The following is a 55,948-nucleotide window of genomic DNA, read 5'->3' on the forward strand; positions in this document are numbered from 1 at the left end:
GGCCAGTGGATCAGGTACAGGTCGACGTAATCGAAGCCGAGACGCCTGAGACTGCCTTCCAACGCGGTGATCGCGTTGTCGTGGCCGTGCGCGTCGTTCGCCAGTTTCGTCGTGACGAACACGTCTTCGCGCGAGAGCCCCGATTCCGCGATGCCGGCGCCGACACCCTCCTCGTTCCGGTACATCTGCGCGGTGTCGATGTGGCGGTAGCCCGCTTCGAGGGCGGTCCGCACGGCCTGGGCGGTCTCCTCGGGCGGGATCTGGAACACGCCGAACCCGAACTGCGGGATCCGCACGCCGTTGGTCAGCTCCACGGCCGGGACGTCGGGGGAAGTCATGTCAGCGGCCTACCCGAGGGTTCCGGACGCAAAACACGGCGGGGCGAACCGCCCCGCCGTGTCACCCGATCGTGTGGTCTTCGCGTTGCCTACGTCCCCGGGCGGTCGACGTCACCACGCCAAGAGCCGGTCTCCCCGCCGCGCTGCTCGATGAACTCCTTGAACCGCTTCATGTCGCCCTTCACCCGGCGGTCGAGGACGCCGAGCTTGTCCGCGACGTTTTCGGCGAAGCCCTCGGGGTCGATGTCCATCTGGGCGGTCACCCGGGTGTGCGCGTCGTCGAGCCGGTGGAAAGTGATCACGCCGGCGTGGTCCGGGCCGGAGTCGGACGTCCACGCGACCCGCTCGTCGGGGTGCTGCTCGGTGATCGTCGCGTCGAACTCGCGCGTCACGCCACCGAACCGGGTCACCCAGTGGGTGTGGGTGGCGTCGACCTGCCGGATCTGCTCGACGCCTTCCATGAACCGCGGGAACTCCTCGAACTGCGTCCACTGGTTGTACGCGGTCGAAACGGGGACTTCCACGTCCACGATTTCGGTGATCGTGCTCATGCACTCCTCCTCGTCGGTGGTGGAACACATCGGCTACCCGGCACCGCACCGGTCAAACCCGGCGTGGTTGGCCCCGGGCGGACCCGGGTACACGGCGGCCAGGCAAGGAGGTGTTCCGTGATCGAAGAAGTGAACAAGAAACCGGCCGCCGACCGCTCGGTCGGCGAGCTGGTAACCGATCTGACCGACGAGGTCAAGCGGCTCGTCCGGGACGAGATGCGGCTCGCGGTCTTCGAACTGCAGCGCAAGGGCAAGAAGATGGGCTTGGGCGCCGGCCTGTTCGGCGCGGCGGGCCTGTTCGCGCTGCTCGGCGCCGGCACCCTGGTCGCGGCCGCCGTGCTGGCGCTCGCGCTGGTCGTGCCCGGCTGGCTGGCCGCCGTGATCGTCGCCGTCGCGCTGTTCCTGGTCGCCGGGATCGCCGCGATGGTCGGCAAGAAGGAAGTTTCGCAAGGCGTGCCGCCGGTGCCCGAAGAAGCCATCACCGGCGTCCGCCAGGACGTGGACACCGTGAAACAGGGAGTGCACTCATGAGCGGGGACTTCCCGAAGAACGCCGAAGAGGCGCGGCTCGACCGGGACACCACCCGGGAGGAGCTGAGCGAGACCCTGGAAGCGCTCGGGCAGAAGCTCGACGTGAAGACCCGGGTCAAGGAGAACGTCGACGAAAAGCTCGACCAGGCGACCGCGAAGGTCGCCGAAGTGACGAACGAGCCGACCGCGGTCAAGTTCCGCCAAGGCGCCGACGTCGTGCGGAGCAACCCCCTGCCGATCTTCGCCGGCGTACTCGGCCTGCTGATCGTGATCCGGCTGATCCTGCGACGGAGGAACGACTCGTGAACAAGGTTCTGTACAAGCCGCTGAGCTGGGTCATCGGCGCGCTCGGCGGCATCCTCGCCGGTCAGGCGTTCAAGCAGGTCTGGAAGCGCGTGGCCGGCGAAGAAGACGCGCCCGACGCCACCGACCGCGACTACACCTGGCGGCAGATCCTCATCGCGGCGGCGGTGCAGGGCGCGATCTTCGCCGCGGTCAAGGCCGCGACCGAGCGGGCGGGTGCCATCGGCTACGAAAAGGCCACCGGCGACTGGCCGGACGACTGACCACAGTCCCCGAAAGGTCCACAGTGTCCACAGTGGACGGCGGGAGGCGGGACCGCCGGGCGGTCACGCCTCCCGGCCGGGCTCGGGGACCGGGGTCAGGTCCGCGAGCGCGGCGCCGACCCCGGGGTGGATCTCCAGCAGCGCGTCCGCGCCGGTGGCCTGCAGCGAGCGCGTGACGGCGTGGCCGCCGCGGACGACGGCGAGCTTGGTGCGGGCGTTCGCCGCCAGCAGCGACCGGACACCGGCGCAGCTGAGGAAGGCGACCCGGGTCAGGTCGACGACCAGCCGCTCGCCCGAGGCGAGGGCTTCGTCGAAAGTTTCGGCGGTGGCGGCGTCGATGTCACCCACTAAAGTGATTACGCGGATGCCGCCCGGTCGCTCGGTGGTGGTGTAGGTCAGGCCGGACGGTTCATCGATCGTGCGAAAACAGTGCATGGCGCTCCCTATCGCAGGGTGCAGGGGCGCTGACCGGAGCACGTGATTCTGAACAACAGCCAACGCCTCTGACCGTACGCCCCTGGGCCCCCAGGTCAACCCCGCGGGTTTCCCCGCTGCGACCTCGGGTAATCGCCGGAAGACGGACATCCGGCCCGGAAGGAGATCCATGCGAGTCGTGATCGTCGGCGGCGGTTTCGCCGGTTACCACGCGGCCAAAAGCCTGCGAAAGGCCGCCGGTGAGGACGTCGAAGTGGTCGTGCTCAACCCCACGGACTACTTCCTCTACCTGCCGCTGCTGCCCGAGGTGGCGGCCGGGATCCTCGACCCGCGGCGCGTGACGGTCTCGATCCCCGAGACGTTGCCCGGCGTCCGTCTCGTGCTCGGCGTCGCGACCGGGGTCGACTTCGACGCCCGGCACGTCACCTACACGGATCCGGAGGACCAGGAGCACCGGATCGGGTACGACCGGCTGGTGCTCGCCGCGGGCAGCGTCAACAAGCTCCTGCCGATCCCCGGCGTCCCGGAGTACGCGCACGGGTTCCGCGGAGTGCCCGAGGCGCTGTACCTGCGCGACCACATCACCCGCCAGATCGAGCTGGCCGCCGCGGCCGAAGATCCCGCCGAACGCGACGCGCGCTGCACGTTCGTCGTCGTCGGCGCCGGCTACACCGGGACGGAGGTCGCCGCGCAGGGCCCCGCGTTCACCGACGCGCTCGCCGCGCGGCACCCCGAGCTGGCCGGGCAGAAGATCCGCTGGCTGCTGCTCGACGTCGCCGAGAAGGTGCTGCCCGAGCTGGACAAGCGCCTGGGCAGGACCGCCGACGAGGTGCTGCGCGCCCGGGGGGTCGAGGTGCTGATGAAGACCTCGGTCGACCACGCGGACGCCAAGGGCGTCACGCTGACGAACGGCGATCCCGTGCCGGCCCGCACCCTCGTGTGGTGCGTCGGCGTGCGGCCGGACCCGCTGGTGGCCGAGCTCGGGCTCGAGACGGCCAAGGGGCGGCTCGTCGTCACCGAACAGCTCGGCGTGCCCGGCCGCGACGACGTCTTCGCCTGCGGTGACGCCGCCGCGGTGCCCGACCTCACCCGTCCAGGCGAGTACACCGCGATGACCGCGCAGCACGCCGAGCGGCAGGGGAAGCTCGCCGGGCGCAACGTCGCGGCATCGCTCGGGTACGGCCGCCGCGGCACCTACCGGCACCACGACCTCGGTTTCGTCGTGGACCTCGGCGCCGGCGCCGCCGCGGCGAACCCGTTGCACATCCCGCTTTCCGGGTTCCCGGCCAAGGTCGTGACCCGCGCGTACCACCTCATGGCGATGCCCGGCAACCGCGTGCGCACGGCCGTCGACTGGATCCTGGAACGGCTGGCCGGCCGCCAGACCGTCCAACTGGGACTCGTCCGCTCCGGCGCGGTGCCGCTCGACACCGACTCCCCCGAACTCCCCCGGCGCTGAAGGGAACCAGCATGTCCGTCGAACCCGAACCCACCCGTTCCGCGGGCCCGTCGGTGGTCACCGCCGGCGACCTGGCCGGGCCCAAGATCATCGTGCTCGACCCGGCCGGTGCCGCGCCGCACGACGAGCTGCCGGCGACGTGGCGGCCGCTGGCCGAGAAGCGCGGGATCTTCTGGTGCCGCGTCCCCGTCGGCGGCGCCCTCACCGAGGCCGACGACCTGGTGGGCGACAACGGGCCTGGCGATCCCGAAATCGTCGTCGTGGCGAGCGGTCCCTTCGCGGCCGAAGCCCTCCAGCTCGTCGAACGCCACGCCGGCGGGGCCGCGCACCTGCTGCTCGTCGACCCGGCGTCGGACGCGTTCCTTCCGTCCGGCGACGCCTCGAAGGCCAACGAGGAGTGGCTGGCCGAGCGCGACGACGTCGTGACGAAGCTGCGCGAAGCGGGCACGGACGTGCAGGTGATCGCGTCGAGCACCGAAGGCCCGGAGGACCGCGTCCCGCCGCCGCTGCCGCTCGGTCACCCGGACGTGGTGGCGGCCGTCCAGTCGGCGCTGGGCGACGTTTAGCCCCGCGACACGGGCGGTAACCGCCGTGTCGTCGGCGACCGGCCGGCTACCAGGAGTGTGCCGCACGGCACCGCTCCCAAACTGATTAGGAGTCCCTTGTGGACACCACCGCGTTGCGCGACCTGACCACCACCGGCGGGCCGTTCGCGTCCGTGCACTTCGACTTTTCGCACGACACCGAGGACGCCGCCAAGCAGCTCGCGATCCGGCTGAAGGAGATCGAGGCGGCGCTGAGCGACCAGCGGGCCGACGCCGAGACGGTGCACGCCGTCCTGCGGGCGATCCGCGACAGCGAGCCGCCGGTCGGCAAGGCCGGCCGCAGCATCGTCGCCGCGCACGGCTCGGTGCTGCTCGACCGGCGCCTGGCCGCCCCGCCGCCGGAGCAGGTCGTCCGGTTCTCGCCGCTGCCCTACCTGCTTCCGCTGGCCACGCACGAGGCGGAGAGCCTGCCCTACCTCGTCGTCGTGACCGACCAGGTCGGCGCCGAAGTCACCGAACACGGCCGGGGCGCGCCGCACACCGCGACGGTCGAAGGCGCGGACCCGGTCGAGGTCCAGGGCGGCAGCGGGCCGGCGCACCGCGACAAGCAGACCGGCGAGACGGCCCGGCAGAACTTCGAGGAGATCGCCCGGCACATCGCGAAGGCGGCCGAGCGCTCCCACGCCGCACTGGTCGTCCTGGCCGGCGAGGTGCAGGCGCGCAGCGCGTTGCGCGAGCGGCTGCCGGAGCCGGTCCGCCGGATCACCAGCGAAGTCGAGGGCGGCAGCCGCGCCCCGGGCTCGTCGCACGAAGAGCTGGACCGCCACGTCCACGAGTTGCTGGCCAACCGGCGCCTCGCGAGCCTCGACGACGTCGCCGAGACGTTCCGCGCGGAGTCCGGCCGCGAGTCGGGCCTGGCGGTCAGCGGCCTCGAAGCCGTGACGGCGGCGCTGGCCGAGGCCAACGTGGCCACGCTGCTCGTCGGCTCCCCCGGCGCCACCTCGGTGTTCGCCGGACCGGAGCCCACGCAGGTCGCCGTGGGCAAGGCCGGGTTGCAGGCGCTCGGCGTTCCCGAGCCGGAGCGGCGCCGGGCGGACGAGGCGATCCCGTTCGCGGCGGTCGCCACCGGCGCGGAGGTCGTGGTGCTGGACGAGCGCCTGGACCTCTGGGAAGGCTTCGGCGCCCTCCTGCGGCACACCTGACCCGGCGGCTCCGGGCGTCAGTCGTCGTCGAAGGCGGACAGGGCTTGGCGGCGGTGCAGCAGGTCGACGGCTTCGTCGAGCTGCCGTTCGAGGTCCTTGAGCCGGAGGCGCTCCTCCGGGGTGAGCCCGCCGTGGTGGAGGGCGCCCTTGCGCAGCCGGTGCTCCTCGTCGATCAGGTCGGCGATGCGGTCGGTGATTTCGTGGCCTGCCATGGGAAATCCCCTCCTGTCCGCCCGCGAGCATACGCCGCGCGAGTACCCCCGCCCGGGTGATCCCGGTCGCTTGGGCCGAGTGTCGGCCGCCGCGATGCGGCGTGCGGTGCGCAGACCCCACCTACCCCTGCACACCGCGGGCCAAGTCCACAAAAGCCCGCACCACCGGCGCCACCGTCCCGGCCCGCCAAGCCAGCCCGAGATCGATCACCGGCACCGGCTCCTCCAATCGCCGCAGCACCACCCCGCGACGCTTCAACCCCCGCGCCCGGTGCTCCGGCACCGCCGCGATCCCCGCTCCCTCGGCGACCGCACGCATCAGCTGCTCGTCCTCCGGTTCCTCCCGGACGATCCGCGGCACCCCGCCCGGCCAGACCTGCTCGCTGATCGCGTCGTACTGACCCGGGCCGTTCGATCGCGGCCAGAACACCACCGGCTCGGAAGCGATCCACCTCCGACGCAACCGGCCGCGACGCCGGGCCAGCTCGTGTCCCGACGGCAAAGCGATCAAGACCTCCTCCGACCCCACCACCGCCACCTCGATGCCCGGCGAAACCACCGGCGGCCGGACGAAGCCCACGTCGATCTCGCCCGCGGCCAGGCGGGCCAGGTTCAGGCTCGTCCAACCCGTCTCCAGCGCCAGCGAGACGTTCGGGAAAGCACCGCGATAAGCCGCCACCAGGTCGCCGGCCAGCGGGCCCGGCGCCGAACGCGTGTACGCGATCCGCAGCCGGCCGGCGTCTCCGCGGCCGGCCGCAGCGATGACCCCGCGCGCCCGGTCCAGCCGGGACAGCAGCTCCTGCGCCTCAGCCGCCGCCACGCGGCCCGCCTCCGTCAGCGCGAAACGCGGGCCGGAACGGTCCAGCAGCGCCACCCCCAGTTCCGCTTCGAACGCCCGGATCTGCTGGCTCAACGACGGCTGCGACACGAACAGCCGCGCCGCCGCCCGCGTGAAGTGCATCTCCTCGGCGAGCACGGCGAAGTAGTGCCATCGGCGCAGGTCCACCCAGCCACTATAGGACCGGCCTATAGCTCAAGAGGGACGAAGTTTTGGACCGTCCGCCGACACCGGACCGAGACTGGGGACGTGAACCGCACCGACCGCAAGCTCCACGCCCTCGCCGCCGCCGCGGAGGAGAACCTCCTCGACCCGATGGCCGGCTTCGTCGACCTCGCCGGGATCCGCGAAGCCGTCGAAGACCTGACCAAGGCGTTCGCGCCGCTCGGGCGCGTCCAGCACACCGTCGCCGCCAAGGCGTGCGGCCTCGCGCCCGTCCTGCGGTACCTCGCCGACCTCGGGGTGGACGCCGAGGTCGCGAGCCCGGGCGAGACGGCCGTCGCCGAAGCCGCCGGTGTCCGCGGTCCGCGGCTCGTCCTCGACTCCCCCGCCAAGACCATCGCCGAGCTCGCCCACGCCTTGGCTGAAGGCACCGCGATCAACGCCGACAACTTCCAGGAACTGTCCCGTCTCGACGCGCTCGTCGGCGACCACCCGCGCTCGGTCCTCGGCCTCCGGATCAACCCGCAGGTCGGCGCCGGCCGGATCGGCGACACCAGCACCGCGACCACGACGTCCAAGTTCGGCATTCCGTTGCGGGACAACCGAGATCGAGTCCTCGAAGCCTTCACGCAAAGGCCTTGGCTGACCCGGCTGCACGTCCACGTCGGCTCGCAGGGCTGCCCGCCGGAGCTGATGGCCGACGGCGTCGCCGCGGTGCACGCCCTCGCCGAGGAGATCAACGCCGCGGCCGGGTACCGGCAGGTCACCAGCCTCGACCTCGGCGGCGGCCTCCCGGTGAACTTCACTTCCGAGGACCCGGGCCCGACCTACGCCGACTACGTCGCGACGCTGCTGGCGAAGGTCCCGGCCCTCGCCGACGGGCGCTACACCTTCGTCACCGAGTTCGGCCGGTCCCTGCTGGCGAAGAACGGCTTCCTCGTCAGCACCGTCGAGTACACGAAGGTCGCGGGCGGCCGGCCCATCGCCGTGACGCACGCGGGTGCGCAGGTCGCGGCCCGCACGGTGCTCCAGCCGGAGCACTGGCCGCTGCGGCTGACCGCGCTCGACCCCGCGGGCCGGCCGAAGTCCGGTCCCGACGTCCCGCAGGACATCGCCGGGCCCCTGTGCTTCGCGGGCGACCTCCTGGCGAAAGAACGACCGTTGCCGCTGCTGGAGCCGGGCAACCTCGTCGTCGCGCACGACACCGGCGCCTACTACTTCGGCGCGCACTACGCCTACAACACGCTGCCGCGCCCGGCCGTGCACGGCTTCACCGTGTCCGCGCGCGGACACGTGGAGTTCACGCCGATCCGCCGCGCGCAGTCCCTGGCCGAGCTGGTCGCCGACGCGGGCGGCGAATTCGTCGGAGCGCTCCCGGAAGCATGATCACCGGCGTAGCATCCGGGCACGCCGAGGGGAGACTGCCATGGGGGCCGGTCGTGCGGAAGCTTTTCGGGGGTCCGGGTGGCGAAGCCCCGGGCCGGAGGCCCGGTTGTCACTGCCGCGGTTCGCCGCGCTGCCGGTGGGCATCGTCGTCGCCGCGCAGGCGGTGATCCTGACCGCGCTGTCCGGCCGCTACGGCTTCCACCGCGACGAGCTGTACTTCGTCGCGGCGGGCCGCCGGCCGGACTGGGGGTACGTCGACAACCCGCCGATCACACCGTGGCTCGCGCACGCGTCGACGGCGATCTTCGGCGAAACACCCAGCGGCCTGCGCGTGGTCGCGACCCTGCTCGGCATGGCGACCGTGGTGGTCGTCGCGCTGATCGCCCGCGAGTTCGGTGGCGGCCGCGGCACGCAGTTGTTCACCGCGATCGCGACGGCGCTCTCGGCGTACGTCCTCGTGGTGTCGCACATGCTGGCCACCAACTCGGCGGACGTGCTGCTGTGGTCGCTGATCGCCCTGTTCGGGTTGAAGCTCCTGCGCACCGGTGACGGCCGGTGGTGGCTCGCCGTCGGTGCCGCCGCCGGGCTCGGCATGGCGAACAAATGGCTCGTGCTGCTCCTGCTGTCCGGGCTCGGCATCGGCGTGGTCGTCGCCGGGCCGCGCCGGGTGCAGCGGACCTGGTGGCTCGCGGCCGGCATCGGTATCGCCGCCGTGCTCGCGGCGCCGGTCGTCGTCTGGCAAGCGTCGCACGGCTGGCCGATGCTCACCGTCGCCGGCGGGATCAGCGACGACGACGGTGGCGAGAACCGCGTCCTGTTCGTGCCGATGCAGCTGGTGTACCTCTCCCCCGTACTGGTGCCCGTCTGGATCGCCGGGCTCGTGCGGCCTTGGCGCGACCCGGCTCTGCGCTGGGCCCGTGCCCTCGCGATCGCCTACCCGGTGGTCTGCGCGGAGCTCCTGATCCTGGGCGGGAAGCCGTACTACTCGGTGCCGTTGCTGCTGCCGCTGGTGGCGCTCGGCGCGGAGCCGGCACTGCGGTGGCTCGGCCGGGGCGGGACGACGCGGCGGGCGCTCATCGGCGCGGCGGCCGTGGTGTGCGCGGCCGTGTCCGTCCTCACCGGACTCCCGGTGGTGCCGGCCTCGGCCCTGAACGGCCCGCTGCTGGCGGTCAACAAGGAGCCCGGCGAGCAGGTCGGCTGGCCGGAGTTCGCCGACACCGTCGCCGGCGCGTGGGCGCGGATCCCGGCCACCGAGCGGGACACCGCGGTGATCCTCGCCGGGAACTACGGGGAAGCGGGCGCGCTCGAGCACTACGGGCCCGCGCGCGGGCTGCCCCAGCCGTACTCGCCGCACATGTCCTACGCCGACTGGGGCCCGCCGCCGGACCGGCAGGTCGGCCCGGTGCTGCTCATCGGGAGCTTCGAACGCGGTTCGCCCGCGTCGCGGCTGATCACCGGGTGCCGCGTGGTGACCAAGCACCACAACGCCGAAGGCGTCGACAACGACGAAGACGGCGTCATGCTCTCGCTGTGCACGTTGACCGAGCCGTGGTCGACGGCGTGGCCGGTACTTCGCCAGTTCTACTGATCGGACACAGCTACTGAACGGTTCGTCCGGTTCACGCTACCCTCGGGCGCATGGTGGCGACGCGCACGGCGGTGGTCGTGGTGGGGGCGGGCCCGGCCGGGCTCACGGTGGCGAACCTGCTGCGGCGGGCGGGAATCGGCTGCGTACTGCTGGAGCAGGAGAGCCGGGCGTTCATCGAACAGCGGCCGCGGGCCGGGTTCATCGAGGAGTGGGCCGTGCGCGGCCTCGAAGAGCGTGGACTCGGCGAGCAGCTCGTCGCGAAGGCGCCGCGGCACGAGAAGTTCGAGTTCCGGTTCGCCGGGCGGCGGCACGCCTTCCACTACGGCGACGTCACCGGGCAACGGCATTTCGTTTACCCACAACAGCTCCTGGTCACCGACCTGGTCGCGCAGTACACCGACGCGGGCGGTGAGGCCGTCTTCGAGGTCTCCGACGTCCGGCTGCACGACCTGACGTCGGACTCCCCCGCCGTCACCTTCCGGACCGCGGAGGGAGAGCAACGGATCGACTGCGACTTCGTCGCCGGCTGCGACGGCGCGCGCGGCGTCTCCCAGAGTTACCTGCCCCCGGAATCCACCGTGAAGTCCCACCACGACTACGGAATCGGCTGGCTGGCCCTGCTCGCGGAGGCGCCACCGTCCGCCGACGGAGTGCTGTTCGGCATCCACCCGCGCGGGTTCGGCGCCCACATGGCCCGCACGCCCACGGTGACGCGGTTCTACCTGCAGACGGCGGCGGGCGAAACCGAAGCGGACTGGCCCGACGAGCGCGTCTGGACGGAGCTGCGCGCCCGGCTCGGGGTGCCGGACGGGCCGATCACCGAAGGAAAGCTGATCGAAAAGCGGATCCTCGACATGCACAACTACGTCGTGGAGCCGATGGCGCACGGCCGGCTGCACCTGGCGGGCGAGTCGGCGCACCTGGTCGCGCCGATCGCGGCGAAGGGCATGAACCTCGCCCTGCACGACGCGTTCCTGCTGGCGGAGGCGTACGAGGCGCACTACGCGGGCGACCCCACCCGGCTGGCCGGGTACTCCGACGCGTGCCTGCCGCTGGTGTGGCAGTACCAGGAGTTCTCACTGTGGCTGTCGGACATCTTCCACCACACCGCGGCCACGGGCGAAAACCCGTTCGCGGCGCGCATCGAGGAGGCCCGGATGCGTCGCCTGCTGGGTTCGCCCGCGGCCGCGGCGGCGTTCGCGGAGCTGTACATCGGCAAGAACGCCGACCTCTAACTCCAGGCGATCTTGAACACCCAGGCGAAGCGGCCCGCTTGCCGGGCCGCGGCCGGGACGTCGATCACCAGCGAGCCGTTCTCCACCGTCCAGTGCAGGTTCCCGCGGTACCCGAGCAGGCTCACCCGGTCACCCGCGCGGATCGGGACCGGCGCGTCGACCACCAGCCTGCTGCCCGGCGCCACCAGCGAATGCACGTAGAACGCCTCGTTCTGCTTCACCGTGAACCGCAGGTCGCCGAGCTGGGCCATCCGCGACCAGTACGTCGTGCCGTAGATGGCCTCGCCGTTGACCTTCAGCCACGCGCCCGCGTCGCGCAGGTGCTTCTGCATGACGTCCGGGATGGTGCCGTCGAAGTCCGGGCCGATGTCGAGCAGGAAGTTGCCGTTCTTCGAGACGATGTCGACGAGCGTCCGGACGACCTCCTCCGCCGTCATGTACCGGTCGTCGGGGGTCGCGCGGTTGTAGCCGTAGGAGAACGGGTCGAGGCCGCGGCTCGACTCCCACTTCGCCACCACCGTGTTCGGGTACGTCGTGTACTCCGGCGTCGTGAAGTCGTGGTCGGGGATGCCGCCGCGGTCGTTGTAGGTGACGTCCTTGGGGCGCTTGCGGTTCTTCGCGTGGTTGAAGTACTCGGTGAGGACGTTCCGGCTGTCGTTGACCCCGCCGATGTCGAACCACAGGACGTCCGGGTCGAACTCCGAGATCAGCTCGAGCACCTGCGGCGCCTGGTAGTCGCGGACGAAGTCCTTCCCGGCGGTGTAGCCGGTGTAGGGCAGCGGCGCTCCGGTGTACGGGTTGCGCGGCGCGTGACCCATCCACGGGTTGTCCGGGTTGAACCACTCGGGCAGCGAGAAGTACAGGCCGTTGCGCAGCTGGGGCGTGTACTTCCGGGACGCCGCGAACAGTTCGGCGATGACGTTGCGCTTCGGGCCGAGCTTCACGGAGTTGCGGTCGCTGACCTTGGTGTCCCACAAGGCGAATCCGTCGTGGTGCTTGGACGTGAGCACGTAGTACTCGGCGCCCGCGTCCGCGATCAGCTTCAGCCAGGTGCGCGGGTCGAACTTCTTCGCCGTGAACATCGGGATGAAGTCGTCGTAGGCGAAGTTCTCGCCGTACTTCTCCTTGTGGTAGGCGTAAGTCGCGCCGTTCGGGTCCTGCTGGTTCTGCCAGTACCACTCCGCGTACTGCTGCCCGACCGGCGCCCACGCGGGCACGGCGTAGACGCCCCAGTGGATGAAGATGCCGAACTTGCTGTCGTTGAACCAGTACGGCGCGCGGTGCGTCGAGAGCGACGCGTCGGTCGGCCGGAAGTCCGGGACGCCGAGGGTGATCGGGACCTGCTGGGTGGCGAGGGTGCCGCGCCCGGCCGTGACGCGGACCTGGCCGTTCGTGGTGGTCCCGGGCGGCACGGACGCGTTCGGCGCGAGCCCGAGCCGGACCGTCGCCTGCTCCCCCGGCGCCAGCGCGCGAATGGTCGCCGGCACGGTCGTGCGGCCGCCGGGGACGTCGACGGTGACGGTGATCCGGTCGCGGGCCCCGAGCCACACCGTTCCCGCGTTGACGACGGTCGCCTCGGCGGCCTGCGGACCGCCGTCGGTCAGCAGGTTGGCCGTCGAACGGCCGTCGAGGATCAGCGCCGAGCGGCCCACCGCGACCGGCTGCAGGGTGAGGGCGAAGACGTGCAGGCTGGAGACGTTCGGCGCCGGCGTCGCCGTGGTGGGCAGGGTCAGCGCGACGGCGTCGCGAGCCGGGTCGATCCAGACCTGGCCGGTGGCCAGCGAAACCGGGTTGTCGTCGACGACACCGCCGGGCGCGTAGCGGAACGGCGAGACCAGGGCGCCGGTGCCGGTGTACCAGTCGGGGCCGGAGAGGGAGCCGGCGCTCGTGCTGCCGTCGGCGTAGTGCACGGTCGCCGTGCCGCCGGTGGTGCCGTAGCTGGCGGCGACCAGGAAGTAGGCGACGAAGTACCGGCCCTTCGGCAGGTCGATCGTCTGGCCGGTGGCGGCGATGTTGTTCTTGGCGCCCGCGGCCGCGGAGCCGAGCCGGAACGGGACACCACCGGCGGTCACGGTCTGCCCGGCCGGAACGTGCTCGGCCGGGAAGGTGTAGCCGGAGCCGTCGAAGTCGCCGCCGGTCGCCGACGCGCTGTCGATGCCGTCGTTGGAGAACCAGGCGTCGAGCGCGACCGGGACGGGTGGCGGGGGCGGGACGATCGGGGTGTCGGGGCCGTCCGGGGCGGCGCCCACGGGCACGGCCGCGCCGGCGGGAGCGAGACCGGCCGCGCTGAGCGCGACGGCGCCTCCCAGGGCGATGCCGAGGGCTTGACGGCGAGGGAAGGTCGTCATTGAACCTCCAGGGATCGGATGACTACGGCGGAATGACGACAGAGTTCGCCCCTGGCAGGCCGATCTGTCATTGGCGGAGCTGATTCATCCGATGACTGACCCTGCTCGCTGCGCCTTCCGCTGTCAAGGGGCCAACCGGAGCGATCGAAGTGAACCGTGCCCGTGTCCGGCCCGTAGTCCTCAGTAACGAGCTGCAGCACTCGCCGCCAGAACCAGCCGCGTCGAAAGGCCAGACCGATGTCTACCTACCCGAGCGCGCTGAGCCGCCGCGCGATCGCCATGCTCAAGGCGATCGGCGAGGGTCGCGCCGAGCTCCGCTGCAGCTGTGAACCCGACCTCCGCGTGGACGGGTTGTCCTGCTGTGACCAGAACACCGCCCACGACCTCGCCCGCGCCGGGCTGATCCGCGCGGTCGGCGTCACCGTCGTCGGCCAGTGGGCCCCGGCCGAACTGACCGACGCCGGGCACCGCGCGCTCGGCGAAGATCTTCCCGCCGCCGCAGCCTGAGCCTCCCGCTCGAAAGCCGTGAGGGCCACCTTGAGGAACTCTCTGTTCCTCAAGGTGGACTTCACGGCTTTTCGCTGCCCCACCGGCGAACGGTACGAGAAACCTCGGAAATGCGCTGAACCGGGCCGGGCCGGTGGCCGTGCTTTGGGGTGAGGGCGTCTCGCACACGCCCTCCGGAGTCGCCATGATGCAACGATCCGGGCCAGCCTCCGCCCGATCGGGACCGGGCACTCCGGCGAGCGGCCGTCGCGGCAACGGCCACCTCGCGCGGGCCCGTCCGGCATCCCCAGAATCCCGGACGGGCCCGCTCCGCCCGTCGGTCCAGGCCCGTCCGAACTGTCCGGGATCTTGTCCGATTCGGTCACCTGATCAGCGGTCGCTGGTCCGGAGCAGCCGCGCCACTGTGAGTGCATGCGACGCTTTCTGGCTCTGGGCGCGGCAGTACTGGCGGGGATCGGCATCCTCACGACATCCGGCAGCGCGAGTTCGGAAAGCGCTGTCCCGGTGGTCGCCGAGCACGCCGTCGGCGGCTGGGTGGGCACGTGGGCCGCCTCACCCGCGTCCGCCGTGGCCAACACCCCGGACGGCTATCCGGGCTACTCGATCCGCAACGTCGTGCACACGAGTGCCGGCGGCGGCCGGGCTCGCGTCCACCTGTCGAACGCCTTCGGCGCCACTCCCCTGACCTTCGGGCACGTCACCGTCGCGGTGCAGGGCACCGGCCCGGACGCCGTGCCGGGCACCCTGCGGTCCCTCACCTTCGGCGGCGCGGCGAGCGTCGTCGTCCCGGCCGGCGCCGAGGCGCTGAGCGACCCGGTGAACGTCCGGATCCCGGCCGACGCCAACCTGCTCGTCACGACCTACGTGCCCACGAAGTCCGGCCCCGTCACCTACCACCCGGCCGCGTCGCAAACGTCGTACTTCACCCGCGCGGGCGACTTCGCCGGCAGCGAGTCGGGCGCGCCCTACAACGAGCAGACGTCGGTGTGGCACTACGTTTCCGGCGTCGACGTCCAGGGCGGTGCCGAGGCCTCGATCGTGACGCTCGGCGATTCGATCACCGACGGCGTCGGCTCGGTCGCCGGGGCCAACCACCGCTGGCCGGACTACCTCGCCGACCGGCTGCACGGCCGATTCGGCGTCCTGAACGCGGGCATCAGCGCCAACCGGCTGCTGCTCGACGTGCCCGGGTCCGGCGCCGGCCAGAACGCGTTGTCCCGCTTCGACCGCGACGTGCTGAGCGTCGGCGGCGTGCGGACGCTGATCGTGCTGGAGGGCATCAACGACATCCAGCAGGACCCGCACCAGACCGACCCGAACGCGATCACGTCGGCCTACCGCCAGCTGGTGACGCAGGCGCATGCCCGCGGCATCCGCGTCCTCGGCGGCACGCTCACCCCGTTCAAGGGCTGGCGCGTCTACGACGAAACCCTCGAAGCGACCCGCACCGCGGTGAACACGTTCATCCGCACCGGCGGCGTCTTCGACGGAGTCGTCGACTTCGACGCCGCGGTCCGCGACCCGGCCGACCCGCTCCGGATGCTGCCGGCGTACGACTCCGGCGACCACCTCCACCCGGGCGACGCGGGCTACGAGCGGATGGCCGCCGCGGTCCGCCTAGACCGGCTGTGAGCGCGGGATGAACAGCACCGCCACCAGGCTCACCACGGCGACCGCGACGAGGTAGAGCGACACCGAAAGCGAAGTCCCGGTGGAGGTCTGCAACGCCGTCGCGATCAGCGGCGCGAACCCGCCGCCGAGCACCGCGCCGACGGCGTAGGAGAACGACGCGCCGCTGTAGCGGTAGCGCGGCTCGAACAGCTCCGCGAACAGCGCCGACTGCGGCCCGTACGTCGCGCCGAGGCCGATGTTCAGCACCACCACCGCGACGATCAGCCAGACCGCGGCTTTGGTGTCCACCAGCAGGAAGAACGGGATCGGCCAGACGACCAGCAGGATGGACCCGGCCAGGTACACCGGTTTGCGGCCGACGCGGTCCGACCACGCCGCCGTGACCAGGATGCTCACCAGCCACGTCACGCTGCCGACGATGACCACGACCAGCAACGTGGTCCGGTCGATCTTCAGCACCGAAGTGCCGTAGGACAGCAGGTACGCCAGGAAGATGTACCCGATCGCGGTGTTCGCGATGAAGCTGCCCGCCGCCACCAGCAGCGCCCGCGGCCGCTCGCGCAGGACGTCGACCATCGGCCGGCTGCTGCGCGCCTCGGACTCCCGCAGCCGCGCGAACACCGGCGACTCCTCGATCCGCAGCCGGATCACCAGGCCGACGCCGACGAGCACGATGCTCGCCAGGAACGGCACCCGCCAGCCCCACGCCGCGAACTGCGCGTCGGTCAGGGAACGGCCGAGGATGAAGAACAGCAGCTGCGCCAGGATCAGCCCGGCCGGGACGCCGATCTGCGAGAACGCGCCGTACCGGCCGCGATGCCCGTCCGGCGCGTGCTCGACCGCCATCAGCGCCGCGCCGCCCCATTCGCCACCCGCGCTCAAGCCCTGCAGCAGCCGCAGGATCAGCAGCAGGATCGGGGCCCAGACACCGATCGCGGAGTACGTCGGCAGCAGGCCGACGCCGACCGTGGCGACGCCCATGAGGAGCAGCGACAGCACCAGCATCGCCTTGCGGCCCACGCGGTCGCCGAAGTGGCCCCACAGGATCCCGCCGACCGGGCGGGCCAGGAACCCGACGCCGAGCGTCGCGAACGCGGCGAGCGTGCCGGACGCGGGCGAGAGCGTCGTGAAGAAGAGCTTGCCGAACACGAGCGCCGTCGCCGTGCTGTAGATGAAGTAGTCGTACCACTCGATCGTGGTCCCGATCGCGCTCGCCACGGCGACCCGCCGCAGCTGCCGGGCCGCCTCGGCCGGGGGCGCCGCGTTCACGAGCCGGCTAGTGCGGGGACGAGGTCTTCGGCCAGCAGGTCCATCAGCAGCCCGTCGTGCCAGCTGCCGTCCGGACCGCGCTCGTAGGAGCGCATCGTGCCGACCGGCTGGAAGCCGAGCGACTGGTACAGCTGGATCGCGGACTTGTTGTCGGCCGCGGGATCGATCACCACCCGGTGGTGCCCGCGCACGGTGAACAGGTGCCCGGCCAGCGCCCGGATCGCGTCCGAGCCGAGGCCGCGGCCCTGCCAGTCCGGGTGGACCGCGATGTCGATCCCGGCGTGCCGGTACTGGGGGTCGGCCTCTTCGAAGGCCAGCTCGATGCCCACGACGACGCCCTCGTGCTCGATGGCGTACGTCGTGGTGCCGTCGTCGGGGTCCAGCAGGTACGAAACCTGGGTGGCCACCGGTTCCTCGGCGTCCGCCCACCACCGCGCGACGTCCGGGTGCGACAGGATCTCCTCGAACCGGGCGGCGTCCTCGGCTGCGGCAGGGCGCAGGCGGACACGGCTGCCGGTGATCAGGCCGGTCATCGGCCCAGTGTCGACCCCTGGACGCCGTCTGTCGAGCAGTGCCGCCCGGCCGGGCCACGCCGATCGCCGGGTCGCCGGCCCCCGGTCACCAGGGGTTGTTGTCCTGCTCGTCCGGATCGGTGGCACCCGCGCGGCGCGGCGGCGACGCCGGGGGCGGTCCGGCACCACCGGACGGCGCCGGCGGCGGCGGTTGCGGCGGCGCGGGAGGCGGCTCGGCGGGCGGCGGGTCGTCCGGCTCGTCCGGGTCGGGGAACCGGCCGCGCAGGTTGTCCAGCAGCAGCGTCCGGGTCTCGCGGTCCTCTTCGCCGAGCTGCTCGGACATCACGCCCGCCACGCGCTCGGCGATGCCGGACTGCGCCCGGCGCATCGTCGTCAGGATCGTCCGGGACAGCTCGTCCAGGGGGAACGACTTGATCTTGTTGCTGAACGTCAGGTCGGTGACCGTGCCGTCGGCGCCGACGGTGACGCTCACCGCGCCGTCGCCGCTGCTCGCGGTCAGCCGCAGCCGTTCGGTCTCCTCCTGCGCCGCCTGGTAGCGCTCGGCCTTCGCCGCGAACCCGGCCGCCCAGTCGTCCATCCGGCGGATCGTCTCGTCGGGGTCCCGCATCAGGTCGCCCAGGCCGTTGTTCGGGCCCGTCATGCCTGCACCTTCGCTTCAGCTGTGCGCGGCGCGGCCGTGAGCTGCCGTTCGAACGGCTGGGCGTTGCCCTCTTCACCGTCGCGATACGACTGTGCGGCGGTCTTGACGTTGTCGGCCAAGCCGCGCACGCCTTCCGACGACGCGTTCAGCGCTTCCTTCGCCTTCTCACCCGTCGGCCGGATGATCGGCGGGAGGAACGCGCACAGCAGCCCGTAGGCGTGGTCCGACATCGCCGTGTCGGCCGCCGAAGCCGCCGTGTTGAGCCGGTCCACCAGGCTCTCGACGTGGCTCGCGTGCGCGACCAGCTCGTCGGGCTCGACCTCGAAGCCGCCGGCCGTCATGCGCTCACTTCCAATCCTGGTTCTTCCAGTCACCGATCACCGGAGGCGCCACCGCTTCTTCGCCCGCGAAGAAGTTCGGGTCGTCGCTCTCGAGGTAGTCGGCGGCCTTGTGTTCCTTGTCGTCTTCCTTCTTACCGCCCTTGCCGGCACCCATGCCGCCCATGCCCGGGCTGCCCGCCGCGCCGGCCCGGCCCGACGTCGCCGCGTTGCGCGCCGCCGCCGCTTCGGCCTCCGCGGCCGCGCCGGACGCGGCACCACCGCTCAGGTTGCCCGCGCCCGTGCCGCGCACACCACCGCCGACACCACCGGCGCCCGAGCCACCGCCGCCGATCCCGCCGAGGGATCCGCCGCCGGCGCCACCGCCACCGATGCCGCCGAGGCGGCTCGCGATGCTCTCGCCGTTGATCCCGCCGCCGCGGCCGATGGTCGGCATCTTGCCGCCGCCGATGCCGCCGCCGGGGATACCGCCCGGGCCGGTGCCGGTGGGCAGGCCGGTGATCGGGTCGATGCCGGACGGGCTGAACCCGGGGATACCGCCGCCGCGGATACCGCCGCCGCCCCCGCCCGAGGTGTCCGGGATACCCGGGATCGATCCCGGGTTGAAGCCGCTGCCGCCGGTGCCCCCACCGCCGCCGCCGATCCCGGACGGCGAGAAACCCGACGACGTCGTCGAGTCGCCGCCGATCGGCACCGACGAGCCCGGGATGCCCGAGCCGGTGAAGCTGCCGCCGCCGGGCGTGTCGAAGTTCGGCGGGGTGAAGCCCGCACCACCGGCCCCCGAGCCGCCGATGCCGCTGCCCGAGAAGCCGGAACCGCCCGCGCCACCGCCGCCCGACGCGGCGGGGATGCCCGCGCCGGAGAAGCCGGACCCGCCCGCGCCGGAGCCATCGCCGGGGATGCCGCTGCCGGAGAACCCGGAACCACCGGCCCCCGAGCCACCGCCGGGAATGCCGGAACCGGGCGCGCCCGCGCCGCCGGGGCCGTTCACGCCGTCGAAGCCGCTCGTGGTCCTTTCGCCCGGGATCCGCGCCGAAGCCTGGTCCATCGCCGTACGCGCCATCAGCGGCTGGGAAGCGTCCGCTCCGGTGCCTGCGCCGCCCGAAGCCGGGCTGGTCGCCGACCGCGCCGTCGCGGACGGCAGCTTCGGCGGAGCCGGGAACCTCGGCGTCGCGACCGCGCCGCCGATGGTGTCGTCGTACTGCGTCAGGATCTGCGCCGCGTGGTCCCGGGCCGCCGTCTGCGCCCGGTAGGTCTGCATGGCCTCGCCGGCCGCCGCGGCGTACTGCACCGGGTCGGTCATCGACATCAGCTTCTGGTTGGTGCTCTGCAGGTCGAACTGCACCGGCGGGTTCGCCGCCATCTGCCGCTGGGTCTCGTTGAGCGCCTGGGAGTGGATCTCCTGCTGCCGGCCGGCCAGCGTCGCGCCCTGCGCGGTCGCGCCCAGCCACTTGCCGACGCCGGCGAGGTGCTCGCGGACGGCGTCACCGGCGTCGCCCTGCCAGTTGCTGGTGCTCGCGTTGATCGCGTCACCGAGCGTCTTCTGGTGGGTGCCCAGGTCGTTGCCGACCGCGACCCACTCCTCCGAGGTCTCCGCGACGGTCGCCGGGTTGGCGTCCTGCGTGATGGCCTCGTTCATCTGCTCGTGGCTCGCGTTGGCCCACAGCGTTTTCGGTGCGCCACCGTTCTCACGCATGGTGAGGCCCTCGTCGAGGCCGTGCTTGGCGTTGTCGAGGTGCTGCTGGTACAGCTCCTGGATCTTCTTGTCGCGCAGCACCGGGTCGACGGCGGGGCCGAGCCAGCCGGCGCGGATCTCGTCGTCGATCTGCTGGGTGGCCATGTTGCGGATTTCGTCACCCGAGGGTGTGTTGTCCGTCTTCAGCGGCCCGACGTAGTACTTCGACGACGAATCGGCCGTCACGTCGTAGAGCGGACTGCGCTTGTCGTAGTCCGGCGACGACGGATCCGAGACGGACTCGGCGGTGGGTGCCACGGTCTCCCTCAGCTCTGGTCGGCGGTCGGGAGCGAGGTCAGCGTCGTGCGCGTGGTCTCTTCCCGGGACTTGTAGTTCTGCTTGGCCAGCTTGATGGCCTCGATGTAGGTCGGGAACTCCTGGCGTGCCGCCTGCAGCTGGGTGACCAGGCCGTGCTCGTCGGCCGCGGTGCTGACCATGTGCGCGGAGACCCACTGGCCGGTCGCGGTCCGGCTCATCGCGGGCGCGTCGTGCAGCCGCTGGAGGTTGGCCCAGCGCCGCTCCAGGGACTCGAGGACGCCTTCGAGGGCCTCGATCAGCTGGTTGCCCGTGGTGTCGTCGATGGCGAAGCCGCCGGACTGCGCGAGCCGCTTCAGCTCACCGCCCGCCAGGCCGACCCGGGCCGCGAGCAGCGCCTTCTGCGCGGGTTCGGTCGCGGTCTGCGCCTGTAACGCCGGCTGAAGAACCTCGGCGGCCATCGCCGTGTCGTCGGTCATCAGGACTGTCTTCCCTTCCCGCTCAGTAGACGGCGGCGATCGCGTCGCGGATCGCGCGCGCGAGGTCGGCGCGCCCGGCGGGGACGTACTCCGCCGTCAGCTCGCCCGACTCGCCGGTCTTGGTGTGCACCAGGTAGCGGCCGTCGGCGGTGTCCAGCCAGCTCAGCGGTTCGCCCGCGAGGCGCTCGCCGCGCCGGCCCTGCGCGGTGACGGCGATGTGGCCGCCGCCCAGCCGCGGTTCGGCCAGCACGCGTTCGAGCACCGCGACGTCCGACGGCTTCGGCGCCGGCGGGCGGCGGCCCGGCCGCACCACGGCCTTGACCTCGATCATGCCGAAGGCGTCGGTCTCTTCTTCGTCGAATTCGGCGTCCGCGATCCGCTTCGCCGCCATGGCCGAGACCTCGCGTCCGGCGGCGCGGTGCACGACGTGCTTGCCGGTCGTCGCGGCCGGAGCCGGGGGCAGCACGCCGGTGACGACCTCGACCAGGTCCTCGTCGGCGAACAGCGAGAACAGCAGCTCGTCCGTGTCCGCGGCCTGGGTGATGCCGAGCGCCTGGGCGCCGTCGGTGACCACCAGCACGGCGACGTCGGCGCCGAGGCCGTCGATCCCGCTCACCGCAACCGAAACGCGCGGCTCGGCCAGCAGCTCGAACGCCGTGCGCACCCCGGGGTGCAGCTCGCCCGACACCGAAAGCCGTCGCTCCTCGAGCGCGTCGTAGACCTGGCGCGCGACTCCGACGAACCGCACCGGGTCCGCCGGGAGGTTGCCCGCGCGCAACGGGTAGCGCCGGACGTCGCCACCGGTCGCCCGGCCGACGACGAGGGCTTCGACGACCTCGAGGACGAACTCGAACCTGTCCGCCATTTCCCCTCGCTGCTTCTTTGTCAAACCCTCAAGCAACTTTCCTGCCGAAGGTTAGCAGTGCCCGAGAACCCGGCGTCGGCGCCGCCACGCGGGTGCCCGAAAGACCACGATCACCGGCCTGTGCGGGCAAAGCGCGCTCGGTGATCACGTCACCCGATGCGGTGCTGGTGAACGCGCAACTGCAGGGTGACGAGATCGAGCAGCGGCACCGAAACGCCCAGTTCACGGGCACGCGCGGTGAGGTCACCGAAGATCTGGTCCCCCTCGACCGGGTGACCGCCGAGCAGATCCCGGTACAGCGAAGATCCACCCATCCCGGGGTCGGTGACAGTCTTGCGGGTGGCCGCGAGGTCGGCGGCGGGCAGCGGGTACCCGGCGGCCTCGGCGACAGCGGCGGCTTCGGCCACGACGGCTTCGGCGAACTCCGTGCCGCCGGGGACGGCGACGACATCGCCGATCGTGCCGCGCATCAGGCTGTTCACCGCACCGATCGCGGCGATGAACACCCATTTCGACCACATCGATTCGGTGATCCGCTCGTCCAGGGCGGCGGAGAACCCGGCGTCCTTCAGCGCGGCGTCGACGTCCGCGAGCTTGCCGGGCGCGGGATCGGTGCGGGCCCCGTAGGCCAGGCTCTGCAACGGGCCGAGCCGCCGGATGGCGCCGTCGTCGTCGATCGTCGTCTGCACCTTGGCGACCCCGCCGAGCACCGCGTCCTTGCCGAACCGCGCGTCGAGGGCGTCGATGTGCGCGAGCCCGTTGAGGAACGGGAGAATCAGCGTTTCCGGGCCGACCGCGGGGGCGAAATCGTCGATGGCCAAGGCCAGGCCGGTCGCCTTGACGGCCACCAGCACGAGGTCGTAGGTCTCGTCGAGGGTCCCGGTCTCGACGAGCCGCGGCGCGAGAACGGTCTCTTCACCAAGGCCGGTGATGCGCAGGCCGCGGTCCCGGAGCAGTTTCGCCCGGCCCGGCCGTACGAGAAAGGTGACGTCGCGGTCCGCCTGCAGCAGCCGTCCGCCGAAGTACCCACCGGTCGCGCCGGCGCCCACCACCAGAATCTTCAAGTCGCTCACACCATGACCTACGCCCGGCGGCGGCCACAGTATTCCCACAGCAAGACACAGCGAAACGACAGGTCGATCCGGGAACGCGGGACGTTGACCAGGCATGGGAAGACGGATCCGGTGGACGTTGGCGAGCGCGGGCCTGGCGGCGGCCGTGCTGACGGCCGGCGCGGTGGTCGCGGCCGAGGGGCACCGGGTGACGGCGGTGGCGGTGACGTCGGCCCCGCCGGCTGCTTCGAATTCCCTCGATTCTCCCGACTCTCCCGACTCTCCCGACGACACGGCGGTGAGTCCGGTGGCCTCGACGTCCGAGGTCCCGTACCCGGATCTGTCGTCGGTGGCGAGCGAGGTGACCGACGCGGTGACGGCGGCGTCGCGCGGCACGAGTGTCGGATTCGTCCTGTACGACCGCGAGTCGGGCAAGGAGCTGGCGTCCGTGGACGCGGACCGCCCGTACTACACGGCCTCTGTGGTCAAGCTCCTGATCGCGATCGACGAGGTCCGGTCGAACGGAGGCTGGGCGCTGCCGGACGCGGACACGGTCGAGGACCTGACGGACATGCTGGAGGGCAGCAACGACGCGATCGCCTCGGCGTTCTGGGAGCAGAACGGCGGCAACGCGATAGTGACCCGCACGGCGGCGTTGCTCGGGCTTGCGCACACGACACCGCCCGAGGACCCGACCCAGTGGGGAATGGCACGCACCAGCGCAAGCGACGTGGTGGCGACGTACGAGTATTTGCAGGACGAGGTCCCGGACGAGGTGGCAGCGCCGTTGCTGGCGGCCTTGGGCAATGCACGCAACCCGGCGGATGACGGGTGGGACCAGTATTTCGGCATCCCCGACGGCTTGCCGGGGCGTTCGTGGCAGATCAAGCAGGGGTGGATGATCCTGCGCAACGCATTGGTGTTGAACACGACCGGGGTCGTGGGTGGGCGGTATGTCGTGGTGCTGATGACGGAGCAGCCGCTGGTGAGTTCGGCGAAGGGCCGCGAAGCGGTGACGGCGGGGATCAAGACATTGGCACCGCTGCTCAGCCAGCTGGACGCGACTTGAGGTGGGTCCGAGGGGCGGCTTTCGAGGGCCCGGGCGGTGCCGGCCGGCTCGGCCGGCGGGCTCAGGCCAGGGCGGGCTGATGGGGTAGCGGCCGAGAAGCGCACGGCCCAGCGGCTTCGAGCGGCCCGCGACCGGTGCTTCGACAATGAAAGACGACCGGCAACCGGGAGTACGGCTGGTGAGGGCAACGCCGGGGGCTTCAGCGCGACGCGAGCGCTTGGGAATGGCGCCTACGCGGACTGAAGGCGCGGAAGGCTCGCGCAGAACCTTGAGCAGTAGACCCGCGCAGGGCTCGGAATGCGGAGCCGGGCGATGCTCAGGGTGGAGCTCGAGGTGCGGCAGCCACGTGCGGAACGCGGGATGCGGCGATCAGGTCTGGATCGAGATCGGCAAGCCACGCCTTCCAGTCCTGCGTCCCGGACTGCACGGCGGCGGCGTAGAACGAGTTGCCGTAGCCGGACGCGGTCAGGTTCCAGAAGTACGGGACGGCGGTCGCGCCAATTCGGAGAAGTGGCACGTGTGCAGGCAGCTTGCAGGGCTTCGACGCTGCTCGGAGCTTGGTCGCGGCGGGAGTGTGCAGGTAGCGAAGATCGAAGGCGCGGGTGTAGGCCCGTAGCCGGTGGCTGCGGGCCTTTCCCATGTTCGGTTGTTCACGCCGCGAACGGCAGTGGTTGGTGCAGGTTGTTGCGCCTGGGTTTTCGGCGTTTGTCCAGGAACACCGGTGGCAGGAACTCGGGCAACCCGTCGGCGGCTATGCGGACTTGCCAGCCGGAGCGGTGCAGGAGTCGGTGATGGTGGGCGCACATCAGGACCAGGTTGCCCAGTTCCGTCGGCCCGCCGCCGGCCCAATGGCGGACGTGGTGACCCTGACAGTGCCGCGGTGGGCGATGACAGCCGGGGAACGCGCAGCCGCGGTCGCGCAGGTACAGCGCGTGGCGCAGCGGCGTGGAGATCAAGCGTCGCTGGTGACCCAGGTCGAGAGGTTCGCTCTTCGTCCCCAGTACTGCGGGGATGAGCTTGCAGTCGCAGGCGTGGATCCGGGCTTCGGCCGCCGATATCGTGCCGAGGTCGCCGAGGATGGCCCGGCCGACACCAGACTTCAGGTCTTGCAGCGAGACTGCGACCATGACGTGGGCTCGTTCGCCGGCCTGCATGGGCAGGTCTGGGGAGTTGAGGGCCAAGTCGATCGCGTCGGAGAACGCATCACCGTAACGTTCCTGCGGGGAACGGAGGTCGGGGCCTTCGTCGGTGGTGCGGCGTTGCGCGAGAGAGTCGAGGAGGGCGCTGGCGCGGGTGCCGGTTTCGTCGTCGAAACGGCCCTGAAGTTCCCAGACCCCGGTTCTTTTGCGGCGCAACGACAGTTCGCGGCTGGGTGTGGCGGGTTCGGTCTCGTCGGGGGCTTGGCCGTCGGGATCGAGGTGGGCCAGGATGCGTGTCCCGAGGGCGGCGACCTGCTTGTGTCCGGCGTCTTCGGCGAACGACAGCAGGTGCCGCTCGGCCTCATCGCGGTGCTCGGGCAGGACCTGGGCCATGACGCCGACGATGGTGTCGATCATCGGGGTGCTCAACCGACCGTCCAACGCGGCAGCGCCGGTGGCGGGAGCGACAGCGGGGATCGGGGTGCCGTCGAGATTGTGGCTGGAGGTGAGGGCTCGGGCTCGCTTGACCACGTTCTCGGCGGCAGCTTTGGGGACATCAGCAAGGTGCTCGAACAGCCGTGCAACAGAGCGGTATCCGAACAGCTCCATGACACCGCGCGACTCGATTTCCGCCAGCACAGAACCGATCTCAGCTTCAGTAGACCGAGCGACGGCGAGCAGGGTGGAGATGCGGTCGGCCAGGGCCACCGCTTCTGCTTTCCACACCGCTTCGCTGTCCACACACCAAGATTACCGGCAGACGAACGGATGTTCATCACACGACCGGGTGATCCACTATGAACTCCGGCAGGGGCACCGTTGCGTAGGGAATCGGCGCTCTCGCACCGAGCGGCAGGCGACAACGGGAAGCGCCGATTTCCTACGCCCCGGCGAAGCCGCATCTTGAAAAATCAGCCTCAAGAAGCAGAAACCGCACGAGCCCGCTCAATATCAGGCCCCCGATACATCCGCTCAGGAATCCGAGCCAAAGTAGAAGGATGAACCTGCGACCCCAAACCATAAAGCTTCTGAAAAGACATGATCAAAGGCCGCCAGGCATCAGGATCGATGTGATCCGGACTCCCAGCAACCCGAATCTCGTCATGAACGAACACCCGCTGAACCCGAACCTCGAAGGCCAAAATCCCCCCACGCTGCGAAGGATCCTCATCGGCAACAGGATGCACAGCCTCGACAACAGCCTCCATGACCACGGGACACTCACCAACCCGAGGAGGAGAAACGGTCTCGGAAGGAACAGCGGTCAACCCCGCCCGCGAAAACTTGTCCGCGACATGGAAGTAACCGCGCGAAACCTTCCCCGGAGGAACCGGATCCGAACCCGTCGTCATGGCCAACCGATCGACAGCCGCGGCGAGCGAATCGGAAGGCAGGTTCAATACGCACTCCCGCGTGCGCAGCAGGTTCTGGGCCGTCTTGGAGCGGGCGCCGAGCCCGAGCATCGCGCGCCAGCCGAGCCAGAACGCCGATGACATCGGTGCGAGGTTCGCCGAGCCGTCCTCGTTCTCGCTGGAGATCAGGACGACCGGGGTACCGAAGTACAGGATGCCGGGCTCGATGGGCGTGTGCGCAAGGGTTTCCGTCTTCACGCCTTCGATCCTGCCGCTGCCGCGCGAAGAAGGCTCGCGGGAATCGGCCGTCGCGATCACCGGCGCCGGCGAGACGCCGGTGATCGCGGCAACGGGTCAGCGGGTCAGGGCCCGCCGGGTGAGCACCCGCGCCAGGTGACGGCGGTATTCCGCCGTCGCGTGGGGCTCGTCCGGCGGCGAAGTTCCCTCCGACGCCAAGTCGGCCGCGGCAGCGATGGAGGCGCCCGAAGCCAAAGCCTCTTCGGTCGCCGTCGCTCGCAGTGGGACTCCGCCCATGTTCACCAGGCCGACGCGGCCGCCGACGACGGCCACCCCCACCATCGCCCAGTCGATCGCGCGGCGGGTGAACTTCTGGAAGGCCCACTCCTGGCCGGTCTGGGCCGGCAGGCGGATCTCCGTCAGCAGCTCGTCCGGCTCCAGCGGCGTCGTGAACGGGCCGAGGAAGAACTCCGACGCCGGGATGCGCCGCTCCCCCGCCGGGCCGCGCGCGACCAGCACCGCGTCCGATGCCAGCACCGCCGCGGGCAGGTCCGCCGCGGAGTCCGCGTGGACCAGCGACCCGCCGATCGTGCCGCGGTGGCGGACCTGCCGGTCGCCGACCTCGCCGGACACGTGGGCCAGCAGCGGTGCGTGCTCCCGCAGCACCGGGTCCCGCGAAAGGTCGCTGTACCGGGACAAAGCGCCGATCACGACCTCGTCGCCGTCGAGGCGGACGTACCGCAGCTCGTCGACCGGCCCGATGTCGATCAGGTACTCCGGCGCGGCCAGCCGCAGCTTCATCAGCGGCAGCAGGGAATGCCCGCCGGCGAGGACCTTCGCTTCGTCGCCCAAAGACGACAGCCGCGCCACTGCCTCGTCCACTGTGGACACGCGCTCGTAGCGGAATTCGGCGGGGATCACCGGTCCACCTCCTGCCCCGAAGCGTCGATCACGGCGCTCACGATGTTGTGGTAACCGGTGCAGCGGCAGAGGTTGCCCTCGAGCCCGGCCCGCACCTCGTCGCGCGACGGCTTGGGGTTGTCGGCCAGCAGCGACACCGACGCCATGATCATCCCCGGTGTGCAGAACCCGCACTGCAGGCCGTGCTGCTCGCGGAAGGCCTGCTGCACGGGGTGCAGCGAACCCTCTGAAGAGGACAGTCCTTCGACGGTCGTGACGGCGTGGCCGTCGGCCTGCGCGGCCAGCACCGTGCAGGACTTGACCGACTCGCCGTCGAGCAGCACCGTGCAGGCGCCGCAGGAGGTCGTGTCGCACCCGATGTTCGTGCCGGTGAGCCCGGCGGTGTCGCGCAGGAAGTGCACCAGCAACGTCCGGTCCGGCACCTCCTCGGCCACCGGCCGCCCGTTGACCTCGATCGAAACCTTCACCGCGCGTTTCCCTTCCGAGCTTCTTCGAGTGCGGCCCAGACCCGGATCGGGGTCGTGGGCATGTCCAGGTGCTTGACGCCGCGCTCGGCCAGCGCGTCCACCACGGCGTTGTGCACCGCGGGCGTCGAGCCGATCGTCGCCGCTTCCCCGATCCCCTTGACGCCCAGCAGGTTCCGGTCGGTCGGGGTGGCCATGTCGACCAGTTCGAAGTCCGGCAGCTCGACGGCCGTGATGAACGAGTAGTCCGCCAGCGTCGCGGTCGTCGGGTTGCCGTCTTCGTCGTAGGTGACGACTTCCATCAGCGCCTGCGCGGCGCCCTGCCCGAGCCCGCCGTGACGCTGCCCGCGGAAGGTCAGCGGGTTGACGATCGGGCCGGCGTCGTCGACGGCGACGATCCGCCGCAGCTCGACCTTGCCGGTCTCCGTGTCGACTTCGACGACGGCGAGGTGCGCGCCGAACGGGAACGTCGGCTTGCCACCGCCGAACCAGACGTCGGCGGTGAGCTTGCCCTGGGCGGCCGTCTCGGCGACCTGCGCCCAGCTCAGCACCGAGCTCGACGGCGCGCCGCGGACCTGCCAGACGCCGCGCTCGGCGTCCAGCTCCAGGTCGTCCGGGGCGGCTTCCAGCAGCTCGGCGGCCAGTTCACGGGCTTGCGCGATCACCTCGTCGGCGGCCTGCCGGATCGCCGAGCCGCCCAGCTGCAACGACCGGGAACCGAACGTGCCGACGGCCTTGGGCACCTCGTCGGTGTCGCCGTGGCGGACGGTGATCTTGTCCAGCGGCACGCCGAGCTGGTCGGACAGGAGCATCGCCAGCGACGTCCCGAGGCCCTGCCCGTGCGGCGAACTGCCGGTCCACGCGACGACGGAGCCGTCCGGGTGGATGTCGACGCGGCCGCTCTCCCCGCCGGAGTCGCCGCCGGTGATCTCGACGTAGGTCGCGATCCCGAGGCCGAGCTCGATCGGGTCGCCGGCTTCGCGCCGCCGCTTCTGTTCGGCGCGCAGTTCGGCGTAACCGGCGGTTTCGAGGGCCTTGTCCAGGGCCGCCGCGTACTCGCCCGTGTCGTAGGACGCGCCCGTCGGCGTCTGGTACGGGAACTCCTCGGGCCGGATGAAGTTGACCCGGCGGACCTCGGCCGGGTCGAGCCCGAGTTCGGCGGCGAAGCGGTCCATTGCCCGTTCGAGCGCGGCCGTCGCCTCCGGGCGGCCCGCACCGCGGTAGGCCGCGATCGGCGTCGTGTTCGTGACGACGGCGCGGCTGCGCGTCTCCACCTTCGGGAACCGGTACACGCCGACGGCCATCAGCTCGGTCAGCGTCGGCAGGAACAGCGTCCGCGGGTACGCGCCGGCGTCCTGGATGACGTCGAGGCGGTACGCGAGGACGGTGCCGTCACGCTTGCCGCCGACGGTCACGGTGTTCTGCTGCGCGCGGCCGTGCGTCATCGACGTGAGGTTCTCGCTGCGCGACTCGACCCAGCGGACCGGCCGGCCGATCTCCTTGGCGGCCCAGCCGAGGACGGTCGCCTCGGGGTCCGCGCCGATCTTCGCGCCGAACCCGCCACCGACGTCCGGGGCGATGACGCGCACCTTTTCTTCGCCGACGCCGAGGCTCATGGCCACCTGCGTGCGGGCGATCTGGGCGTTCTGCGTGGAAAGCCAGACCGTCAGCCTGCCGTCGTCGCCCCAAGCGCACGACGCGCCGCGGACCTCCAGCGGCGCGGGCGCGACGCGCTGGTTGACGATGGTCGTCGAGACGACCACGTCGCAGTCCGCGAAGATCCCGTCGTCGAACTCCTTCGCCCCGTTGACCTGCACGACGTTGCTGCCGGTCTCGGGGTACAGCAGCGTCTCGTCCGCCAGTGCCGCGTCGATGCTCGCGACGGCGCCGAGGGGGTCGTAGTCGATGTCGACCAGCTCGGCCGCGTCGGCCAGCTGGTATCGCTCCTCGGTGAGGACGAGCGCGACGGGCTCGCCGACGTAGCGCACCACGCCGTCGGCCAGCCACGGTTCCTTCACCGGCCCCGCGGCGTGCGGGTCGAGGCCGAGGTCGGCGGCGGTGAACACGCCGAGCACCCCCGGCGCCGCCTTCGCCTCGCTGACATCGATGCTTTCGATCCGCGCGTGCGCGACGGGGCTGCGCACGAACACCGCATGCGCGGCGCCGGAAAGCGCTTCCTCCCGCAGATCGTCCACGTAGGTGCCACCCGCGGTGATCAGGCTCTGATCCTCCTGGCGGACCACCCTGGTCCCGACAATGCTCATCTGGTCTCCTGCTCGCCGATACCCCGCCGATCATGCCCTGTTTTCAGGAGAACGCCAGCACCGCCGCGAGTCCGAGGCCGGCGACGCCGATCCCGATGCGCAGCGGCGTGGCGGGCAGGTGGCGCACGAGCGTCGAGCCCAGCCACGCACCGCCGAGGGAGCCGAGGCAGACGGCGAGGGCGGCCGTCCAGACGACCTTGCCCGTGATGGCGAAGACGACCGCGGCGAGCAGGTTAGCCGAGCCGGTGACCAGGTTCTTCGCGGCGTTCGTCCGGGCGAGCGGCTGGCTCCACACGGAGACGAGCAGGGCGAGCATGAGCACACCGGCCGCGGCACCGAAGTAGCCGCCGTAGATGCCGATGAAGAAGGCGGCGACGCCGGTGGCCGGGCGCAGGCCGTGGTGCTCGGCGCCTTCGGCCAGCCGGCGCAGGCGCGGACCCGCCATCAGGACGATCGAGGCACCGCCGATCAGCCACGGGACGATCGCGGTGAAGGCGTCGGACGGGGTCAGGAGCAGGACCAGCCCGCCGCACGCGCCGCCGCCGGTGGTGATGACGCAGAGCGGGACGATCTTCTGCCGCTGGCCCGCGAGCTCCGGCCGCGCGCCGGCGGCGCCACCGGCGGTGGTGCCGAGCATGGCGACGGTGTTGGTGATGTTGGCGGTGACGGGCGGGAGCCCCGCGGCGAGCAGGGCGGGGTAGGAGACGAGCGAGGCCAGCCCGGCGATGGCCCCGGTCAGGCCGGCACCGACCCCGGCCAGGACGAGGAGGAGGAAGACGCCGGGGTCCGTGATCACGTTGTCATCTCAACACGGCGGGTGCCGCGGGCCGCGGTGAGATTGCTCCCACCGGCTCGCGGGCGGGAGCGACTCATCGCCCGAGGTATAGGTCGTTATACGAATTACTCCGGCCTTGTCCGAAACCGGACGGGATCCGCCGCCGGGCTTGCCTCGCCGCGGCGGAGCGTCACAGAATCCGCGATGACAAGGTTGTCAGTGAGCGGAGACCGGACCATGGGTGAGTTGAACCGGCGGAAAGCCCTCCTGGGCGCGGGCGGCGCCGCGGCCCTCCTGGCCTCGGGACTGCTGCCGGGCGTCGCGGCGGCAGCGACGAACGGGGGCGCGGCGAGCGGTACGGCACCCAGCGGACCGCCGGACGCCGTCGCCGCCACCTACCTGCGCGTCCTGCTCCGGCACACCCGCTGGGCCGAGCAGCAGTTCGACGCCGCGGCTGGGATCTACCCCGCGAAGGACTTCACCTTCGCCGTCGTGCTCGGCAACGCCCTCCTGCTGACCCGCCCCGGCTACGACGCCGAAGTCGCCGGCGTCAGCCAAGAGACCCTCAAGGGCCACACCCTCGCCACCATCAAGCACTTCGCCGCGTCGAACCTGCTCACCGGCGGCACCGAGTGGGGCCGGAAGCTGTTCTTCGACACCACGTTCCAGTCGTACTTCCTGCTCGCCGCCCGTCTGCTGTGGACGGACCTCGACGACGCGACCAGACGCAACGTCGAGCGGATCACCACCGAACAGGCCGCCTACACCGCCGCCCTCGGCACCCAGGACGATCCGACTTCCGGCGACTGGACGCCCAACGGCCTGAAGGGCGGCTTCGTCGGGGACACCAAGCTCGAAGAGATGGGCGTCTACGCCCAGTCGCTCGCCCCCGCGCTCGCGTGGGCCCCGAACGACCCGCGCGCCCCGGCGTGGCGCGATGCCTTCGGCGCGTGGAGCCGCAACGAGACCGGGCTGCCGGCCGCCGACCTCGCCAACCCGCGGCTCGTCGACGGCCGCCCGATCAGCGCGAACACCGCCACCAACCTCTACGACACCTTCCTCGTCGAGAACCACGGTTCCTTCGGCCCGCACTACCAGGAAGAGCTCTGGCGCACCTCCGGCCGCAACTCGATGCACTTCCTCGCGGCCGGCGCCCCGCTGCCCGAAGTCCTCACCGCCCAGCCGAACGGCGAGCTGCTCTGGCGCACCATGCTGCTGATGACCAGCGACGCCGGCGAGCCGCTGATGCCGATGGTCGCCGACCGCGAGCACCTCTACGGCCGCGACGTCATCCCGCTCGCCTTCCGCGCCCAGGTGCTCGGCGACCGCCACGCCGCCCGCGCGGAGGCCGACCTCGCCGCGCGGCTCGAGCCCTACCAGGCCTACGCGCCCGCCGACCGGATCACGAAGTTCTCCGGCGAACCGAAGTACGAGCCGGAAGCCCGCGCCGAACTCGCCATCAGCTACCTGCTCCACGAGTGGCGCGCCCAGCACGGCGGCCCCGTCAAGCCGGCGACCGAGACGGAGTTCGACACCCACGCCGCCGGGGTGGCCGACTTCGGCGCCGCGCCCGGGCTTCTCGCCCACCGCTCCCCCGCCGCCTGGGCCGCGACGGTCACCAAGCCCGGCTTCGTCAAGTTCGCCTGGCAGCCGCACCACGACGACTGGCTCTTCGTGCTCGGCGGTGCCAACCCCATGCTGCTCCCGGCCACGAACATCGCGGTGAAGGAACGGCACGCCACCACCTACGCCGAGGTCCGCGACGGCTTCGACGGCACCGTCGGCGTCCTGCGTTTCGACGCCGGGTACGCCGCGCTCGCCACGCTCCCGACCGGTGCGGCCGTGTACGCCAGCACCGGGGTCGCCGAGAGCGAAGGCGTGCTGAACGTCTACAACCTCACCATGCCGGGCGTCCCCGGCCTCGACGGCGACCGCACCTACACCGCCGCCGAAGGGAAGGTCACGCTCGAGGCCCAGGCCGCGCCCACCGGCGCCCGGACCGACGACCTGACGTTCGCCCCGGTCACCGCCCGGCACGTCCGCATGCTCGGCGTCCAGCCGGACCCCCAGTACGGCTATTCGATCTGGGCCCTGGAGGTCCGCGACGGCGACGGCCCGGACCTCGCGCCGGCCGGGACGGCGACGGCCTCGTCGGCGGCCCCGGGCAAGGAGGCCAAGTACGCGAACGACGGGAACGCGGCCACGCGCTGGGCGGTGTCCACATCGGACCGGCCACGAGCGGACAGCTGGCTCGCGATCGACCTCGGCGCGCCGCAGACGTTCGACCACGTCAAGCTGAGCTGGGAAGCGGCGGCGGGCCGCAAGTACCGCGTCGAGACCTCCCCGGACGGCATGACCTGGACGCCCGTGGCGTCCTACCCCGTGCCCGCGTTGAGCAGCACGAAAGGCTGGCTGGACATCGACGGCCGGGCCGGGATCCTCGTCGACAGCCCGAACCCGATCACCGTCACCGGCGACCGCGTCACGCTCTCCGACGGCCCCGCCGCGCCCTTGCTCGCCGAGCTGTACCCGGCGCCCGGCAGACCGGCCCGCACCCGCGTCACCACGGGCGCCGCCGCGGTCCGGGCGACCGTCACCGACGGCTTCCTCGTGCTGCTCAACCTTTCGGGCACCGCGGCGAACGGCACGGCCGCCCTCCCGCAGGACGGCGGCGCGTACCGGGTGTACCGCGGCGAGCAGACCGTCACCAGGACAGGCACCGACGTCTCCTACGCCCTGGCCGCGGCGGAAGGCCGCATCGAACCCCCGCGGTTCACCGTGCGGGGCCCGGCCGGGCTGAAGGCCGTCGTGCGCGACGCGAGCCGCGTCGACCTCACCGCGCCGTCCGGGTTCCTCCCGGTGCTCGTCACGGTGACGCCGGACGGCGGCCGGCCGCGACCGGTGGTGCTGCCGCCGCGCCGGACCGTGCCGGTCGTCTTCGGCGACGTCCGGCCGTACCCCCTGGCCGACCTCGCGCTCGGCCGGACCACCTTCCCGGCGGAACCCCTGCCGCCCGGCATGTCGAGCCCGGCGGCGGCCGTCGACGACGACCCGGCGACGGCCTGGCGGCCCGGCCCGGACGGCCGGATGGTCGTCGATCTCGGGGCGGTGACGGCGGTTTCCGCGGTCGAACTGGCCTGGACACCCGGGCGCCGCCCCAAGGCGAGCATCGAAACCAGCGTCGACGGCCGTACCTACCAGGCGGCGAGCACCGGGCCGGCCCGGTACGTGGCGGTCCGGACAGCCTGGCGAAGCGGCGACGCGAGCCTCACGCGGGTTTCTGTCCGGACTTGATCGATCTCGCACTCCTCGCGGCGGGCCCCGGAACGAGTACCTTGGCACCACAGGTCTCGGCTCCCCGGGAGGACGGATGCGCGTCACGATCGCCGAGGTCGCCCGCCGCGCGCGGGTGAGCAAGACGACCGTGTCGAGGGTGCTCAACAACAAGGCCGATGTGGACGCGGCGACCGCGATCCGGGTGCGCGAGGTCATCGCGGCGACCGGGTACATCCCGAGCGCCGGCGCGGTCGGGCTCGCCCGCGGCGTCACCCGCACGGTCGGGATGCTGGTGCCCGGGCTGACCTGGCCGTGGATGGGCGAGGTGCTGCAGGGCGTCGCCGACGTCGTGGAAGCCAAGGGCTACGGCCTGCTGTTGTCCACGGCCAATCGCGGCGCGGACTCCCTCGACGAGTTCTCCCGGCAGGTGTCGGCGAAGGCGTTCGACGGGCTGCTGCTCGTCGAACCGCCGGACGCCGTGCGGCACCTGCGCGTGCTGCACGACTCCGGGCTGCCGGTGGTGGTGATCGACGACCGCGGCCGGCGGCCCGCGTTCCCGTCGGTGGGCACGGACAACCGGCAGGGCGGTGCGGCCGCGGCCCGTCACCTGCTCGAAACCGGCCGCACCCGGCTCGCCACCGTCACCGGCCCGCGTGACTTCGGCTGCACGGGCGACCGGCTCAACGGCTTCCGCGACGTGATCCGCGAAGCCGGTCTGGTACTGGATTCGAACTTGGTCATCGAAGGCGATTTCACCAGCGAAAGCGGCGAGGCGGCGATTCTCCAGCTCCTGGCCACCGGCCCGGAGTTCGACGCCGTCTTCGCCCACAACGACCTCACCGCGGCCGGCGTGCTGGCCGGGCTGCGGAAGGCCGGGCGAGCGGTGCCCGAAGACGTCGCCGTCGTCGGTTTCGACGACATCCCCCTGGCCGCGCACACCCAGCCGCCGCTGACCACGATCCGCCAGCCGCTGCGGCAGATGGGCGAGACGGCGGCCCGGCAGCTGCTCGCCCAGCTGGGTGGGGCACCCCAGCCGGACGAGCCGCTGATCGTCCCGACGTCCCTGGTGATCCGGGAGTCGACTCAGGAGACGGTCAGCGCCGCCGACAACGGGACGTTGCGCGAGGAATCACCGAGGTAGACCCGGTACTGGCCCGCGTTCGTCGTCCACGACCCGGTCCAGTGCGCGAGGTCCCGCGGCGTGAGCGGGAACGACACCTGCTGGCTCTGCCCGGGATTGAGCTGGACCTTCTTGAATCCCTTCAGTTGTTTGGGCGGCTCGCCGTTCCCGGTGGGCTGCCCGACGTAGAGCTGGACGACGTCGGCGCCCGCGCGGGTGCCGGTGTTGGTCACCGTGGCCGTCACGGTGGCCGTGCCGTTCGTACCCTGCGGTGTGACGACCAGGTTCGAGAACCCGAACGTCGTGTACGACAGGCCGTAGCCGAACGGGAACAGCGGCTCGACGTTCCGGCTGTCGTACCACCGGTAGCCGACGTTGAGGCCTTCGGAGTACTCGATCCGGTCGTTGGCGCCCGGGAACTGCTGGACGTTCGCCGTGGGCAGGTCGGCGAGCTGCTTCGGGAAGCTGACCGGCAGCTTGCCCGACGGGTTGACGTCGCCGAAGAGCAGCGACGCGAGCGCGTTGCCGTTCTCCTGGCCGGGGTACCAGCCCTCGATGACCGCGGCGGCCTTCGACAGCCACGGCATGGTCACCGCGGACCCCGTGTTGAGGACGACGATCGTGCGCGGGTTGGCCGAGGCGACCGCGTCGATCAGGTCGTTCTGCTGGTTCTGCAGGTCGATCGTGTCGAGGTCCTGGGTCTCGGACTCGCCGTAGCTGGCGAACACGATCGCGACGTCCGCGGTGCGAGCCGCCGCCACCGCGCCCGGGATGTTCGGCGTCTGGACGTGCTCACCCGCGCCGTCCACATAGGACACCGTGACGCCGGCCCCGGCCCGCGCCTTGATGCCGTTGATCGGGTTCACCGACGCCGGTGACGGGTTGACCTTGGCACTGCCGCCGCCGATGTTCTGCGGGTCGATCCCGTCACCGCCGGACAGCGCGATCGATTTCGTCGATGCAGTCAAGGGCAGGACGCCGGTGTTCTTCAGCAGCACCGACCCGGCCGCCGCGACGTCCCGCGCGGTCGCGACGTTCGCCGCGTTGGTCACCACGGAGGCAGGCGTGCCCCGCCGGGCCCGGTCGAACACGCCGAACTTGACCATCTGCGTCAGCACCCGCCGGACCATGTCGTCGACGCGCGCCTGCGTGACCTCACCGCGCGAGACGGCGTCGAGCAGCCCCTGGCCGAAGAACGCGCCGCCGGGCATCTCCATGTCGAGCCCGCCGTTGGCCAGCTGCCGCGGGCCGCCGGTCGCCGAGCCCCAGTCGGAGCCGACGAAGCCGCCCCACCCGGCGTCCTGCTTGATCGCCGTGGTGAGCACGCCGCTGTTCTGACACGCCGGAACGCCGTTGATCTGGTTGTAGGCGCACATCATCGACGCGACCTGGCCCTGGCTCGCCACCTGCTGGAACGCCGGCAGGTACAGCTCGTGCAGGGTCCGGTCGTCGATGATGACGTTGTCCGACGGCGTCCCGCGGGACGCCCCGGCCTCGACGTTGTAGGCGGCCGCGTGCTTGGCCTGCGCCATCACGCCCTGGCTCTGGATGCCCTGGATCGTCGAGGTCCCGGCCGCGCCGGCGAGGTACGGGTCCTCGCTGTAGGTCTCGAAGTTGCGGCCCCAGCGCGGGTCGCGGACCAGGTTGATCGTCGGGCCGAGGGCGATGTCGACACCCTTGCCCGCGAACTCGGCGCCCATCGCCGTGCCGTACCGGTTCATCAGCCCGGTGTCCCAGGTCGCGGCGGCCGACACCGGTGCCGGGAACTGGGTGACGCCGTCGAGGCCGTCACCGACCCCGGCCGGCCCGTCCTGCAGGCCGAGCGCCGGGATGCACAGCTCCGGCACGGCGTCGGTGTTGCCGATGTACGGCCCGGTCGCGCCGTTGCCGTGCAGCACCTTGATCTTCTGCTGCGCCGTCATCGCCGCCATCAGCTGGTTCACGCGGTCGGCGACCGGCGCGGTGGAGCCCACCCACGGACAGCCACCCGGGTTCGTGGGCGTGGTTGTCGGCGGTGCGCTGTCGGACGTGTGCACCGCGAACTCCCACAGCGAGATCCCCCACTGGGTCGCCCGCGCGGTCGCGTTCAGCCGGACATAGCGAGCCGTGCCGGACACGGCCGGGTGCTCGGTGCCGCCCGCGCCGGTCACGGTCGCCGCCGTCGTCCACGTCGAGCCGTTCGTGGACAGCTGGATCGTGTACGCGCTCGCGTACGCCGCTTCCCACGTCAGGTCGACGCCGCAGACCGGTCGTGAGCTGCCCAGGTCGACCTGGATCGACTGCGGGTCCGCGGCCAGGCTGGACCAGCGTGTGCCCAGGTCGCCGTCGAACGCCGCCGACGCCGGGAAAGCCTCGGACTGGACACTGGACGCCGAAGACGGCTGCCGCAGCGCCGCGTTCGCGCTGCCGCACGCCTGGGCCGAACCGTCGCCGAAGACCTGGAACTCCCACAGCGACACACCCCACTGGGTCGCGCGCTGCGTCGTGGTCAGGCGGACGTACCGGCCGCTGCCCGACACCGGCAGTGTCTGCGTGCCGCCGGTGCCCGTCGTCGTCGAGTACACAGTGGACCACTGGGCGCCGTCGGTGGACGCCTGGATCGTGAACGCCTTCGCGTAGGCCGCCTCCCACTGCAGGACGACCTGGTTCAGCGTGTGCGACGAACCGAGGTCGACCTGCAAGGTCTGTGGGTCGGCCGCCAGGCTCGACCACCGGGTGCCGGGGTCGCCGTCGACCGCGGCCGAAGCCGGGAAGGCGGCGTTCTCGGTGGAGGACGCGGTCACCGCGTGCCCTTGCGAGAGCAGGGTGGGTGCCGCCTGGGCGGTGAACAGGGGTGCGGTGAGCAGTCCGGCGACCACGGACGCACCCGTGATCAGCGCGAGCCGCCGTCTCATTGGTACACCCGCACGTAGTCCACGACCATGTCCTGCGGCAGGACGGTCCCCGCTCCCGGCGGCCCGGGGAAGTCACCGCCGATGGCGTTGTTGAGGATCAGGAAGAACGGGTGGTCGTAGACCCACGGCCCGCGCGTGCTCTCGACGGTGTCACGGTTGATCGTCTCGAACGCGTTGCCGTCGACGGAGAACGTCATGTGCGACGCGTCCCAGTCCATGCCGAAGCGGTGGAAGCCGGCGGAGACGTCCTGACCGAGGTCCAGGGGTGCGCCGATGCCGCCGGCGCCGTTGTAGGCCGGCGCGTGGATGGTCGAGTAGGCCAGGTTCGGTGACTTCCCGACGTGCTCCATGATGTCGATCTCGCCGCAGTTGGGCCACGGCGTGCCGCTGAAGAAGTTCGCGCCCAGCAGCCAGAACGCGGGCCACAGCCCCTGCGTGCCGGACACCTTGATGTTCGCCTCGACGTGGCCGTAGGTGAAGCTGAACTTGCCCGCGGTGTTGATCCGGCCGGAGGTGTACTGGCAGGTGCCGCTGCCGCTGATCGGGTCGACCGGGCACGCGCTGCCTGGAGTGGTTTCGCGGCGGACCTGGATGACGAGGTTGCCGCGGCCGTCCTGCTTGGCGTTGTTGTTGTTCGTGTAGTACTCGAGCTCGTTGTTGACGCCGGGACCGGTCTCGGGCGTCCACTTGCTCGCGTCCGGGTTCGCGCCCGCGGCGCCGTTGAACTCGTCGCTCCAGACCAGCGTGCCCGGGAAGTGCGGGGCCGGCGGCGCGGGCGGCGGGGTCGTCGGGTTGCCGCCGGTGCCGTAGACGTCGAAGCCCCACAGCGAGTAGCCGTAGCCGTTGGAGCGCGCGGTGCCGTACATCCGGACATAACGGCCGCTGCCGTTGACGGTCAGCGTCTCCTTGAAGCCCTTGCCGGTGGTGGTCGAGTAGAGCGACGTCCAGTTCGCGTTGTCGTTCGACACCTGGAGCTGGTAGGCGACCGCGTAGGCCGGGTCCCACTGCAGGACGACCTGGTGCACGGCCGCGGTCGCGCCGAGGTCGACGGTGATCCAGCCCGGGTCGACCCAGCCGGTGGTGGCGCTGGTCGCCCAGCGCGTGGCCGGGTCGTGGTCGAACGCCTTCGCCGGGAGGCAGCCGGGGCACGCGCCGTCGTCCTGGTAGGAGGACGCCGTGCCGGACTTGCCGTACGACAGCAGGACGTCACCGGGCTGGGTCGTGCCGCCTCCGCCGTAGACCTGGAACTCCCAGAGCGAGTAGCCGTACTGCGTCGCGCGCTGGGTTCCGGTCAGCCGGACGTACCGGCCGCTGCCGGTCACGTTCAGCGTCTGCGAGCCGCCGGTCGCGGTGGTGGTCGAGTAGAGCGACGTCCAGATGGCGCCGTCGGTGGACGCCTGGAGCGTGAACGCCTTGGCGTAGGCGGCTTCCCAGCTCAGCACGACCTGGGACAGCTGCTGGGTGGAGCCGAGGTCGACCTGCAGCGTCTGCGGGTCGCCGAACGCGCTGGACCAGCGCGTCCCGGGGTCGCCGTCGACCGCGGCGGAAGCCGGGAAGGCGGCGGACTCGGCCGAGGACGCCGTCACCGGACGGCCTTGGGAGAGCAGGACGGGAGCGGCCTGGGCGACCGGTGCGGTGAGCAGGGCGGCCAGGGTCAGGACGAGGACGGCGAGAACCCGGGTTCTCGGCATGCGGCGTTGCATGGGGCACCTCCACGGCGAACCGGCGCCGGGGCGGCCTTGCCCCGGCGCGGATCGGCTCACGTGGTCCTCGGCGCGGGTGTGGGTCCCGCCCGTCGGCACGCTCTTAGTTCAGGATATAAATAAAGAGCCGTAAAATGTCAACGGCGCTGCGCCGGACGGTCGCGGACCACGCCCGGCACTGGTCCGGGAGAACGAATCCGCGCCGGAGCCTTGACTCCGCCGACACGCGCGCTGTTAACTTCGAACCGCCGTCGGAACCGGTTCCGTGACCGCCACCCGGGATCGCTCCGCCGCACCACGCACCTCTTCGGGTTGACCGGTTCGCGCCGTCGCACCCGCCTCGGCACCGCTCCACCGGCTCACGGCGCCGGGGCGATGAGGCGGCCGCGAACCCGTCGCACCACCCGATGCCGACGCGAGCTGTGGGGCTCGCCCGGTCCGCCGCCGCCCGGCACTCCCCGTGCGGTCCCTTCCTGGCGTCTCCCCTCGATCAGCAGGCAGGCAGATGAGATCGACGACGTTCTCCCCCGTACACCGCCTCCTCGTCCTCGCGACCACCCTCGTCACCGCGGTCACCACCGCCGTGGTGGTCGGTTCCGCCCCGGCCCAGGCCGCCGCGTGCGGCAGCACGAACCTCGCGCAGGGCCGCACCGCGACCGCGTCCTCGACCGAGAACGGCGGCACCCCCGCGTCCGCCGCGGTCGACGGCGACTCCGGAACGCGCTGGTCCAGCGTGTTCAGCGACCCGCAATGGCTGCAGGTCGACCTGGGTTCCGCGCAGCAACTCTGCGATGTGGTGCTCACGTGGGAAGCCGCGTACGCAAAAGCGTTCACCGTCCAGCTGTCCTCGGATGCGAACAGCTGGACCACGGCGTACTCGACCACCACCTCCACCGGCGGCACGCAGACCGTGCCCGTCACCGGCACGGCCCGCTACCTGCGGATCAACGGCACCCAGCGGGCGACCGGTTACGGCTACTCCCTCTGGGAGGTCGCCGTGCACGGCACCGGCGGCGGGACGACCATCCCGCCGACCGATCCGCGCAACCCGGACCTCGGCCCGAACGTGTCGGTGTTCGACCCGTCGACCCCGGCCGCCACGATCCAGAACCGGCTGACGCAGCTGGCGAACCAGCAGCACACCAACCAGTTCGGCAACGAGCGCTACGCCGTGCTGTTCAAGCCCGGGAACTACACCGCCGACGTCAACCTCGGCTTCTACGAGCAGGTCGCGGGCCTGGGCCTCTCCCCCGACGACGTCAACCTGAACGGCCACGTCCGCGTCGAGGCGGACTGGCTGCAGCAGGGCGACAACCCGGCCAACAAGGGCAACGCGACGCAGAACTTCTGGCGCTCCGCGGAGAACCTGTCGGTGACGCTGCCCGCCGGGCAGGTCGAACGCTGGGCCGTCGCGCAGGCCGCGCCCTACCGGCGGATGCACCTCAAGGGCAGCCAGATCCAGCTGTGGAACGGCGGTGACGGCTGGGCCAGCGGTGGCCTGATCGCCGACAGCAAGATCGACGGCGTCGCCGTTTCCGGTTCACAGCAGCAGTTCCTCACCCGCAACAGCGAGCTCGGCGGCTGGCAGGGCGGCGTGTGGAACATGGTGTTCGTCGGCTCGACCGGCACTCCGCCGGCGTCGTTCCCGAACCCGCCCGAGACGGTCGTCGGCCAGACGCCGGTGGTCCGCGAGAAGCCGTTCCTCTACGTCGACGGCTCGGGCAGCTACAACGTGTTCGTCCCGGCGCTGCGGCAGAACTCCTCGGGCACCAGCTGGGGTCACGGCGCCCCGGCCGGGCAGTCGATCTCGCTCAGCGAGTTCTACGTCGCGCACCCGTCCGACTCGGCCGCGACGCTCAACGCCGCACTGGCCGCGGGCAAGAACCTGCTGGTCACGCCCGGCGTCTACCACCTCGACCAGGCGCTGAACGTCACGCGCCCCGACACCGTGGTGCTCGGCCTCGGCCTGGCGACGCTGCAGCCGACCAACGGCACCGCGGCGATCACGACGTCCGATGTGGACGGCGTCAAGATCGCCGGGCTGCTGATCGACGCCGGTGCGGTGAACTCGCCGGTGCTCGTGCAGGTCGGCCAGCCGGGTTCGAACGCCAACCACGCGGCCGACCCGACGTCGCTGCACGACGTGTTCTTCCGGATCGGCGGCGCGGCCGTCGGGAAGGCCACGCAGACGCTGGTGGTCAACTCGAACAACGTCATCGGCGACCACATGTGGCTGTGGCGCGGCGACCACTCGAACGGCGTCGGCTGGAACGTCAACACCGCGGCGAACGGCCTGGTCGTCAACGGCGCGAACGTGACGATGTACGGCCTGTTCGTCGAGCACTACCAGCAGTACGAGGTGCTCTGGAACGGCAACGGCGGGCGGACGTACTTCTTCCAGAACGAAATGCCGTACGACCCGCCGGACCAGGGTTCCTGGTCCAGCGGGGGCGGCCGGCAGGGCTGGGCGGCGTACAAGGTGGCCGACTCGGTGACCAGCCACGAAGGCTGGGGACTGGGCAGCTACTGCTTCTTCCAGACCAACCCGTCCATTGTGGCCAGTCACTCGTTCGAGGTGCCGAACAACGGCGGAGTCCGGTTCCACAACTTGGTCTCGGTCTCACTCGGTGGCGTCGGCACGATCGCGCACGTCATCAACGACACGGGTGACGCCGCGAACACCGGGCACCAGGTGAGCCCGCTCGTCAGTTACCCGTAACACCGCGGCGACGTACGCGTCCGGGCGGACCAGCCAGGCTTCGCCCGGACGCGCACCGAGCGCCCCGCCCAGCGGGATCTCCGCCGAGCGCACGCCTTCGGAGCGCACCCCCGGGGTCGTGAGCAGCAGGAACCCCTGCCGGGCCAGGTCGCGCAACCGTCCATTCGCGACGGTCACGTCCGGCAGCAGCACCCCCGGCCCCGGCGGTGGCAACGCGCCGCGCGGCGGCCGTCCGCCGAACGGCCGGCCCGGGTCCGGGGTGGTCAACGGCGAGTCCGCGTACCAGAACGGTTCGGCGAGCCGCCCCGAATCCACGTGCGGGTGCACGGACGGGTCGCCGGCGGCCCGCGTGAGGACGTCCAGGCGGCGCCGGTGTTGCTCGTCGTCCTGGGGCACCAGGAAGTCCATCGTGGCCGTGGTGACGGCCGCGTTCTCCACGGCCGCCGCGTGCCGCTCGGCGTGGTAGCTCTCCAGCAGTTCCTCCCCCGCGTGCCCGCGCAGGACCCAGGCCAGCTTCCAGGCCGCGTTCTCCGCGTCGGCGACGCCCGAGTTGAGGCCGCGAGCGCCGAACGGCGCGACGAGGTGCGCGCAGTCGCCGGCGAGCAGGACCCGCCCGACCCGCATCCGCGAGACGAGCCGGGTGTGGAACCGGTACACCGAGCGCCACACGACCTCGTACGGCACCGGCCCGATGATCGCCCGGATCCGTGCCTCCAGCGCGCCGCCCGACTCCTCGGCGGCGAGGTCGTAGTCCTCGGGGACCTGCCAGTCGATGCGGAACTCCGAGCCCGGGCAGGGGTGGATCAGCACCTGCCGCCCGGGGTTCCACGGCGGGTCGAAGTAGAAGCGGCGCTCGGCTGCCCAGTCCTGCAGGTCGGCTCGGATGTCGCAGATCAGGAAGAGATCGCGGAAGGAGATGCCGTCCAGGTGCTGGCCGAGCGCACGCCGCACAGTGTCGCCCCGGGCGCCGGCGCACGCGACCGCGTAGTCGGCTTCGATCCGGCGCGGCCCGTCCTTCGTCGCGCACTCGACCACGACGCGACCCGGCTGGGTCACGCCGGTGACGCGGTGGCCACGGCGGACGTCGATCAGCGGCTGCCGCTCGATCACCCCGTCGAGGACCTCCTCGACGCGGGCCTGCGAGAGGTTGACGAACGGCGGCAGTGCCGAGCCGCCGTCGGGCAGCCTCAGCGAGAACAGCTCGGCGTCGCGGTGGAACGTCCGCGCGGTCGTCCAGGTGAGGCCCTCCTCGGCGAGGCAGCCCGCGCCGAGCGACGCCCAGACGTCCAATGTGTCCCGTTGCTGGCAGATGGCCTTGGACCCCACGGGGTCGCGCACCTCGTGCTCGTCGACGAGCACCACGGGTACGCCCCAGCGCGCGAGCAGCAGAGCGGCCGTCTGGCCGACCGGGCCGCTGCCGAGGACCGCAACTGTCATCGATCTAGCCTTGGAGCTGATCCCAGACTTCGCGGTCGCGTTCGGCCGTCCACACCACCGGCCGTTCGATGCCGCCAAGTTCGTCCCACAGCCGCGAGACGTCGAAGGGCAGACAGTGCTCGAAGATCGGCCACTGGCCGTACTGGTCGACGAGGGCCGCGTGGGTGCGTTCGAAGGCGTCCTTGAGCGTGCCGCCGGCGTCGCGGGCCGCGCCCACCTCCCGGATCATCGTGTCCAGGAAGTGGCGGGTCTGCGCGATGGCGGCCTCGACGGCCTTCGCCCCGCGGCTCACCCCGCCGCGGCCGCCGATCAGCGTCTCGGCCCCGAAGGCGCCGACGCGGTCCAAAGTGGACGATGCCCAGTCACGGTGGAACGCGTCGCCGGTGTAGAGCGCGGCTTCGGCTTCCACGAGGTCGCCGGCGTAGAGAATCTTCTGGCGCGGCAGCCACGCCACGATGTCGCCTTCGGTGTGGCCGCGGCCGCAGTACTGCAGGACCAGGTCGCCGCGGTCGCCGCCGAGGTCGATGGTGAGCCGGTCGGAGAAGGTGAGCGTCGGCCAGGTCAGGCCGGGCACCGAGTCGGCGGCCTTGGCGAGCCGGGGCATCCGGCCGAACTCGCTTTCCCAGTCCTCCTTGCCGCGCTCGGCGACGAGGGCGCGGGTGTTCTCGTGCGCGACGATGACCTCGGCGTCGAACGCGGACGCACCGAGCACGCGGACCGCGTGGTAGTGGCTCAGCACCAGGTAGCGCACGGGCTTGTCGGTGTGCTCGCGGAGTTTCGCGAGCCATTCGCCCGCGGCGACCGGCGTGGCCAGCGCCTCGAAGCAGACGAGGAAGTCCTCGCCCTCGATCGCGCCGATGTTGGGGTCACCCTCGGCGGTCAGCGCGTAGACGCCGTCGTCCAGGATTTCGAGGGTTTGCGCTTTCTCCGCCAGGTCGGCCGAAGAGGCGAAGGCTTTCTTCGTCACGGCGAGCGCTCCTTCTGATCGTCAAAGGTTTGACTATCTCGCCGGTCACACTAACCCGCTCGGACGGCGCGCGGAACCCCTTCGCCTAATCTGGGCCGCATGACCGACCGACCGGCCGAAGACCTCGACTACCTCTCGTTCGTCGACTACGCGATCGGGAAGGCGAAGGCGGAGCTGCCGGACACCGACCCCGTCGCGATGCGCCTCGGTCTCACGCTGCACCGGCTGGCCGGCGCGCTGGTCTACGACTGGGAGTCGACGGTGCACCGGCCGCGCGGCCTGAGCTGGGGCGGGTTCCGGGTGCTGTTCGTGCTGTGGCTGGCCGGCCCGCTGGAGTCCCGCCACGCGGCGCGCCTGGCCGGGATGAGCCGCGCGGCGGTGTCGGCGCTGGTCAAGACGCTGGAGCGGGACGGACTGGTGACGCGCACCCAGGTCCCCGAGGATCGCCGCGCGGTCCGGCTGGCGCTGACGGAGACGGGCCACACGGCGGTGACGGACGCGTACCAGGCGCACAACACGCGCGAGCAGGCGTGGGCGTCATCGCTGACGCCGTCGGAGCAGACGGTCCTCATCGGACTGCTGGAGAAGCTCACCACGAGCCCGGCGGCCGCGGCGGCGCAACGACTGGCTTAGCTGGCGAGCCCGGGCAGGGTGTGCCCGGTCTGCTCGGCCTTCGCGCGCAGGTACCGGACGTTGTTCTCGGTCGCGAAGACCCCGGTCGGCACCTGCGCGCGCACGGCGATCCCGGCCGCCTTGAGCTGCGCGGCCTTGTCGGGGTTGTTCGACAGCAGATCGATTTCTTCGACGCCGAGCGCCTGCAGCATCTGCGCGGCGACGGTGTAGTCGCGGGCGTCCTCGGGCAGGCCGAGCGCGGCGTTGGCGGCGTAGGTGTCGAGACCCTGGTCTTGCAATGCGTAGGCGTCGAGCTTGTTGTAGAGGCCGATCCCCCGGCCTTCCTGGCGCAGGTAGAGCAGATAGCCGCCGGCCTCGGAGATGCGCTCGACGGCCTCGGCCAGCTGAGGCCCGCAGTCGCAGCGCGCGGACCCGAAGACATCGCCGGTGAGGCATTCGGAGTGCGGCCGCACGAGCGGCACGTCCCCAGGGGTGCCGAGCACGAAGGCGAGGTGCTCACCGCCGTCGGCCAGGCCCCGGAAGGTGACGGCCTCGGCCTCGACCGCGACGCCGCCGTCGAGCCGCAGCGGGATCCGCACCCGCGTCCGCACCTCAGCCGTCATGCTGTCTCCCCTGGGATCGCCCACGTGATCGACCCTACCGGAAGTTCAAATTCGAACATCCGTGATCGCGCTGTATGTCACTGGGGCGAACACCGGCGGAGCACGGGTTCTTCCCGATCCGGCTGTCCTTTCGCGAGCGTCACGTCGAACAGGAAAACCGGTGGCGGCACCGTCGTATCCTCAGCGCATGATCCCCGGTGCTACCGCCGCGTCGTTCCTGCTGGTCGTCATCCTCGGCGCGATGTCGCCCGGGCCGGACTTCGTCGTCGTCACCCGGTCCTCGCTCACCGGCGGCAGACGAGCGGGTATCGCCGCCGGGGCCGGGATCTCGCTCGGCGTCTTCGCCTGGGTCGTCGCCATCGCGTTCGGCGTCGCCGCCGTGCTCACCGCGTCGGCCGTCGCGTTCAGCGTCGTGAAGCTCGTCGGCGCCGGTTATCTCGTCTTCCTCGGGGTCAAGGCCTGGCTCGCCGTGCGCCGCGGGGACTACCGGGATCTCGGCGAGACGACGAACGCCGAGCCCCTCCAAGCCGGCGCCGCCTTCCGGCAGGGGCTCTTCACCAACCTGCTCAACCCCAAGGTCGCCGTCTACTTCCTGGCCCTGCTCCCGCAGTTCCTGCCCGCCGGCGGCGCCACCCTGCAGACCCTCGAACTGGCCGCCATCGCCACCGGCGGCACCATCCTGTGGTTCGCGGCCCTCGCCCTCGTCGTCGGCGCGTTGAAACGGTTCTTCGGCAGCGGACGCGTCCGGCGAGGCCTCGACGCCGTGCTGGGCAGCGTGCTCGTCGCGCTCGGGGTGAAGGTCGCCGCCGAAACGGCCTGAGAGCCCGCCGGAGCGGGCCCTCAGGAACCGTCAGAGCTGCTCGGCCGCCAGCGAAGTTCCCTCGACCCGTGCCCGGATCTTCGCGAACGCGATGTCGCGCGAAGTCGACGTGTCGTCCGCGAACGGCGAGAACCCGCAGTCGTCGCAGGTGCCGAGCCGGTCGGCCGGCAGGTACTTCGCCGCCGCGACCACGCGGTCGCGGACCTCCTCCGGCGTCTCCACCCGCGGGTCGATCGGGTCGATCACCCCGACGAAGATCCGCTGGTCCGCGCCGAGGTGGTCCCGGATCACCTCCAGCGCCGCGGCCGGCTCGGCCTCGCTCGCCAGCTGGACGTAGAAGTTCCCCGCCTTCAGCTCGAACAGCGCCGGCAGCAGGCCCGCGTAGTCGACGTCGAGGCTGTGCACCGAGTCCTGGTCGCCGCCCGGGCAGGTGTGGACGCCGATCTTCGCGCGCTCCTCCGCCGTGAACCGCTCCAGCACGGCGTTGTTGAGGTCGACGAACTGCCGCAGCAGACCGCCGGACGGATCGAGCTTGAGCGACAGCCGCCCTTCCGTGAAGTCGATCTGCACGCGGTGCGCCCCCGCGTCGAGGCTGCGCCGGATGTCCGCCTCCGCCTCGTTCACCAGGTCCGCGACGAACTGCTCCTGCGGGTACCCGTCGATGCCGTCGCCCGGGTAGATCAGCGAAATCGCGGACGCGGCGATCACGGCCTGCTTGACCGGCTTGTCCGTCAGCGCCTTCGCGCGCGTCAGGTAGGAGTCCGCGTGGGTCGCGTAGCGGAACGGGCCCGCGGTCAGCCGCGGCAGCTGCCGGGTGTGGCCGTCGGCGAACGGGATGACGACGCCGTCCGCCGCCAGCGCGGTCAGCCCGGCCAGCGGGTACGTCGCGAAGCTCGGCTTGCCCTGTTCGCCGTCGGACACGACCGGCGACCCGGTCTCCTCGAACCGGCTGATCGTGTCGGCGAGTGCCCGGCTCTCCAGCTCGGCGAGCGCGGCGGCGTCGATCCGTCCGGCGGCGAACGCGCCGAGCCCGTCGATCAGGTACCCGGGACGCGGAATGCTGCCGATCGGTTCGGTGGGCAAGGTCATGGAGTCCTCCGCTGCTTGAAGGTCCAGACCGGCTTCGACCGGCGCGAAGCCGGCCTGGCCGGCCTCGTGTCAGGCGAACCTAACGCGCTCCCGAGCGGTCACGGAGCGCGGATCACCCGGTCGGAGCAACGAAAAGCACGAAATAAGAAGACGTTTGGCGGTTAGCCAGGAGGACGATTGGGTATTCGCTCTGGCGATACGGCGGGTTCGGCGCCGAAGGAGTACCCCGATGCTCAGTCACCACGATCGCACCGAGCTCGAGAAGATCGAGCGGAACCTCGAGCTGAGTGACCCCGACCTGGCCACCGCCCTGCGCGACGGCCGGCGCCCGAAGTCGCGCGCGCTCCGCAGCGCCCTGCTGTTCGCCGTCGACGCCGTCGCCGTCACGCTGCTGGTCCTGGGACTGATCTTGCCCGACCCCGGCGTCACGCTCTGCGGGATCCTCGCGCTGACCGGCACCGTCTGGACCCACGTGGCGCGGCACCGGATCTGACGTTCTGAGGCAGACTGGGCCCGTGAAGTGGGTCTTGCACGTCGACCTCGACCAGTTCATCGCCGCCGTCGAGATCGCCCGCCGGCCGGAGCTGCGCGGGAAACCCGTGGTCGTCGGCGGCAACGGCGACCCCACCGAACGCGCCGTCGTCGCGACCGCGTCCTACGAGGCCCGCGAGTTCGGGATCCAGTCCGGCATGCCGTTGCGGATCGCTGCGAAACGCTGTCCGGACGCCGTCTTCCTGCCCAGTGACCCGCCGGCCTACCTCGAGGTGTCCGAGCACGTGATGGCCGCGGTGCGGGAGCTCCCGGTCGTCGTCGAAGTGCTGGGCTGGGACGAGGCGTTCGTCGGCGCCGAGACCGAAGACCCGGAGGCGCTGGCGGCGTCGATCAAGGACGCCGTGACGCGCGAGACCGGGCTGTCGTGCGCGGTGGGCATCGGCGACAACAAGCTGCGGGCCAAGCTCGCCACCGGGTTCGGCAAGCCGGGCGGGATCTTCCGGCTGACGCAGGAGAACTGGTGGGACGTGATGGCCGCGCGCCCGACCGACGCGCTGTGGGGTATCGGCGGCAAGACGGCGAAGAAGCTCGCCGAGCTGGGCATCGCCACGGTCCTCGACCTGGCCGGCGCCGACGCGGCGGAGCTCGCCGCGCGGTTCGGCCCGAAGACCGGCCCGTGGCTGCGCCTGCTCGGCGGCGGCATCAGCGACGCGGAGGTGAGCGCGACGCCGTACGTCGCCCGCTCCCGCAGCCGCGAGACGACGTTCCAGCGCGACCTCACGGACCCGGCGGAGATGGCCGCCGAGGTGTCGGCGCTGGCTAAGCGCGTGTGGCAGGACGTCCTCGACGAAGGCCGCCCGGCCGCGCGGATCGCGGTGAAGGTGCGGTTCGTGCCGTTCCTGACCCACACGCACAGCATCACGCTGCCCGAGCCGACGTCGGACGCCGACGAGATCGGCCGCGCGGCGCGGGAGGTGCTCGGGATGTTCGAGCTGACCCGTGCGGTGCGGTTGCTGGGGGTCCGCGCGGAGTTCCTCCGGGAGGACTAGAGCCCTTCCGGCAGCAGCAAGGGCCGGTCCGGGTCCAGTTCGACCCCGCCCGCCCGGAGCGTGTGGTCGAGCATCGCCCAGATCGTGCCGCTCAGCTGGCCCGTCAGCTGCTCGAGGCTGAGCGTGCCCGGGTGGTCGAGCCAGCGGGTCGTCGCCGACTCGACGTAGCCGACCAGGCCGAACGCGATCGTGTCCCCCGGCGCCGGGTCCAGGCCGAACGCCGTCAGGTAGCCGGTGAACAGGCGGCTGAGGTGGCGGGCGATCGTGCCGCGGACGTCCGTCGGGCCCGGCGCCGCGCGGCCCAGGTACCGGTGCAGGTGGAGGTGCTCGGTGAGCCAGCGCAGGTGGGTCGAGATGACCGTCGAGATCATTTCGTTCGGCGAACCGGACGGGTGCCAGAGCGGCTGGAGCTCGGCCGTCACCAGCTCGGCCGCGCGCTCGGCGATCGCCCGCTGGAGGTCGGAGGCGCCGTCGAAGTGCTTGTACAGGCGGGTGCGCGCCACCCCGGCGCGCTCGGCGATCTGCTCGGTCGAGACGTCCGGGCCGTGCTCGGCGATCGCTTCCAGCGCGGCGTCGACGAACTCGGCGCGTCGCCGCTCCTGCTGGCCCGCCCAGCGCGCCGCCCGCCCGTCGACCTTGGTCACGGCGAAAGCCTACTCACGGCCCGTCCGAGGGTGTACGGTCGGCAAAAGTAGCTAGTACAGCTTGTACCCCCTACTTTCGGAGGTCGCCATGGGCGTCGAGGCCCAGGACCGGGACGTCACCGCGGCTCGGCTGCTCAGGAGCTCCGCGAAGAACTCCTACGACCCGTACGTCGACATCGACTGGGCCGCGCCGCTCGCCGAGGGCAAGGCGTACATGCCGCTCGAGCGCGTCTCCCTCTACGGCACCGACCTGTGGGCGAAGCTGACGCCGGAGCAGCGGCTCGAGCTGTCCAAGCACGAGATCGCCAGCATCATGAGCGTCGGCCTCTGGTTCGAGATCGTCCTGATGCAACTGCTCGCGCGGTACGTCTTCGACCTCGACGCGCGCACCGAGCACGCGCAGTACGCCATGACCGAGATCGGCGACGAGACCCGGCACTCGGTGATGTTCGCCCGCACCGCCGACCGGCTCGGCGTGCCCCGCTACGGCGTCCCGAAGGTCGTGCACCGCGCCGCGAAGGTGTTCGGCGCGACCGCCGCCGGGCCGTCGATGTTCGCCAGCGTGCTGGTCGCCGAGGAGACCACCGACCGGCTGCAGCGGTCGATGATGGACGACGACGGCATCCAGCCGCTGATCCGCTCGGTCAACCGCATCCACGTCGTCGAGGAGGCCCGGCACGTCCGGTTCGCCAAGGAGGAAGTGCTGCGCGAGACGCCGAAGCTGTCGAAGGCAGCCCTGCAGCGGCACCGGTTGCGGACCGCACTGGTCGCGTTCGGCGTGATCGACAGCATGATCGACCCGCGGGTCTACCGCAGCGTCGGGATCGACGCGCGCGAGGGCCGGGCCGCGGCGCTCGCGAACCCGCACTTCCACGAGACGCGCCGCTGGATGGCCGAGAAGATCGTGCCGTTCCTGCGCGAGGCAGGGCTGATCGGCGGCCGATCCGAGGGCATCTGGCGGCGCGCGCACCTGATTTGACACAGCGACCGCAAAATTCCCTTCCCGGGAGGGACCGGACTGCGCCAGGATTCCCCGGTGACCGAGGGCTTCTCGCAGGACTTCCCGCCCGGACCCCCGTCGGGGCCGCCGCATCCGGCACCCCGTCCGCCGCTCGCGCGGCCGGTCGTCGCCGGTCTCATCGGCGTGCTCGTGGGCGCGCTCCTGGTCGGTGTGCCGTGGCTCGTGCTCGGCCTGCTCGGCGGGCCGAGCGGGCAGACCCTGACCGCGCCGGCGAACCTCGGCGGGCTCAGCCGCGCCCAGGACGCGATCGCGAAGCTCGACGCCGTCCGGGGCAAGGCCCAGATCGACCGCATCGGCAAGACCGACGAGGAGACCGCCGCGCGCGTGTCGGCGGCCTACGACGGCGCCGGCGCGGTGGTCCAGGACTACCAGGACGAGCGTCTGCTGCGGTCCTTCCAGCTGGTCGCGGTGCGCGCGCCGTCGCCGGAGCTGTTCGCGCCGTACGAGGACGTCCAGGCCCTCGGCATCGCCAAGCCGGGCACCGAGCTGGTGCGCGTCGGCGACGTGCAGTGCCTGGTCCACAACGACCCGGCCGCGCCCGGCTCGGCCCCGGACCCGGACCGCTCGTTCGTGACGAACTGCCAGCGCACCGGCGCCGGCTTGACCGTTGCGGTGCGGAGCATGGGCACCGAAGGCAACCGCGATCCCCGGGAGCTGGCCGGGATCGTCGAGCAGGCCTGGCAGGAGATCGGTTCGTGATCACCATCCGGACGTCCCGGGCCGAGGACGAGGCCGTGCTCGCGAAGCTCGACGAGCGCACCTGGACCACGGAGATGTCCCCCGCTCCCCCTCCCCCGCCCGGCACCCCGTTCTTCGACGACGGCACCCACCCCGAGGACGTCCTCGTCGCCGAGCACGACGGCGTGGTCGCCGGCTACATCCGCCTCGGCGCGGGGTTCGCCATCCCCGCCCACGACCACGTGCGGGTGATCGGCGGGCTCGCCGTCGACCCGGACCGGCGCCGGCTCGGCATCGCCCGGCAGCTCGTCCACGCCGCCGTGGCCGAAGCGCGCCGACGCGGCGCGCGCAAGGTGACGTTGCGCGTGCTGGGTCACAACACCGCCGCCCGGCGGGTCTACGAGGGCTGCGGATTCGTCGTGGAAGGCGTGCTGCGGGCGGAATTCCGCGTTGACGGCGCGGACGTCGACGACGTTCTCATGGCGCGCTCGCTCGCTTGACAGCCTCCCGGCGGCTTTGCCATCCTGGTGACGGGCCGAGAGGCGCTGCGACGGAGACTTTTCCGCCACGCTCGGCCCGTCACCACGGACCCAAGGGCGCCTCCCGCGAGGGAGGCGTCTTTTTTGCATGGGCCCGCAAGGGTTTCCCGGTCACGCCTTCCGAGCGCTTCCGCAACCTTTCGGAGAGAGCTCAAGAGATGAGTGACAAACTCACCAGCCGCAACGGTCTCGACTTCGCCGTCGCCGACCTGTCCCTGGCCGAGGCCGGCCGCACCCAGCTGCGGCTCGCCGAGCACGAGATGCCCGGCCTGATGGCGATCCGCCGCGAGTACGCCGCCGCGCAGCCGCTGAAGGGTGCCCGCATCGCCGGGTCGCTGCACATGACCGTGCAGACCGCCGTGCTCATCGAGACGCTCGTCGCGCTCGGCGCCGAGGTGCGCTGGGTGTCGTGCAACATCTTCTCGACCCAGGACGAGGCCGCCGCCGCGGTCGTCGTCGGCCCGGAGGGCACCGTCGACGCCCCTACGGGCACGCCGGTGTTCGCATGGAAGGGCGAGACGCTCGAAGAGTACTGGTGGTGCACCGACCGGCTCTTCGCCTTCGCCGGCGGCCAGGCGCCGAACATGATCCTCGACGACGGAGGCGACGCCACCCTGCTCGTCCACAAGGGAGTCGAGTTCGAAGCCGCGGGCGCGGTGCCGCAGCCGTCCGAAGAGGACCCGGAGGAGTACCGGATCGTCCTCGACACGCTGCGCGCGAGCCTGGCCGCCGACGGCGACCGCTTCACCCGCATGGCCAAGGAGATCCGCGGCGTCACCGAGGAGACGACCAACGGGGTCAAGCGGCTCTACAAGCTCGCCAAGGACGGCGAGCTGCTCTTTCCCGCGATGAACGTCAACGACTCGGTGACGAAGTCCAAGTTCGACAACAAGTACGGCATCCGGCACTCCCTTGTGGACGGCCTGAACCGCGCCACCGACGTGATGATCGGCGGCAAGCGCGTCCTCGTCTGCGGCTACGGCGATGTCGGCAAGGGCGCGGTCGAGGCGCTGCGCGGCCAGGGCGCCCGGGTCTCGGTCACCGAGATCGACCCGATCTGCGCGCTGCAGGCGGCGATGGACGGGCTCGACGTGGTCGAGCTGGACGACGTCGCCGAGACGGCCGACATCTTCATCACCACCACCGGCAACTTCGGCATCATCTCGGCGGACCAGATGAGCCGGATGAAGCACAACGCCATCGTCGCGAACGTCGGGCACTTCGACAACGAGATCGACATGGCCGGGCTGGCGAAGCTGCCGGGCATCGTGAAGAAGGAGATCAAGCCGCAGGTGCACGAGTGGACGTTCCCGGACGGCCACGCGATCATCGTGCTCTCCGAAGGGCGCCTGATGAACCTCGGCAACGCGACCGGCCACCCGTCGTTCGTCATGTCGAACTCGTTCACGAACCAGGCCATCGCGCAGATCGAGCTGTTCGCCAAGCCCGGCGAGTACACCACCGACGTCCACCGGCTGCCGAAGCACCTCGACGAGAAGGTGGCCCGGCTGCACCTCGACGCACTCGGCGTGAAGCTCACGAAGCTGTCGAAGGCGCAGGCCGAGTACATCGGCGTCGACGTCGAGGGTCCGTACAAGCTCGACCACTATCGGTACTGATCCCGGTACTGATCCGAGATTGCTCCATTTGACGCAGTTTGCCGCAGCGGGAAAGTGGCCATTCTCCCCGTGACAGCGCATCCGCCGGCCGGCATGCCGGACGGGTCCCATGCGAAGGAGTGTGTGTCAAAGTGATCGTTCTCGGTGTAATTCTCCTGATCATCGGGTTCATCGTGGGTATCCCGGTGCTTTACACCATCGGCATCATTCTCGCGGTGGCCGGCGTGGCACTGGCCATCCTCGGCGGCACCGGCCGCCGGATCGGTGGGCGTGCGCACTGGTACTGATCGGGTACTCGTCCTGATCGAGGACTCGCGAACGGCCTGGCACGGCGTCAGCAGCAATGCTCGCCGCGCCAGGCCGTTCGGCCTTCTTTCACCGCCACGAAGGCGATGGCGAGGGCCACGAGCGGGTCGGCCCACCACCAGCCCCAGAGGGCGTTGAGCAGCAATCCCGCCAGCAGGACCGCGGAAAGGTAAGTGCAGAGCAAAGTCTGCCGCGAATCCGCGACCGCGCTGGCCGACCCCAGCTCCCGCCCCGTGCGTCGTTGAGCGGCGGACAGGGCGGGCATCACGACGAGCGAAACCGCCGCGAGGACGACCCCGGTGACCGAGGTTTCCGGTGCCGCCGCGGTGAAGAACGTCCGCGCGGACTCCACCGTCACGTAGGCGGCCAGCGCGAAGAACGAGAGCGCGATCAGCCGCAGCGCCCGCCGTTCGCGGGCTTCCGGGTCTCGTCCCGAGAACTGCCAGGCGACCGCGACCGCTGAAGCGACTTCGACGATCGAATCCAGCCCGAAGCCGACGAGCGCGCCGGACGAGGCCGCGGTGCCGGCCGTCAGCGCGACGGCCGCTTCGACGACGTTGTAGGTGATGGTCGCCGCCACGAGCAGCCGCACCCGGCGCACGAGCACCGCCCGGCGGTCCGAAGCGATGGCGACCGGCGCGCAGCAGCCGTCCGAGCACCCGTCCGTCACGCCGGCTCGCACTCTTCCCGCGGTTCGACCGCCAGCACGACCTGGACGAGCTCGCGCAGCGCGCGGGCCAGGTGCGCGTCGGCGATCTCGTACCGCACCTGACGGCCCTCGTAGCCCGCCACGACGAGCCCGCAGCCGCGCAGGCACGAAAGGTGGTTCGAGACGTTCGAGCGGCTCAGCCCGAGCTCACCGGCGAGCCGCCCGGGATAGGCGGGCCCGTCGAGCAGCGCGGTCAGGATCCGGCAGCGGGTCGGGTCGGAGAGCGCGCGCCCGATCCGGGCCAGCGCCGACTCCCGCGTCTCACAGGTCACCATGGACTGAACTGTACATCGACGGCTGACATATCCACACGGGACACCGCGGAAATTAAAGGGTCCTCCGGCTCCGAGGGGGAGGGAGAGCCGAAGGACCCCGTTAGTGTTAGCACATCGCCAAGCCCGTGTACACAGCTGCATACACGATCGTGTTACGCGCTTGACGGGTTCCTGACGCCGTGAAGGCCTCCCGGGCCGGCTTTGCCGCCGGCCGAGGAGGCCTTCACGATCTTGGCGGGAGGCTCAGGAAGCTTGACGCAGCAGCGGTTTTCCCGGCGCCGTGGCGCAGCCGCACCCGCTGCCGAGGGCCTGGCAGTCGACGATCAGGCCGTGCCGCACGCGGTCACCGTCCTCACAGGCCGGCTCGGCGCACTCGGCGAACCCGCCTTCCGGGTGCACCACCAGCGTGCCGTGGCAGTGATCGATCCCCGCGTC

55 protein-coding genes and 1 riboswitch (2 of these 56 cut by a window edge) are annotated in these 55,948 nt (G+C 71.3%); of the genes, 24 read left to right on the forward strand and 31 right to left on the reverse strand.

Features of this window, described 5'->3' with window-relative positions; all coding sequences use genetic code 11:
• Both AB0M59_RS28290 and AB0M59_RS28295 read right to left on the reverse strand, forming a co-directional pair.
• On the reverse strand, window positions 1-338 hold the start of the coding sequence (locus AB0M59_RS28290) for an aldo/keto reductase (protein ID WP_364620758.1). The gene continues 496 nt to the left of window position 1, outside the view; 338 of the gene's 834 nt are visible here — the first part of the coding sequence; it begins with the start codon at window positions 336-338; its stop codon lies beyond the left edge, outside the window.
• Between the two features lie 89 nt (window positions 339-427).
• Window positions 428-889 (reverse strand): SRPBCC family protein, encoded by a 462-nt coding sequence (locus AB0M59_RS28295; protein WP_364620761.1) that lies wholly within the window; start codon window positions 887-889, stop codon window positions 428-430.
• 117 nt (window positions 890-1,006) lie between these two features.
• Here AB0M59_RS28295 and AB0M59_RS28300 point away from each other — a divergent pair, with 117 nt between their 5' ends.
• From AB0M59_RS28300 to AB0M59_RS28310, 3 genes are read left to right on the forward strand one after another with little or no spacing between them, the layout of a single operon-like run.
• Window positions 1,007-1,420 carry a phage holin family protein gene (locus AB0M59_RS28300; protein ID WP_364620764.1) on the forward strand — a complete coding sequence of 138 codons (414 nt, stop codon included), beginning with the start codon at window positions 1,007-1,009 and terminating at the stop codon, window positions 1,418-1,420.
• Window positions 1,417-1,725 (forward strand): DUF3618 domain-containing protein, encoded by a 309-nt coding sequence (locus AB0M59_RS28305; protein WP_364620766.1) that lies wholly within the window; start codon window positions 1,417-1,419, stop codon window positions 1,723-1,725. The genes AB0M59_RS28300 and AB0M59_RS28305 overlap by 4 nt, the downstream gene beginning before the upstream one ends.
• Window positions 1,722-1,985 carry a DUF4235 domain-containing protein gene (locus AB0M59_RS28310; protein ID WP_364620769.1) on the forward strand — a complete coding sequence of 88 codons (264 nt, stop codon included), beginning with the start codon at window positions 1,722-1,724 and terminating at the stop codon, window positions 1,983-1,985. Before AB0M59_RS28305 ends, AB0M59_RS28310 begins: the two co-directional genes overlap by 4 nt.
• A 63-nt stretch (window positions 1,986-2,048) precedes the next feature.
• Here the strand turns inward: AB0M59_RS28310 and AB0M59_RS28315 are convergent, their stop codons facing one another.
• Entirely contained in the window at window positions 2,049-2,420 is a 372-nt protein-coding gene (locus AB0M59_RS28315) for an STAS domain-containing protein (RefSeq protein ID WP_364620771.1), read from the reverse strand.
• Between the two features lie 169 nt (window positions 2,421-2,589).
• On the opposite strand from AB0M59_RS28315, the gene AB0M59_RS28320 reads away from it, so the two are divergent.
• The 3 genes from AB0M59_RS28320 to AB0M59_RS28330 all read left to right on the forward strand — a co-directional run bounded on the left by AB0M59_RS28320 (window position 2,590) and on the right by AB0M59_RS28330 (window position 5,626).
• A complete protein-coding gene (locus AB0M59_RS28320) occupies window positions 2,590-3,879 on the forward strand; it encodes an NAD(P)/FAD-dependent oxidoreductase (protein WP_364620774.1) in 1,290 nt (429 codons plus the stop codon).
• A gap of 11 nt (window positions 3,880-3,890) precedes the next feature.
• Complete coding sequence (locus AB0M59_RS28325) at window positions 3,891-4,445, forward strand: hypothetical protein (RefSeq protein ID WP_364620777.1); 555 nt, start codon at window positions 3,891-3,893, stop codon at window positions 4,443-4,445.
• Window positions 4,446-4,543: 98 nt separating this feature from the next.
• Complete coding sequence (locus AB0M59_RS28330; RefSeq protein WP_364620779.1) at window positions 4,544-5,626, forward strand: hypothetical protein; 1,083 nt, start codon at window positions 4,544-4,546, stop codon at window positions 5,624-5,626.
• Window positions 5,627-5,643: 17 nt separating this feature from the next.
• On the opposite strand, the gene AB0M59_RS28335 is transcribed toward AB0M59_RS28330, so the two are convergent.
• Window positions 5,644-5,838 (reverse strand): DUF2630 family protein, encoded by a 195-nt coding sequence (locus AB0M59_RS28335; RefSeq protein ID WP_364620781.1) that lies wholly within the window; start codon window positions 5,836-5,838, stop codon window positions 5,644-5,646.
• Window positions 5,839-5,959: 121 nt separating this feature from the next.
• Window positions 5,960-6,844: a LysR family transcriptional regulator gene (locus tag AB0M59_RS28340; protein ID WP_364620784.1), complete on the reverse strand. Its 885-nt coding sequence runs from the start codon at window positions 6,842-6,844 to the stop codon at window positions 5,960-5,962.
• An 81-nt stretch (window positions 6,845-6,925) separates the two neighbouring features.
• Here AB0M59_RS28340 and AB0M59_RS28345 point away from each other — a divergent pair, with 81 nt between their 5' ends.
• The 3 genes from AB0M59_RS28345 (at window position 6,926) to AB0M59_RS28355 (ending at window position 11,047) form a co-directional block, all read left to right on the forward strand.
• A complete protein-coding gene (locus AB0M59_RS28345) occupies window positions 6,926-8,224 on the forward strand; it encodes a diaminopimelate decarboxylase (protein ID WP_364620787.1) in 1,299 nt (432 codons plus the stop codon).
• A gap of 106 nt (window positions 8,225-8,330) precedes the next feature.
• A complete protein-coding gene (locus AB0M59_RS28350; RefSeq protein ID WP_364620790.1) occupies window positions 8,331-9,812 on the forward strand; it encodes a glycosyltransferase family 39 protein in 1,482 nt (493 codons plus the stop codon).
• Between the two features lie 50 nt (window positions 9,813-9,862).
• Entirely contained in the window at window positions 9,863-11,047 is a 1,185-nt protein-coding gene (locus AB0M59_RS28355) for a 4-hydroxybenzoate 3-monooxygenase (RefSeq protein WP_364620792.1), read from the forward strand.
• Here the strand turns inward: AB0M59_RS28355 and AB0M59_RS28360 are convergent.
• Window positions 11,044-13,395, reverse strand: a complete 2,352-nt coding sequence (locus AB0M59_RS28360) for an alpha-L-fucosidase (RefSeq protein WP_364620795.1) — start codon at window positions 13,393-13,395, stop codon at window positions 11,044-11,046. The genes AB0M59_RS28355 and AB0M59_RS28360 overlap by 4 nt on opposite strands.
• Before the next feature lie 237 nt (window positions 13,396-13,632).
• On the opposite strand from AB0M59_RS28360, the gene AB0M59_RS28365 reads away from it, so the two are divergent.
• Together AB0M59_RS28365 and AB0M59_RS28370 are read left to right on the forward strand one after the other, a co-directional pair.
• Entirely contained in the window at window positions 13,633-13,902 is a 270-nt protein-coding gene (locus AB0M59_RS28365) for a hypothetical protein (protein WP_364620798.1), read from the forward strand.
• Between the two features lie 411 nt (window positions 13,903-14,313).
• The gene (locus AB0M59_RS28370; protein ID WP_364620800.1) at window positions 14,314-15,534 is read left to right on the forward strand and encodes an SGNH/GDSL hydrolase family protein; all 1,221 of its coding nucleotides are present in this window, start codon (window positions 14,314-14,316) and stop codon (window positions 15,532-15,534) included.
• Here AB0M59_RS28370 and AB0M59_RS28375 read toward each other — a convergent pair.
• The 8 genes from AB0M59_RS28375 to AB0M59_RS28410 form a co-directional block, all read right to left on the reverse strand.
• On the reverse strand, window positions 15,520-16,803 hold the full coding sequence (locus AB0M59_RS28375) for an MFS transporter (protein ID WP_364620803.1): 1,284 nt from the start codon (window positions 16,801-16,803) through the stop codon (window positions 15,520-15,522). The genes AB0M59_RS28370 and AB0M59_RS28375 overlap by 15 nt on opposite strands.
• On the reverse strand, window positions 16,800-17,336 hold the full coding sequence (locus AB0M59_RS28380; protein ID WP_364620805.1) for a GNAT family protein: 537 nt from the start codon (window positions 17,334-17,336) through the stop codon (window positions 16,800-16,802). Before AB0M59_RS28380 ends, AB0M59_RS28375 begins: the two co-directional genes overlap by 4 nt.
• 85 nt (window positions 17,337-17,421) lie before the next feature.
• Window positions 17,422-17,976 carry a YbaB/EbfC family nucleoid-associated protein gene (locus tag AB0M59_RS28385; RefSeq protein WP_364620807.1) on the reverse strand — a complete coding sequence of 185 codons (555 nt, stop codon included), beginning with the start codon at window positions 17,974-17,976 and terminating at the stop codon, window positions 17,422-17,424.
• Window positions 17,973-18,317 (reverse strand): type VII secretion target, encoded by a 345-nt coding sequence (locus tag AB0M59_RS28390; protein WP_364620810.1) that lies wholly within the window; start codon window positions 18,315-18,317, stop codon window positions 17,973-17,975. Before AB0M59_RS28390 ends, AB0M59_RS28385 begins: the two co-directional genes overlap by 4 nt.
• 4 nt (window positions 18,318-18,321) lie before the next feature.
• Window positions 18,322-20,307, reverse strand: coding sequence for a hypothetical protein (locus tag AB0M59_RS28395; protein ID WP_364620813.1), 1,986 nt, complete (start codon window positions 20,305-20,307; stop codon window positions 18,322-18,324).
• An 8-nt stretch (window positions 20,308-20,315) separates the two neighbouring features.
• On the reverse strand, window positions 20,316-20,783 hold the full coding sequence (locus AB0M59_RS28400) for a hypothetical protein (protein ID WP_364620816.1): 468 nt from the start codon (window positions 20,781-20,783) through the stop codon (window positions 20,316-20,318).
• 22 nt (window positions 20,784-20,805) lie between these two features.
• Entirely contained in the window at window positions 20,806-21,648 is an 843-nt protein-coding gene (locus AB0M59_RS28405; protein ID WP_364620819.1) for an ESX secretion-associated protein EspG, read from the reverse strand.
• 149 nt (window positions 21,649-21,797) lie between these two features.
• The gene (locus AB0M59_RS28410; RefSeq protein ID WP_364620822.1) at window positions 21,798-22,721 is read right to left on the reverse strand and encodes a 2-dehydropantoate 2-reductase; all 924 of its coding nucleotides are present in this window, start codon (window positions 22,719-22,721) and stop codon (window positions 21,798-21,800) included.
• A gap of 94 nt (window positions 22,722-22,815) precedes the next feature.
• Between AB0M59_RS28410 and AB0M59_RS28415 the strand changes: the two genes are divergently transcribed.
• Window positions 22,816-23,769 (forward strand): hypothetical protein, encoded by a 954-nt coding sequence (locus tag AB0M59_RS28415; RefSeq protein ID WP_364620825.1) that lies wholly within the window; start codon window positions 22,816-22,818, stop codon window positions 23,767-23,769.
• 316 nt (window positions 23,770-24,085) lie between these two features.
• Here AB0M59_RS28415 and AB0M59_RS28420 read toward each other — a convergent pair whose 3' ends face one another.
• From AB0M59_RS28420 to AB0M59_RS28450, 7 genes are all read right to left on the reverse strand, one after another.
• Window positions 24,086-24,409, reverse strand: coding sequence for a hypothetical protein (locus AB0M59_RS28420; protein WP_364621023.1), 324 nt, complete (start codon window positions 24,407-24,409; stop codon window positions 24,086-24,088).
• A gap of 10 nt (window positions 24,410-24,419) precedes the next feature.
• Window positions 24,420-25,649: a DUF222 domain-containing protein gene (locus AB0M59_RS28425; protein WP_364620828.1), complete on the reverse strand. Its 1,230-nt coding sequence runs from the start codon at window positions 25,647-25,649 to the stop codon at window positions 24,420-24,422.
• 176 nt (window positions 25,650-25,825) lie between these two features.
• Window positions 25,826-26,518 carry a flavin reductase family protein gene (locus AB0M59_RS28430; protein WP_364620831.1) on the reverse strand — a complete coding sequence of 231 codons (693 nt, stop codon included), beginning with the start codon at window positions 26,516-26,518 and terminating at the stop codon, window positions 25,826-25,828.
• A 96-nt stretch (window positions 26,519-26,614) separates the two neighbouring features.
• Complete coding sequence (locus AB0M59_RS28435; RefSeq protein WP_364620834.1) at window positions 26,615-27,418, reverse strand: xanthine dehydrogenase family protein subunit M; 804 nt, start codon at window positions 27,416-27,418, stop codon at window positions 26,615-26,617.
• Entirely contained in the window at window positions 27,415-27,885 is a 471-nt protein-coding gene (locus AB0M59_RS28440) for a (2Fe-2S)-binding protein (protein WP_364620837.1), read from the reverse strand. The genes AB0M59_RS28435 and AB0M59_RS28440 overlap by 4 nt, the downstream gene beginning before the upstream one ends.
• Entirely contained in the window at window positions 27,882-30,146 is a 2,265-nt protein-coding gene (locus AB0M59_RS28445) for a xanthine dehydrogenase family protein molybdopterin-binding subunit (protein WP_364620840.1), read from the reverse strand. The genes AB0M59_RS28440 and AB0M59_RS28445 overlap by 4 nt, the downstream gene beginning before the upstream one ends.
• 43 nt (window positions 30,147-30,189) lie before the next feature.
• A complete protein-coding gene (locus AB0M59_RS28450; RefSeq protein WP_364620843.1) occupies window positions 30,190-30,942 on the reverse strand; it encodes a sulfite exporter TauE/SafE family protein in 753 nt (250 codons plus the stop codon).
• Between the two features lie 216 nt (window positions 30,943-31,158).
• Here AB0M59_RS28450 and AB0M59_RS28455 point away from each other — a divergent pair, with 216 nt between their 5' ends.
• Window positions 31,159-34,215 (forward strand): discoidin domain-containing protein, encoded by a 3,057-nt coding sequence (locus AB0M59_RS28455; RefSeq protein ID WP_364620845.1) that lies wholly within the window; start codon window positions 31,159-31,161, stop codon window positions 34,213-34,215.
• 76 nt (window positions 34,216-34,291) lie between these two features.
• Complete coding sequence (locus tag AB0M59_RS28460; protein WP_364620848.1) at window positions 34,292-35,338, forward strand: LacI family DNA-binding transcriptional regulator; 1,047 nt, start codon at window positions 34,292-34,294, stop codon at window positions 35,336-35,338.
• Here AB0M59_RS28460 and AB0M59_RS28465 read toward each other — a convergent pair.
• Both AB0M59_RS28465 and AB0M59_RS28470 read right to left on the reverse strand, forming a co-directional pair.
• The gene (locus AB0M59_RS28465; protein WP_364620851.1) at window positions 35,281-38,211 is read right to left on the reverse strand and encodes a glycoside hydrolase family 3 C-terminal domain-containing protein; all 2,931 of its coding nucleotides are present in this window, start codon (window positions 38,209-38,211) and stop codon (window positions 35,281-35,283) included. The genes AB0M59_RS28460 and AB0M59_RS28465 overlap by 58 nt on opposite strands.
• A complete protein-coding gene (locus tag AB0M59_RS28470; protein WP_364620854.1) occupies window positions 38,208-39,902 on the reverse strand; it encodes a discoidin domain-containing protein in 1,695 nt (564 codons plus the stop codon). The genes AB0M59_RS28465 and AB0M59_RS28470 overlap by 4 nt, the downstream gene beginning before the upstream one ends.
• A gap of 517 nt (window positions 39,903-40,419) precedes the next feature.
• Here AB0M59_RS28470 and AB0M59_RS28475 point away from each other — a divergent pair.
• Window positions 40,420-42,633 carry a discoidin domain-containing protein gene (locus AB0M59_RS28475; protein ID WP_364620856.1) on the forward strand — a complete coding sequence of 738 codons (2,214 nt, stop codon included), beginning with the start codon at window positions 40,420-40,422 and terminating at the stop codon, window positions 42,631-42,633.
• Here AB0M59_RS28475 and AB0M59_RS28480 read toward each other — a convergent pair.
• A complete protein-coding gene (locus tag AB0M59_RS28480) occupies window positions 42,535-44,070 on the reverse strand; it encodes an FAD-dependent monooxygenase (RefSeq protein ID WP_364620857.1) in 1,536 nt (511 codons plus the stop codon). The two genes, AB0M59_RS28475 and AB0M59_RS28480, sit on opposite strands and share 99 nt — an antisense overlap.
• Window positions 44,071-44,074: 4 nt before the next feature.
• Window positions 44,075-45,037: an MBL fold metallo-hydrolase gene (locus tag AB0M59_RS28485; protein WP_364620860.1), complete on the reverse strand. Its 963-nt coding sequence runs from the start codon at window positions 45,035-45,037 to the stop codon at window positions 44,075-44,077.
• 99 nt (window positions 45,038-45,136) lie between these two features.
• On the opposite strand from AB0M59_RS28485, the gene AB0M59_RS28490 reads away from it, so the two are divergent.
• Entirely contained in the window at window positions 45,137-45,670 is a 534-nt protein-coding gene (locus AB0M59_RS28490) for a MarR family transcriptional regulator (RefSeq protein ID WP_364620862.1), read from the forward strand.
• Here the strand turns inward: AB0M59_RS28490 and ribA are convergent.
• The gene (gene ribA, locus AB0M59_RS28495) at window positions 45,667-46,272 is read right to left on the reverse strand and encodes a GTP cyclohydrolase II (RefSeq protein ID WP_364620865.1); all 606 of its coding nucleotides are present in this window, start codon (window positions 46,270-46,272) and stop codon (window positions 45,667-45,669) included. The genes AB0M59_RS28490 and ribA overlap by 4 nt on opposite strands.
• Window positions 46,273-46,459: 187 nt before the next feature.
• Here ribA and AB0M59_RS28500 point away from each other — a divergent pair, with 187 nt between their 5' ends.
• Window positions 46,460-47,092, forward strand: coding sequence for a LysE family translocator (locus AB0M59_RS28500; RefSeq protein WP_364620868.1), 633 nt, complete (start codon window positions 46,460-46,462; stop codon window positions 47,090-47,092).
• Between the two features lie 30 nt (window positions 47,093-47,122).
• On the opposite strand, the gene AB0M59_RS28505 is transcribed toward AB0M59_RS28500, so the two are convergent.
• A complete protein-coding gene (locus tag AB0M59_RS28505) occupies window positions 47,123-48,181 on the reverse strand; it encodes a cobalamin-independent methionine synthase II family protein (protein WP_364620871.1) in 1,059 nt (352 codons plus the stop codon).
• A 229-nt stretch (window positions 48,182-48,410) separates the two neighbouring features.
• Here AB0M59_RS28505 and AB0M59_RS28510 point away from each other — a divergent pair, with 229 nt between their 5' ends.
• Window positions 48,411-48,674 carry a DUF3040 domain-containing protein gene (locus AB0M59_RS28510; protein ID WP_364620873.1) on the forward strand — a complete coding sequence of 88 codons (264 nt, stop codon included), beginning with the start codon at window positions 48,411-48,413 and terminating at the stop codon, window positions 48,672-48,674.
• A gap of 22 nt (window positions 48,675-48,696) precedes the next feature.
• Window positions 48,697-49,722, forward strand: coding sequence for a DNA polymerase IV (locus AB0M59_RS28515; RefSeq protein ID WP_364620875.1), 1,026 nt, complete (start codon window positions 48,697-48,699; stop codon window positions 49,720-49,722).
• Here AB0M59_RS28515 and AB0M59_RS28520 read toward each other — a convergent pair.
• Window positions 49,719-50,366, reverse strand: a complete 648-nt coding sequence (locus AB0M59_RS28520) for a TetR/AcrR family transcriptional regulator (protein WP_364620878.1) — start codon at window positions 50,364-50,366, stop codon at window positions 49,719-49,721. The genes AB0M59_RS28515 and AB0M59_RS28520 overlap by 4 nt on opposite strands.
• 88 nt (window positions 50,367-50,454) lie before the next feature.
• Between AB0M59_RS28520 and AB0M59_RS28525 the strand changes: the two genes are divergently transcribed.
• From AB0M59_RS28525 to AB0M59_RS28545, 5 genes are all read left to right on the forward strand, one after another.
• Window positions 50,455-51,345 (forward strand): diiron oxygenase, encoded by an 891-nt coding sequence (locus AB0M59_RS28525; RefSeq protein WP_364620880.1) that lies wholly within the window; start codon window positions 50,455-50,457, stop codon window positions 51,343-51,345.
• A 57-nt stretch (window positions 51,346-51,402) separates the two neighbouring features.
• Window positions 51,403-52,086: a hypothetical protein gene (locus AB0M59_RS28530; RefSeq protein ID WP_364620883.1), complete on the forward strand. Its 684-nt coding sequence runs from the start codon at window positions 51,403-51,405 to the stop codon at window positions 52,084-52,086.
• The gene (locus AB0M59_RS28535) at window positions 52,083-52,565 is read left to right on the forward strand and encodes a GNAT family N-acetyltransferase (protein WP_364620886.1); all 483 of its coding nucleotides are present in this window, start codon (window positions 52,083-52,085) and stop codon (window positions 52,563-52,565) included. Before AB0M59_RS28530 ends, AB0M59_RS28535 begins: the two co-directional genes overlap by 4 nt.
• 31 nt (window positions 52,566-52,596) lie before the next feature.
• A riboswitch (S-adenosyl-L-homocysteine riboswitch) is annotated at window positions 52,597-52,674 on the forward strand.
• An 88-nt stretch (window positions 52,675-52,762) separates the two neighbouring features.
• Window positions 52,763-54,223, forward strand: a complete 1,461-nt coding sequence (gene ahcY, locus AB0M59_RS28540; protein ID WP_364620888.1) for an adenosylhomocysteinase — start codon at window positions 52,763-52,765, stop codon at window positions 54,221-54,223.
• 131 nt (window positions 54,224-54,354) lie between these two features.
• Window positions 54,355-54,510 carry a hypothetical protein gene (locus AB0M59_RS28545; protein WP_086678182.1) on the forward strand — a complete coding sequence of 52 codons (156 nt, stop codon included), beginning with the start codon at window positions 54,355-54,357 and terminating at the stop codon, window positions 54,508-54,510.
• 47 nt (window positions 54,511-54,557) lie between these two features.
• Here AB0M59_RS28545 and AB0M59_RS28550 read toward each other — a convergent pair whose 3' ends face one another.
• The 3 genes from AB0M59_RS28550 to AB0M59_RS28560 all read right to left on the reverse strand — a co-directional run.
• Window positions 54,558-55,199, reverse strand: coding sequence for a cation transporter (locus AB0M59_RS28550; RefSeq protein ID WP_364620891.1), 642 nt, complete (start codon window positions 55,197-55,199; stop codon window positions 54,558-54,560).
• Window positions 55,196-55,513, reverse strand: coding sequence for a metalloregulator ArsR/SmtB family transcription factor (locus AB0M59_RS28555; protein WP_364620893.1), 318 nt, complete (start codon window positions 55,511-55,513; stop codon window positions 55,196-55,198). Before AB0M59_RS28555 ends, AB0M59_RS28550 begins: the two co-directional genes overlap by 4 nt.
• Window positions 55,514-55,756: 243 nt before the next feature.
• Window positions 55,757-55,948 carry the 3' portion of a hypothetical protein gene (locus AB0M59_RS28560; RefSeq protein ID WP_364620896.1) on the reverse strand. Its footprint extends 18 nt past the window's final position, so the window shows 192 of its 210 coding nt (coding positions 19-210); its start codon lies beyond the right edge, outside the window; it ends in the stop codon at window positions 55,757-55,759.

It is taken from the genome of Amycolatopsis sp. NPDC051371 (assembly GCF_040682155.1).
Lineage (GTDB): Bacteria > Actinomycetota > Actinomycetes > Mycobacteriales > Pseudonocardiaceae > Amycolatopsis.

Coding starts and splice junctions, on each gene's coding strand:
- AB0M59_RS28390 (WP_364620810.1), bottom strand. CDS start 18,317: ATGACGGCCGGCGGCTTCGAGGTCGAGCCCGACGAGCTGGTCGCGCAC.
- AB0M59_RS28490 (WP_364620862.1), top strand. CDS start 45,137: ATGACCGACCGACCGGCCGAAGACCTCGACTACCTCTCGTTCGTCGAC.
- AB0M59_RS28420 (WP_364621023.1), bottom strand. CDS start 24,409: ATGGGAAAGGCCCGCAGCCACCGGCTACGGGCCTACACCCGCGCCTTC.
- AB0M59_RS28325 (WP_364620777.1), top strand. CDS start 3,891: ATGTCCGTCGAACCCGAACCCACCCGTTCCGCGGGCCCGTCGGTGGTC.
- AB0M59_RS28360 (WP_364620795.1), bottom strand. CDS start 13,395: ATGACGACCTTCCCTCGCCGTCAAGCCCTCGGCATCGCCCTGGGAGGC.
- AB0M59_RS28335 (WP_364620781.1), bottom strand. CDS start 5,838: ATGGCAGGCCACGAAATCACCGACCGCATCGCCGACCTGATCGACGAG.
- AB0M59_RS28460 (WP_364620848.1), top strand. CDS start 34,292: ATGCGCGTCACGATCGCCGAGGTCGCCCGCCGCGCGCGGGTGAGCAAG.
- AB0M59_RS28465 (WP_364620851.1), bottom strand. CDS start 38,211: ATGAGACGGCGGCTCGCGCTGATCACGGGTGCGTCCGTGGTCGCCGGA.
- AB0M59_RS28365 (WP_364620798.1), top strand. CDS start 13,633: ATGTCTACCTACCCGAGCGCGCTGAGCCGCCGCGCGATCGCCATGCTC.
- AB0M59_RS28415 (WP_364620825.1), top strand. CDS start 22,816: ATGGGAAGACGGATCCGGTGGACGTTGGCGAGCGCGGGCCTGGCGGCG.
- ribA (WP_364620865.1), bottom strand. CDS start 46,272: ATGACGGCTGAGGTGCGGACGCGGGTGCGGATCCCGCTGCGGCTCGAC.
- AB0M59_RS28470 (WP_364620854.1), bottom strand. CDS start 39,902: ATGCCGAGAACCCGGGTTCTCGCCGTCCTCGTCCTGACCCTGGCCGCC.
- AB0M59_RS28380 (WP_364620805.1), bottom strand. CDS start 17,336: ATGACCGGCCTGATCACCGGCAGCCGTGTCCGCCTGCGCCCTGCCGCA.
- AB0M59_RS28510 (WP_364620873.1), top strand. CDS start 48,411: ATGCTCAGTCACCACGATCGCACCGAGCTCGAGAAGATCGAGCGGAAC.
- ahcY (WP_364620888.1), top strand. CDS start 52,763: ATGAGTGACAAACTCACCAGCCGCAACGGTCTCGACTTCGCCGTCGCC.
- AB0M59_RS28405 (WP_364620819.1), bottom strand. CDS start 21,648: ATGGCGGACAGGTTCGAGTTCGTCCTCGAGGTCGTCGAAGCCCTCGTC.
- AB0M59_RS28475 (WP_364620856.1), top strand. CDS start 40,420: ATGAGATCGACGACGTTCTCCCCCGTACACCGCCTCCTCGTCCTCGCG.
- AB0M59_RS28500 (WP_364620868.1), top strand. CDS start 46,460: ATGATCCCCGGTGCTACCGCCGCGTCGTTCCTGCTGGTCGTCATCCTC.
- AB0M59_RS28505 (WP_364620871.1), bottom strand. CDS start 48,181: ATGACCTTGCCCACCGAACCGATCGGCAGCATTCCGCGTCCCGGGTAC.
- AB0M59_RS28445 (WP_364620840.1), bottom strand. CDS start 30,146: ATGAGCATTGTCGGGACCAGGGTGGTCCGCCAGGAGGATCAGAGCCTG.
- AB0M59_RS28295 (WP_364620761.1), bottom strand. CDS start 889: ATGAGCACGATCACCGAAATCGTGGACGTGGAAGTCCCCGTTTCGACC.
- AB0M59_RS28455 (WP_364620845.1), top strand. CDS start 31,159: ATGGGTGAGTTGAACCGGCGGAAAGCCCTCCTGGGCGCGGGCGGCGCC.
- AB0M59_RS28320 (WP_364620774.1), top strand. CDS start 2,590: ATGCGAGTCGTGATCGTCGGCGGCGGTTTCGCCGGTTACCACGCGGCC.
- AB0M59_RS28315 (WP_364620771.1), bottom strand. CDS start 2,420: ATGCACTGTTTTCGCACGATCGATGAACCGTCCGGCCTGACCTACACC.
- AB0M59_RS28525 (WP_364620880.1), top strand. CDS start 50,455: ATGGGCGTCGAGGCCCAGGACCGGGACGTCACCGCGGCTCGGCTGCTC.
- AB0M59_RS28400 (WP_364620816.1), bottom strand. CDS start 20,783: ATGACCGACGACACGGCGATGGCCGCCGAGGTTCTTCAGCCGGCGTTA.
- AB0M59_RS28480 (WP_364620857.1), bottom strand. CDS start 44,070: ATGACAGTTGCGGTCCTCGGCAGCGGCCCGGTCGGCCAGACGGCCGCT.
- AB0M59_RS28385 (WP_364620807.1), bottom strand. CDS start 17,976: ATGACGGGCCCGAACAACGGCCTGGGCGACCTGATGCGGGACCCCGAC.
- AB0M59_RS28370 (WP_364620800.1), top strand. CDS start 14,314: ATGCGACGCTTTCTGGCTCTGGGCGCGGCAGTACTGGCGGGGATCGGC.
- AB0M59_RS28355 (WP_364620792.1), top strand. CDS start 9,863: ATGGTGGCGACGCGCACGGCGGTGGTCGTGGTGGGGGCGGGCCCGGCC.
- AB0M59_RS28305 (WP_364620766.1), top strand. CDS start 1,417: ATGAGCGGGGACTTCCCGAAGAACGCCGAAGAGGCGCGGCTCGACCGG.
- AB0M59_RS28555 (WP_364620893.1), bottom strand. CDS start 55,513: ATGGTGACCTGTGAGACGCGGGAGTCGGCGCTGGCCCGGATCGGGCGC.